55 protein-coding genes are annotated in these 56,372 nt (G+C 71.5%); 37 read left to right on the top strand and 18 right to left on the bottom strand.

Features of this window, described 5'->3' with window-relative positions; genetic code table 11:
* The first annotated feature begins 120 nt into the window (after positions 1-120).
* The 6 genes from BZY54_RS09385 to BZY54_RS09360 all read left to right on the top strand — a co-directional run bounded on the left by BZY54_RS09385 (position 121) and on the right by BZY54_RS09360 (position 5,704).
* Entirely contained in the window at positions 121-1,332 is a 1,212-nt protein-coding gene (locus BZY54_RS09385; RefSeq protein ID WP_086724433.1) for a phosphoglycerate kinase, read from the top strand.
* Between the two features lie 6 nt (positions 1,333-1,338).
* Positions 1,339-2,115 carry a triose-phosphate isomerase gene (gene tpiA / locus BZY54_RS09380; protein ID WP_086724431.1) on the top strand — a complete coding sequence of 259 codons (777 nt, stop codon included), beginning with the start codon at positions 1,339-1,341 and terminating at the stop codon, positions 2,113-2,115.
* A gap of 107 nt (positions 2,116-2,222) precedes the next feature.
* Entirely contained in the window at positions 2,223-2,459 is a 237-nt protein-coding gene (gene secG / locus BZY54_RS09375) for a preprotein translocase subunit SecG (RefSeq protein WP_086724429.1), read from the top strand.
* Positions 2,460-2,687: 228 nt separating this feature from the next.
* Entirely contained in the window at positions 2,688-3,023 is a 336-nt protein-coding gene (locus BZY54_RS09370; protein ID WP_003957010.1) for an RNA polymerase-binding protein RbpA, read from the top strand.
* Between the two features lie 135 nt (positions 3,024-3,158).
* Entirely contained in the window at positions 3,159-4,439 is a 1,281-nt protein-coding gene (locus BZY54_RS09365) for an MFS transporter (protein WP_086724427.1), read from the top strand.
* 329 nt (positions 4,440-4,768) lie between these two features.
* Positions 4,769-5,704, top strand: a complete 936-nt coding sequence (locus BZY54_RS09360; RefSeq protein ID WP_167413969.1) for a hypothetical protein — start codon at positions 4,769-4,771, stop codon at positions 5,702-5,704.
* A gap of 45 nt (positions 5,705-5,749) precedes the next feature.
* Here the strand turns inward: BZY54_RS09360 and BZY54_RS09355 are convergent, their stop codons facing one another.
* From BZY54_RS09355 to BZY54_RS09345, 3 genes are read right to left on the bottom strand one after another with little or no spacing between them, the layout of a single operon-like run.
* A complete protein-coding gene (locus BZY54_RS09355; protein WP_086724425.1) occupies positions 5,750-8,047 on the bottom strand; it encodes an FtsX-like permease family protein in 2,298 nt (765 codons plus the stop codon).
* A 4-nt stretch (positions 8,048-8,051) separates the two neighbouring features.
* Positions 8,052-8,801 carry an ABC transporter ATP-binding protein gene (locus tag BZY54_RS09350; protein ID WP_086724424.1) on the bottom strand — a complete coding sequence of 250 codons (750 nt, stop codon included), beginning with the start codon at positions 8,799-8,801 and terminating at the stop codon, positions 8,052-8,054.
* Complete coding sequence (locus tag BZY54_RS09345) at positions 8,798-9,313, bottom strand: PadR family transcriptional regulator (protein ID WP_086724422.1); 516 nt, start codon at positions 9,311-9,313, stop codon at positions 8,798-8,800. The genes BZY54_RS09350 and BZY54_RS09345 overlap by 4 nt, the downstream gene beginning before the upstream one ends.
* 143 nt (positions 9,314-9,456) lie before the next feature.
* Here BZY54_RS09345 and BZY54_RS09340 point away from each other — a divergent pair, with 143 nt between their 5' ends.
* From BZY54_RS09340 to BZY54_RS09320, 5 genes are all read left to right on the top strand, one after another.
* On the top strand, positions 9,457-10,728 hold the full coding sequence (locus tag BZY54_RS09340; protein ID WP_086724420.1) for an ABC transporter substrate-binding protein: 1,272 nt from the start codon (positions 9,457-9,459) through the stop codon (positions 10,726-10,728).
* A 190-nt stretch (positions 10,729-10,918) separates the two neighbouring features.
* On the top strand, positions 10,919-12,541 hold the full coding sequence (locus tag BZY54_RS09335; RefSeq protein WP_086724418.1) for a glycoside hydrolase family 13 protein: 1,623 nt from the start codon (positions 10,919-10,921) through the stop codon (positions 12,539-12,541).
* A 35-nt stretch (positions 12,542-12,576) separates the two neighbouring features.
* Positions 12,577-13,905, top strand: coding sequence for an ABC transporter substrate-binding protein (locus tag BZY54_RS09330; protein WP_086724416.1), 1,329 nt, complete (start codon positions 12,577-12,579; stop codon positions 13,903-13,905).
* 6 nt (positions 13,906-13,911) lie between these two features.
* On the top strand, positions 13,912-15,282 hold the full coding sequence (locus BZY54_RS09325; protein ID WP_086724414.1) for an ABC transporter permease subunit: 1,371 nt from the start codon (positions 13,912-13,914) through the stop codon (positions 15,280-15,282).
* Positions 15,279-16,118 (top strand): carbohydrate ABC transporter permease, encoded by an 840-nt coding sequence (locus BZY54_RS09320; protein WP_086724412.1) that lies wholly within the window; start codon positions 15,279-15,281, stop codon positions 16,116-16,118. The genes BZY54_RS09325 and BZY54_RS09320 overlap by 4 nt, the downstream gene beginning before the upstream one ends.
* Positions 16,119-16,218: 100 nt before the next feature.
* Here BZY54_RS09320 and pgl read toward each other — a convergent pair whose 3' ends face one another.
* The 5 genes from pgl to tkt are packed head-to-tail and all read right to left on the bottom strand — an operon-like array spanning position 16,219 to position 22,854.
* A complete protein-coding gene (gene pgl, locus BZY54_RS09315; protein WP_244217060.1) occupies positions 16,219-16,959 on the bottom strand; it encodes a 6-phosphogluconolactonase in 741 nt (246 codons plus the stop codon).
* A gap of 38 nt (positions 16,960-16,997) precedes the next feature.
* On the bottom strand, positions 16,998-18,059 hold the full coding sequence (gene opcA, locus BZY54_RS09310; RefSeq protein WP_086724409.1) for a glucose-6-phosphate dehydrogenase assembly protein OpcA: 1,062 nt from the start codon (positions 18,057-18,059) through the stop codon (positions 16,998-17,000).
* Complete coding sequence (zwf, locus tag BZY54_RS09305) at positions 18,056-19,594, bottom strand: glucose-6-phosphate dehydrogenase (RefSeq protein WP_086724407.1); 1,539 nt, start codon at positions 19,592-19,594, stop codon at positions 18,056-18,058. The genes opcA and zwf overlap by 4 nt, the downstream gene beginning before the upstream one ends.
* A 4-nt stretch (positions 19,595-19,598) precedes the next feature.
* Positions 19,599-20,717 (bottom strand): transaldolase, encoded by a 1,119-nt coding sequence (gene tal, locus BZY54_RS09300; protein WP_086724406.1) that lies wholly within the window; start codon positions 20,715-20,717, stop codon positions 19,599-19,601.
* A gap of 34 nt (positions 20,718-20,751) precedes the next feature.
* Complete coding sequence (gene tkt / locus BZY54_RS09295; protein WP_086724404.1) at positions 20,752-22,854, bottom strand: transketolase; 2,103 nt, start codon at positions 22,852-22,854, stop codon at positions 20,752-20,754.
* Positions 22,855-23,319: 465 nt separating this feature from the next.
* Between tkt and BZY54_RS09290 the strand changes: the two genes are divergently transcribed.
* The 3 genes from BZY54_RS09290 to BZY54_RS09280 all read left to right on the top strand — a co-directional run bounded on the left by BZY54_RS09290 (position 23,320) and on the right by BZY54_RS09280 (position 25,920).
* Positions 23,320-24,279 carry a heme o synthase gene (locus tag BZY54_RS09290; protein WP_167413971.1) on the top strand — a complete coding sequence of 320 codons (960 nt, stop codon included), beginning with the start codon at positions 23,320-23,322 and terminating at the stop codon, positions 24,277-24,279.
* 88 nt (positions 24,280-24,367) lie between these two features.
* Positions 24,368-24,700 carry a hypothetical protein gene (locus BZY54_RS09285; RefSeq protein WP_086724400.1) on the top strand — a complete coding sequence of 111 codons (333 nt, stop codon included), beginning with the start codon at positions 24,368-24,370 and terminating at the stop codon, positions 24,698-24,700.
* A gap of 113 nt (positions 24,701-24,813) precedes the next feature.
* Entirely contained in the window at positions 24,814-25,920 is a 1,107-nt protein-coding gene (locus tag BZY54_RS09280; protein ID WP_086724397.1) for an amidohydrolase family protein, read from the top strand.
* 163 nt (positions 25,921-26,083) lie between these two features.
* On the opposite strand, the gene BZY54_RS09275 is transcribed toward BZY54_RS09280, so the two are convergent.
* The 4 genes from BZY54_RS09275 to BZY54_RS09260 all read right to left on the bottom strand — a co-directional run bounded on the left by BZY54_RS09275 (position 26,084) and on the right by BZY54_RS09260 (position 29,788).
* Positions 26,084-27,091 (bottom strand): COX15/CtaA family protein, encoded by a 1,008-nt coding sequence (locus tag BZY54_RS09275; protein WP_086724396.1) that lies wholly within the window; start codon positions 27,089-27,091, stop codon positions 26,084-26,086.
* Positions 27,092-27,146: 55 nt separating this feature from the next.
* The gene (locus tag BZY54_RS09270) at positions 27,147-27,863 is read right to left on the bottom strand and encodes an ABC transporter permease (protein WP_167413970.1); all 717 of its coding nucleotides are present in this window, start codon (positions 27,861-27,863) and stop codon (positions 27,147-27,149) included.
* A gap of 157 nt (positions 27,864-28,020) precedes the next feature.
* Entirely contained in the window at positions 28,021-28,944 is a 924-nt protein-coding gene (locus BZY54_RS09265; RefSeq protein ID WP_086724392.1) for an ABC transporter ATP-binding protein, read from the bottom strand.
* A 31-nt stretch (positions 28,945-28,975) separates the two neighbouring features.
* Complete coding sequence (locus BZY54_RS09260; RefSeq protein ID WP_086724390.1) at positions 28,976-29,788, bottom strand: AAC(3) family N-acetyltransferase; 813 nt, start codon at positions 29,786-29,788, stop codon at positions 28,976-28,978.
* A gap of 161 nt (positions 29,789-29,949) precedes the next feature.
* On the opposite strand from BZY54_RS09260, the gene BZY54_RS09255 reads away from it, so the two are divergent.
* From BZY54_RS09255 to BZY54_RS09210, 10 genes are all read left to right on the top strand, one after another.
* Positions 29,950-30,693 carry a helix-turn-helix transcriptional regulator gene (locus BZY54_RS09255; protein ID WP_086724388.1) on the top strand — a complete coding sequence of 248 codons (744 nt, stop codon included), beginning with the start codon at positions 29,950-29,952 and terminating at the stop codon, positions 30,691-30,693.
* Positions 30,690-32,111 (top strand): Fe-S cluster assembly protein SufB, encoded by a 1,422-nt coding sequence (gene sufB, locus BZY54_RS09250; protein ID WP_086724386.1) that lies wholly within the window; start codon positions 30,690-30,692, stop codon positions 32,109-32,111. The genes BZY54_RS09255 and sufB overlap by 4 nt, the downstream gene beginning before the upstream one ends.
* Positions 32,112-32,190: 79 nt before the next feature.
* A complete protein-coding gene (sufD, locus tag BZY54_RS09245; RefSeq protein ID WP_086724385.1) occupies positions 32,191-33,375 on the top strand; it encodes a Fe-S cluster assembly protein SufD in 1,185 nt (394 codons plus the stop codon).
* On the top strand, positions 33,372-33,695 hold the full coding sequence (locus BZY54_RS09240; RefSeq protein ID WP_086724383.1) for a non-heme iron oxygenase ferredoxin subunit: 324 nt from the start codon (positions 33,372-33,374) through the stop codon (positions 33,693-33,695). Before sufD ends, BZY54_RS09240 begins: the two co-directional genes overlap by 4 nt.
* 7 nt (positions 33,696-33,702) lie before the next feature.
* Positions 33,703-34,467: a Fe-S cluster assembly ATPase SufC gene (gene sufC, locus BZY54_RS09235; RefSeq protein ID WP_086724381.1), complete on the top strand. Its 765-nt coding sequence runs from the start codon at positions 33,703-33,705 to the stop codon at positions 34,465-34,467.
* Complete coding sequence (locus BZY54_RS09230; protein ID WP_086724380.1) at positions 34,464-35,720, top strand: cysteine desulfurase; 1,257 nt, start codon at positions 34,464-34,466, stop codon at positions 35,718-35,720. Before sufC ends, BZY54_RS09230 begins: the two co-directional genes overlap by 4 nt.
* A 21-nt stretch (positions 35,721-35,741) precedes the next feature.
* Positions 35,742-36,209 (top strand): Fe-S cluster assembly sulfur transfer protein SufU, encoded by a 468-nt coding sequence (gene sufU, locus BZY54_RS09225; RefSeq protein ID WP_086724378.1) that lies wholly within the window; start codon positions 35,742-35,744, stop codon positions 36,207-36,209.
* Positions 36,206-36,538 carry a metal-sulfur cluster assembly factor gene (locus BZY54_RS09220; protein ID WP_086724375.1) on the top strand — a complete coding sequence of 111 codons (333 nt, stop codon included), beginning with the start codon at positions 36,206-36,208 and terminating at the stop codon, positions 36,536-36,538. The genes sufU and BZY54_RS09220 overlap by 4 nt, the downstream gene beginning before the upstream one ends.
* A 127-nt stretch (positions 36,539-36,665) precedes the next feature.
* Positions 36,666-36,986: a DMT family transporter gene (locus tag BZY54_RS09215; RefSeq protein WP_086724373.1), complete on the top strand. Its 321-nt coding sequence runs from the start codon at positions 36,666-36,668 to the stop codon at positions 36,984-36,986.
* Entirely contained in the window at positions 36,986-37,579 is a 594-nt protein-coding gene (locus tag BZY54_RS09210) for a TetR/AcrR family transcriptional regulator (protein WP_086724371.1), read from the top strand. The genes BZY54_RS09215 and BZY54_RS09210 overlap by 1 nt, the downstream gene beginning before the upstream one ends.
* On the opposite strand, the gene BZY54_RS09205 is transcribed toward BZY54_RS09210, so the two are convergent.
* Positions 37,512-38,441 (bottom strand): winged helix-turn-helix transcriptional regulator, encoded by a 930-nt coding sequence (locus BZY54_RS09205; RefSeq protein WP_086724369.1) that lies wholly within the window; start codon positions 38,439-38,441, stop codon positions 37,512-37,514. The two genes, BZY54_RS09210 and BZY54_RS09205, sit on opposite strands and share 68 nt — an antisense overlap.
* 110 nt (positions 38,442-38,551) lie before the next feature.
* Here BZY54_RS09205 and BZY54_RS09200 point away from each other — a divergent pair, with 110 nt between their 5' ends.
* Positions 38,552-39,781: an MFS transporter gene (locus BZY54_RS09200; RefSeq protein WP_086724368.1), complete on the top strand. Its 1,230-nt coding sequence runs from the start codon at positions 38,552-38,554 to the stop codon at positions 39,779-39,781.
* Positions 39,782-39,879: 98 nt separating this feature from the next.
* Positions 39,880-40,869 carry a 2,3,4,5-tetrahydropyridine-2,6-dicarboxylate N-succinyltransferase gene (dapD, locus tag BZY54_RS09195; protein WP_086724366.1) on the top strand — a complete coding sequence of 330 codons (990 nt, stop codon included), beginning with the start codon at positions 39,880-39,882 and terminating at the stop codon, positions 40,867-40,869.
* Positions 40,870-41,182: 313 nt separating this feature from the next.
* Here dapD and BZY54_RS09190 read toward each other — a convergent pair whose 3' ends face one another.
* Both BZY54_RS09190 and dapA read right to left on the bottom strand, forming a co-directional pair.
* Positions 41,183-41,683, bottom strand: coding sequence for an HAD domain-containing protein (locus BZY54_RS09190; RefSeq protein ID WP_086724364.1), 501 nt, complete (start codon positions 41,681-41,683; stop codon positions 41,183-41,185).
* A 16-nt stretch (positions 41,684-41,699) separates the two neighbouring features.
* Positions 41,700-42,620 (bottom strand): 4-hydroxy-tetrahydrodipicolinate synthase, encoded by a 921-nt coding sequence (gene dapA, locus BZY54_RS09185; protein ID WP_167413968.1) that lies wholly within the window; start codon positions 42,618-42,620, stop codon positions 41,700-41,702.
* A 208-nt stretch (positions 42,621-42,828) separates the two neighbouring features.
* On the opposite strand from dapA, the gene BZY54_RS51585 reads away from it, so the two are divergent.
* The 7 genes from BZY54_RS51585 (at position 42,829) to BZY54_RS09155 (ending at position 47,213) form a co-directional block, all read left to right on the top strand.
* Positions 42,829-42,969 carry a hypothetical protein gene (locus tag BZY54_RS51585; RefSeq protein ID WP_167413967.1) on the top strand — a complete coding sequence of 47 codons (141 nt, stop codon included), beginning with the start codon at positions 42,829-42,831 and terminating at the stop codon, positions 42,967-42,969.
* Positions 42,966-43,754: a hypothetical protein gene (locus BZY54_RS09180; RefSeq protein WP_086724360.1), complete on the top strand. Its 789-nt coding sequence runs from the start codon at positions 42,966-42,968 to the stop codon at positions 43,752-43,754. The genes BZY54_RS51585 and BZY54_RS09180 overlap by 4 nt, the downstream gene beginning before the upstream one ends.
* Positions 43,755-43,808: 54 nt before the next feature.
* Positions 43,809-44,246 (top strand): phage holin family protein, encoded by a 438-nt coding sequence (locus BZY54_RS09175; protein WP_167413966.1) that lies wholly within the window; start codon positions 43,809-43,811, stop codon positions 44,244-44,246.
* A complete protein-coding gene (locus tag BZY54_RS09170) occupies positions 44,243-44,797 on the top strand; it encodes a DUF3618 domain-containing protein (protein WP_086724358.1) in 555 nt (184 codons plus the stop codon). Before BZY54_RS09175 ends, BZY54_RS09170 begins: the two co-directional genes overlap by 4 nt.
* A 198-nt stretch (positions 44,798-44,995) precedes the next feature.
* On the top strand, positions 44,996-45,733 hold the full coding sequence (locus BZY54_RS09165) for an antibiotic biosynthesis monooxygenase (RefSeq protein ID WP_086724356.1): 738 nt from the start codon (positions 44,996-44,998) through the stop codon (positions 45,731-45,733).
* 120 nt (positions 45,734-45,853) lie between these two features.
* A complete protein-coding gene (locus tag BZY54_RS09160) occupies positions 45,854-46,462 on the top strand; it encodes an ArsR/SmtB family transcription factor (RefSeq protein WP_086724349.1) in 609 nt (202 codons plus the stop codon).
* Between the two features lie 16 nt (positions 46,463-46,478).
* Positions 46,479-47,213: an SRPBCC family protein gene (locus tag BZY54_RS09155; RefSeq protein WP_086724347.1), complete on the top strand. Its 735-nt coding sequence runs from the start codon at positions 46,479-46,481 to the stop codon at positions 47,211-47,213.
* Positions 47,214-47,225: 12 nt separating this feature from the next.
* Here BZY54_RS09155 and BZY54_RS09150 read toward each other — a convergent pair whose 3' ends face one another.
* Complete coding sequence (locus tag BZY54_RS09150) at positions 47,226-49,061, bottom strand: endonuclease/exonuclease/phosphatase family protein (RefSeq protein WP_086724345.1); 1,836 nt, start codon at positions 49,059-49,061, stop codon at positions 47,226-47,228.
* Between the two features lie 302 nt (positions 49,062-49,363).
* Here BZY54_RS09150 and BZY54_RS09145 point away from each other — a divergent pair, with 302 nt between their 5' ends.
* The 3 genes from BZY54_RS09145 to BZY54_RS09135 all read left to right on the top strand — a co-directional run bounded on the left by BZY54_RS09145 (position 49,364) and on the right by BZY54_RS09135 (position 54,575).
* Entirely contained in the window at positions 49,364-50,818 is a 1,455-nt protein-coding gene (locus BZY54_RS09145; RefSeq protein ID WP_086724340.1) for a hypothetical protein, read from the top strand.
* 199 nt (positions 50,819-51,017) lie between these two features.
* Positions 51,018-52,469, top strand: coding sequence for an alkaline phosphatase PhoX (locus tag BZY54_RS09140; RefSeq protein WP_086724339.1), 1,452 nt, complete (start codon positions 51,018-51,020; stop codon positions 52,467-52,469).
* 522 nt (positions 52,470-52,991) lie between these two features.
* Positions 52,992-54,575: a TROVE domain-containing protein gene (locus tag BZY54_RS09135; RefSeq protein WP_086724338.1), complete on the top strand. Its 1,584-nt coding sequence runs from the start codon at positions 52,992-52,994 to the stop codon at positions 54,573-54,575.
* Positions 54,576-54,590: 15 nt separating this feature from the next.
* Here the strand turns inward: BZY54_RS09135 and BZY54_RS09130 are convergent, their stop codons facing one another.
* Positions 54,591-55,025, bottom strand: coding sequence for a nuclear transport factor 2 family protein (locus BZY54_RS09130; protein ID WP_244217059.1), 435 nt, complete (start codon positions 55,023-55,025; stop codon positions 54,591-54,593).
* A gap of 94 nt (positions 55,026-55,119) precedes the next feature.
* Between BZY54_RS09130 and BZY54_RS09125 the strand changes: the two genes are divergently transcribed.
* Positions 55,120-55,686 (top strand): TetR/AcrR family transcriptional regulator, encoded by a 567-nt coding sequence (locus tag BZY54_RS09125; RefSeq protein WP_086724337.1) that lies wholly within the window; start codon positions 55,120-55,122, stop codon positions 55,684-55,686.
* Positions 55,687-55,754: 68 nt separating this feature from the next.
* Here the strand turns inward: BZY54_RS09125 and BZY54_RS09120 are convergent.
* On the bottom strand, positions 55,755-56,372 hold a 618-nt coding region (locus tag BZY54_RS09120), incomplete at its 5' end, for a TerD family protein (protein WP_208640604.1).

The following is a 56,372-nucleotide window of genomic DNA, read 5'->3' as shown; positions in this document are numbered from 1 at the left end:
GCCGGGCCGCACGCACAGCGGGCCCGCCCACGCCGGCACCGTGCCGGTCCACGACCCCGGCCGACGTGCGGATCGACCAGCCCTCGTACGATCAAGAGCCCCTCCTCAGGAGTCCCATCCATGAAGACGATCGACGAACTTCTCTCCGAAGGCGTGAACGGAAAGCGGGTCTTCGTCCGCGCCGACCTCAACGTGCCGCTGGCCGACGGTGTCATCACCGACGACGGCCGCATCCGTGCCGTGCTGCCCACCGTCAAGGCTCTCGCCGAGGCGGGCGCCAAGGTGGTCGTGGCCTCTCACCTGGGCCGCCCCAAGGGTGCCCCGGACCCCGCCTTCTCGCTGCTGCCCGCCGCCGAGCGGCTCGGGGAACTCCTCGGCGCGCCCGTCGCGTTCGCCCAGGACACCGTCGGCCCCGCGGCCCACGACGCCGTGGACGGCCTTCAGCCCGGCCAGGTCGCCGTCATCGAGAACCTGCGCTTCAACCCCGGCGAGACCTCCAAGGACGACACCGAGCGCGGCGAGTTCGCCGACCGGCTCGCCGCCCTCGCGGACGTCTACGTCGGCGACGGCTTCGGCGCGGTGCACCGCAAGCACGCCTCCGTCTACGACCTCCCGGCCCGCCTGCCGCACTACGCCGGCTACCTCATCGCCACCGAGGTCGGCGTCCTGAAGAAGCTCACCGATGACGTCAAGCGGCCCTACGTCGTCGCCCTCGGCGGTGCCAAGGTCTCCGACAAGCTCGCCGTCATCGATCAGCTGCTCGGCAAGGCCGACCGGCTGCTCATCGGCGGCGGCATGGCGTACACCTTCCTCAAGGCCAAGGGCTACGAGGTCGGCAAGTCGCTCCTGCAGGAGGACCAGATCCAGGCCGTCCAGGAGTACATCGAGCGGGCCGAGAAGACCGGCGTCGAACTGGTGCTCCCGGTGGACGCGCTGGTCTCGCCCGACTTCCCGGACCTGAAGACCAAGGCCCCGGCCCACCCCACCGCCGTCGCCGCGGACGCCATCCCGGCCGACCAGGAGGGCCTGGACATCGGCCCCGAGACCCGCAAGCTGTACGCCTCGAAGCTCGCCGACGCCGCCACCGTCTTCTGGAACGGCCCGATGGGCGTCTTCGAGCACCCCGACTTCGCCGAGGGCACCAGGGCGGTCGCCCAGGCCCTGATCGACTCGGACGGCTTCACCGTCGTGGGCGGCGGCGACTCCGCGGCCGCCGTCCGTACGCTGGGCTTCGACGAGTCGGCATTCGGCCACATCTCGACCGGCGGCGGCGCCTCCCTCGAGTACCTCGAGGGCAAGACGCTCCCCGGCCTCGCCGCACTGGAGGACTGAACCTTAATGAGCACTCGCACGCCGCTGATGGCGGGCAACTGGAAGATGAACCTCAACCACCTCGAGGCCATCGCGCACGTCCAGAAGCTCGCCTTCGCCCTGGCCGACAAGGACTACGAGGCCGTCGAGGTCGCCGTCCTGCCGCCCTTCACCGACCTGCGCTCCGTGCAGACCCTGGTCGACGGCGACAAGCTCAAGATCAAGTACGGCGCCCAGGACATCTCGCAGCACGACTCCGGCGCCTACACCGGCGAGATCTCCGGCCCGATGCTGGCCAAGCTCAAGTGCACCTACGCGGTGATCGGCCACTCCGAGCGCCGCCAGTACCACAACGAGACCGACGAGCTGGTGAACGCCAAGGTCAAGGCCGCCTACAAGCACGGCCTGACCCCGATCCTGTGCGTCGGCGAGGAGCTGGAGGTCCGCGACGCGGGCAACCACGTCTCCCACACCCTCGCCCAGGTCGAGGGCGGTCTGAAGGACCTCCCGGCCGAGCAGGCCGAGTCGATCGTGATCGCCTACGAGCCGGTGTGGGCCATCGGCACCGGCAAGGTCTGCGGCGCCGAGGACGCCCAGGAGGTCTGCGCGGCGATCCGCGGCAAGATCGCCGAGCTGTACTCGCAGGAGCTGGCCGACAAGGTCCGCATCCAGTACGGCGGCTCCGTGAAGGCGGGCAACGTCGCCGAGATCATGGCGCAGGCCGACATCGACGGCGCCCTGGTCGGCGGGGCCTCGCTGGACGCCGACGAGTTCGTCAAGATCGTCCGCTTCCGCGAGCAGTGAGCCGGACATGAGTAGGCGGTAGCGGCGATACGTCGTACCCTGGCGGGGGCACAGCCGAGGTGCTGTGCCCCCGTCGTCCATCCGAATCCGAGGAAGTTGGTCCAGCCGTGGTTTTGGGGTTCTCGATCGCCCTGATCATCTTCAGCCTGCTGCTGATGCTGCTGGTGCTGATGCACAAGGGAAAGGGCGGCGGCCTCTCCGACATGTTCGGTGGCGGCATGCAGTCGTCCGTCGGCGGCTCCTCGGTCGCCGAGCGCAACCTCGACCGCATCACCCTGGTGATCGGCCTGCTGTGGTTCGCGTGCATCGTCGTCCTCGGCATCCTGATGAAGTCCAGCAGCTGACGAGGACCCGTCGGCCGAGTGCAGGCCGGCGAACACCACACATTCCGTACGTAAGGCCCCATGGTCGGTACGCGCTGCTGAGCGCGGCCTATCATGGGGCTTGCGTCTGTGGTGGGGTCGGTAACTCCAATCACTGGACGCGCGTTGGGCCTTACGTAGACTGAGGCGCTCGCAGCGAAGCGGAACGCCGACTCGCTTCGCGGCACCATCACGCAGGGAGTTACGACCGTGGCAAGTGGCAACGCGATCCGAGGAAGCCGGGTCGGGGCGGGGCCGATGGGCGAGGCCGAGCGCGGCGAGTCCGCGCCGCGTCTGCGCATCTCCTTCTGGTGCTCCAACGGGCACGAGACGCAGCCCAGCTTCGCCAGCGACGCGCAGGTCCCCGACACCTGGGACTGCCCGCGCTGCGGCTTCCCGGCCGGTCAGGACCGGGACAACCCGCCGGACCCGCCCCGCACCGAGCCGTACAAGACGCATCTGGCGTACGTACGGGAGCGGCGCAGCGACGCGGACGGCGAGGCGATCCTCGCCGAGGCGCTCGCCAAACTGCGCGGCGAGATCTAGGAGTTGACGTCCGGCCGGTGCCCGCGGGCAGGCGCCGGACCTGCTTGGTTCCCCGGCCCGCCGGTCACCGCGGACCGATTGTCAGTGGTGCCCTCTACGGTTTGTGCATCGGCGAATCGTGAGGGGGCGAAGACGGTGACGACGGTCAGGGCCGCGGAGGCGGCCGAGACGGGGGCGACTCCCGCGTGGCGCGGGGCGTTCGGACGGCTGTGGAGTGCCGCCGTGCTGTCCAGCTTCGGTGACGCGCTGCGTACGGCGGCGCTGCCCCTGCTGGCCGCCACACTGACCGCAGACCCCCTGCTCATCGCCTCGGTCACGGCCTGCGGCTACCTGCCCTGGCTCGTCTTCGGACTGCTCGGCGGCGCCGTCGCCGACCGTGTGGACCAGCGGCGCGCGATGTGGACGGTGGACGCGGTACGCGGCCTGCTGGTCGGCGGCTTCGCGGTGGCGGTCGCCCTCGGACACGCCTCGATCGCCCTGCTGATCGCCCTGGCCTTCGCCCTCACCACGCTGCAGACGCTCTTCGACAACGCCGCCACGGCCCTGCTGCCCGCCCTCGTGGACCGTGTGGCGCTCGGCAGCGCCAACGCCCGGCTGATGACGGGACAGCGCATCGCGGGCGGGCTGCTGGGCGGCCCGGCCGTTCCCCTGCTGCTCGCCGCCGGGGCCGCCGCGCCGTTCGCCGTCGACGCCGTCACCTTCCTGGTGGCCGCCGCTCTGGTGGCCTCGCTGCGGACGAGCGCGCCCGGGCGGAATCCGAGACCCGCGGGGAGCACCCTGCGCCGCGAGATCGCCGACGGCCTGCGCACCCTCACCCGGGACCGGGCGCTCAGGGCCCTGTGCGCCGCCACCGCCCTGTGCAACGTCGGGATGGGCGCCCTCATCGCCACCCTGGTGGTCCTGGTGACCGGCCGGCTGCACGCCGGTCCCGGCGGATACGCGGCGGCCACCACCGCCTACACGATCGGCAGTCTCGCCGGGGGAGCGGTCAACCGCCGGATCGTTGCGGGACTGGGCAGGATACGCGCCGTGCTCCTGGCCGGCACGGTGCAGATCGCCGCCCTGCTCGTCATGGGATCGGTGCCCAGCCTGGTCGCGCTGGTGGCCGCGCTGGCCGTCTTCGGACTGATGGGCATGGTGTGGAACGTCAACACCACCACGCTGATGCAGCAGCGCAGCCCCGCCGACATGCTCGGCCGGGTCAGCGCGGCCTTCCGGACCCTGGCCGTCGCCGGAGCGCCCGTCGGCGCACTGCTCGGCGGTGTCGTCGCCACCGCCTGGGGGCCCGGGACCCCGCCGCTGCTCACGGCCGCGTTCTTCGTGCTGTCCGTGATCGCGCTGCTACCGGCGCGCCGGCAGCACGCAGGAGTGGTTGCGCCCGAGCAGCAGGTGCCCCCGCACCGCACCACGGCGTGACGTCGGCTCAGGCCACCTGTGGATCAAACAGCTTGGACCGGCAGCGGGGCAGGACACAGCAGGACAGCCGGGAAAGAAGGCTGTAGCCCGAGACGAACGCGGACGGCCGTACCGGGCTCGACCGCAGGCCCGAGCGGACCGCGCCGGCCAAGCACCGTGAGCAGCTCGCCGGGACCCGGCTGCGGGACCTGTTCGCGGCGGACCCGAGGCGTGGTGCCGGATACACCCTCCAGGTCCGCGATCTGTACGCCGACTGGTGAGGTGAAGGGCCGCGTCCGTTCCCGTAGACTCCTCGCGATCATGAACGCCATGACTCGGGGGAGTGCAACGTGGCCGGTTCGCAAGGGAGTTGGCTGAGTGGGACGCTGACCGCACGGTCGCTGCTGCGGCCCGGGGAGGTCGCTCGGGCGGTGTTCCACCCGGCCTGGATCCCGGACACGCTCGACCCGGCCGTGGAGAAGCTCAAACGCGCGCGGTTCATCGCCGGGACGGTCGCGGCGGTCGGTGTCTACACGTTCGTCGAGGGCGGCTTCGCCTTCGAGGAAATGCTGGGGAACATGCTGACGGCGTCCGCCGTGCTGCTGTTCGTCACACCGCTGACGGTGGGCGTGATGCTGTACGTGTGGCGGCGCGCCGGCACCGTGCGGGATCTGAGGCAGCCGCTGCTGAACTCGCTGAAGCTGCTGCTGGCGTTCGTGGGGACGATCGTCGGCACCGTCGTGATGTGGCGGGTGGCGGCCGGCAGCGGCCTGCTGGTGCTGGTGCTGGGGTTCGTCGCCCTGTGGCTCACCTGGTTCGTGGGCCACGGTGCGTTCCAGGTCTCGGGGAACTTCTTCGGCACCGCAGCAGTACACCGCTGTCTGCCACCCCTGCTGGCCACCGTGACGACATGGCTGATGGCGATCCCCGACCTGGTCACGGGTGACCTGCACGGGCTCAGCCTCACTCTGGGCTTCCTCTTCGTCCTCGGCGCGCCGGTCACGGTGACCGGCATCGCCGTGCTGGAGATGCGCCGGCTCAGGAGCGGCTACGGCATCCGGCTGGGCGCCCACCCGGCGACGCTACCCCGGTCGGCCCCGCCGATGCCGCGCACACCGCCACCGCCGTACGTGCCGCCGCAGGGCAGCTCGCACCCCGGCCCCTACGGCAACCTGTACGCGCCTGGGACGCCGCCGCCGTACCCGCCGCCCGGTAACCCCTATGCACCCGGGGCGGCGCCGTACCCGCCCCAGCGCAACCCCTATGGCAACCCGTACGGCAGCTGAGCCGCAGCGCCCCACCGGAGCCCCCGGCACCCGGGGCGGGGCGGTTCAGGCCACCGCGCTCAACGTGTCCGCGAGCCGTCGCCGCGCCGCCCGGGACGCGGGCAGTGCGGCGAGTCCCGCCGCGCCCACCACCGCGGCGGCACCGAACAGCAGCAGGAGCAGCGGGGAGGGTCCCGCCGCGATGCCCGCGCCGATACCGCTGGAGCGGCCCTGGGCGTCGATCAGCCAGCGGGCCAGCGGCAGGCCCGCGGCCGTGGCGACCACCACGGCCGCCAGCGCGGTGCAGCTGGTGGCGGTCACCGTGATCGCGGTGATCTGGCGCGGGGAGAGTCCGATCGCCTTCAGTGCCAGCAGGTCCCGCTCGCCCTCGCGGACGGTGCCGCCGATCGCGGTCAGCAGTTCCACGAGCCCGATCAGCGCGAGCACGCAGACCAGTCCGGCGACCACGGCACGCAACGGGGACAGCCCGTCGGCCGGGTTGGTCACGGTGTGCACGTCCAGGTGTCCGTGACCGGCCGCGAGCAGGGCGGCGGCGACTTCATGGGCGTCGGCGCCCGGGCGCAGCCGCAGTTGGTAGAGGGTCGGGGTGAGTTGCGGGTCGTTCTCGCGGAGGGTGTCCAGCGAGGTGGAGATGACCCGGCCGCCGTTCTCCGGCTCGATGCTGCGGCCCACGATGTGCAGGATCTGCGGCTGCTCGCCCACCGTCATCCGCACCCAGTCGCCGACGCGCACGTCGAGAAGGTCGAGCAGGCCCTGCCCGGCCACCGCCTCGTCCGGACCGTTGGCGGGGCGGCCCTCGGCGAGGGTGTACGGGTAGGGGTCCTGACGGGTGCCGAGGCCCCGCAGGGCGATCGTGGCGGTCTGGCCCGGGACCAGCGCCGCCGTCTCCACACCCGGGTAGACGGCGGCGACCCGTGGCTGGCGGTCCAGCAGGGTCCGCGTTCCCCGGTCGCCGAGCGTGCCGTCCCCGCGGACGGTGAGCGCGGCCGGCAGACCGAGCTGCTCGGGCCGGCTGTGGAAGCGGTCGATGGTGGTCCAGGCGCTCATCGCCACCACGATCAGCAGCAGTGGCAGCGCGAGCCGGCCGACCGTGGCCAGGGTGCGCGGGCGGCGGGCGAAGGCCTGGTGCCCGCCCAGGACCAGCGCGGGCGGCAGCCGCAATCCGAGCAGCCGCAGGGCGAGTGCCCGGCGCGCCGCGCCCGGCAGCCGGCCGCCGGAAGCCGCCGTTCGGCGGGGCACCGGCACCGGCGGCACCCGGCCTGCCCGCCAGGCCGCGAGCCCGGTGACCGCCCCGATGAACAGCACCGCCCCCACCGGAACCACGAACAGCTCCGCCGTGTGCCCGGGCAGCCCCTGCCACATTCCGACCGCGTCACCGAGCCGCCCCGGCACCCGGGCGCCCAGCCCCTGGATGAGGGCCGCCGAGGCCACGGCGCCCAGCACGGCGTACGCCACGTGCTGGAGCAGGAAGATCCGGACCACCTGGCCGGGCGTGAAGCCGATCGCCTTCAGGACCGAGATGTCCCGCAGATGACCGCGGATCCGGGTGCCGATCGCCCCGTGCACCGCGAACCCGGCGGCCACCAGTGCGCCCAGGCCGAACAGGCCCAGCACCTGGCCGAGCAGCCGGTTGTCGCCCTGTGCCTCGGCCCGCGCCTGCTGCCAGGTGGAGACCTCCGTGACCGAGCCCGCGCCGAGGACGGTGACGGCGCGCTGGACCGCGTAGTCCGTGTCGTCGGGGTCGGTGAGGCGCAGGCCCACGACCTGCCCGCGCGTATCGCGCACGGCGGACGGCAGGGCCCACACGAGTCCGGGCTGCTCGCCCGGGCCGTAGCGGGGTTCGGCGCTGTCGGCGATGCCCACCACGGTCAGCGTCCGGGCCGTGCCGGGCAGCGTCAGGGTGTCCCCGGGCTCGGCGAGCAGGGCGCGGGCGAGGCGGTCCTCCAGCACCACGCCGTCGGGCCGGGCGGGGTCGAGCCAGTGGCCCGAGACGAACAGCGGGCGGCCGACGGCCGGCTGTCCGGGGGTGCCGCGCAGTTCGACGAAGGCGCGGGTGCCACGCACGGAGACGGTGGCGGACTCGGTGGCGTACGGGCCGGCGACGGCGTCCACGCCGTCCAGGGCGGCAAGCCGGCGGGTGTCCGCGGACGGCAGGGCGTGGATCCACACGTGCGCGCCGCGCGCCTGCGTGAAGACCCGCTGCCACGGATTGGTGGCGTATCCGAACAGCGCCGTGGCCAGCAGCAGCGAGGCGACGACGCCGGCGGTCGCGAGCACGAGGAAGAGGGCCTCGCCGCGGTGCGTCCGCAGATCGGAGTGCGCCCAGCGCAGGGTGGCACGCATGGGGTCAGTCCCTCAGCTCCAGCACACCGGACGTCCCGGCCCTGCGGGACGGCGCGCCGTCCAGCTCCGCGTCGTCTGCGATGCGGCCGTCGAAGAAGCTGATCACGCGGTCCGCGGCGCTCGCCAGCCGGGCGTCGTGGGTGACCAGGACGATGGTCTGGCCGCGCCCGTGGAAGCGGGACAGCAGCCGCATCACCTCGCGGGTGCCCTTGCTGTCCAGGCTGCCGGCCGGCTCGTCGGCCAGCAGCAGCGGTGGACGGTTGACCAGGGCGCGGGCCAGGGCGACGCGCTGCTGCTCGCCGCCGGACAGCTCGCCCGGCATGCTGCGCTCCTTGCCGGCGAGGCCCAGCTCGGCCAGCAGCTCCTCGCGCTCGGCGCGCGCCTGCTTCGGGGAGAGGCCGGCGAGCAGCGCGGGCAGTTCGACGTTGTCGGCGACCGAGAGGTTCGAGACCAGGTTGAAGAACTGGAAGACGATGCCGATGCGCTTCCTGCGCTCCACGGCCCAGCGCGCCTCGCTGTAGCCGTCGGTCCGCTCGCCGTCCAGCCAGTAACTGCCCTCGTCCGGCCGCTGGAGTCCGCCCAGCAGGTGCAGCAGCGTCGACTTGCCGGCGCCGGACGGGCCGGTGACGGCCACGAACTCGCCCCGCGCCACCCGGAGATCCACCCCGCGCACGGCGTGGGCGGGCGCACCCTCGCCGTGGTGCGTCTTGACGAGACCCTCGGCGCGCAGCAGGGGAGTGGGGCGGTCGTTCACTCCGGCTCCTCCAGTTCCTCCTGGCACCGTTCCAGCCAGTCCAGGTCGGCCTGCAGGTGCAGCATGGCGCCCTCGATCAGCAGATGGGCGATTCTGTTGTCCCGGTTCTCGGCCGCGGCGAGCTTCGACAGGTTGCGCATGGTGTTGAGGTACTGACGCCGCTGCTTGTTGATGAGGGCGATCTGGTCGGCCAGGCCGGTCTGCGGTGCGAGGGCGAGCTTCATGAAGAACTCGTCCCGCACCCGCGGCTCGTCCTCGGGCTCCGCGAACCAGGCGCGCAGCTCCTCGCGTCCGGCGTCGGTGAGGTGGTAGATCTTCTTGTTGGGTCGGCTGGACTGCTCGACCTCCTCGCCCTCGATCAGTCCCGACTTCTCCAGGCGGCCGAGGGTCACGTAGATCTGGCCGACGTTCGGCTGAGGGTACGCGGAGCCCAGCAGTTGCTCAAGGTCCTGCTTGAGCTCGTAGCCGTGGGCGGGTCCGCGCGCGAGGAGTGCCAGGAGGGGCAGGCGCACTCGTGCTGTCCTCCTAGGTCCTCGTCATCTGCCTCCGGGGCACGTGATGTGCTCCAGGCCCTAGTATCGCCCATACCTAACGGGTATACATGGCCCCTGACGTCGGGCGAGGGTGCCCGGTGCCGGTGTGCAAGGAGGAACCTATGCGGTGGATACGCGCCGCCGGTAGGGGCCTCCTCGTCCTGGCCGTGATCACCACCGGCTGCGTCGCCTCCGGTGCCCGCGCCGGGGAGGGGAGCGGCGGCGGTCGAGGCCCGCTCACCCTGGCCACCGCCGGGGACCTCACCGGCTATCTCGGGTCCCTTCTCCAGGGCTGGAACCGCACCCACCCCGCCGAGCGGGTCACCCTCGTCGAGCTGCCGGACTCCGCCGACGAGACCCACGCGCAGATGACCACCGATCTGCGCGGCGGCGACCGCAGCCGGTTCGACGTGCTCAACATCGACGTCAACTGGACCTCGGAGTTCGCCGCCGCCGGCTGGATCCGCCCGCTGCCGCGCGACCGCTTCCCGCTGAAGACGTTCCTGCCGCCGGTCGTCGACACGGCCACCTACGACGGACAGCTGTACGCCGTTCCGTACGTCACGAACGCCGGGCTGCTCCTGTACCGCAAGGACGTCCTGGCCGAGGAGGGCGTACCGCCGCCGCGCACCTGGGCCGAGCTGGAGCATGACGCGAGAACCATCGCGCCCAGGTACGGACTCGACGGCTACGCGGGCCAGTTCCTGCCCTACGAGGGCCTCACCGTCAACGCGGCCGAGGCGGTGTACTCGGCGGGCGGCACGATCCTCGGCGACGAGGGCGCGCGCGTCACCGTCAACTCCGCCGCGGCCCGCGAGGGCATCGGATTTTTGGCCCGCGGCTTCCGCGAGGGCTGGATTCCCAAGGCCGCGCTCACCTACAAGGAGGAGGAGTCCAAGCAGGCCTTCCAGGACGGCCGGCTGCTCTTCCTGCGCAACTGGCCGTACGCCGTCGCCGTCGCCTCCGCCCAGGGCTCCAGGGTCGCCGGGAAGATCGGCGCCGTACCCCTGCCGGGACCGGACGGGCCGGGCACGAGCGTCCTCGGCGGCTCCAACCTCGCCGTCAACACCCACGCGCGGCATCCCGACTCCGCCGCGCGCCTGATCGCGTACCTCACCAGCGAGCCCGTCCAGCGCCAGGTGCTCACCCGGGGCTCGCTGCCGCCGGTGCGTGCCGCGCTCTACGAAGACCCCGCTCTCGTACGGCGGTTCCCGTATCTGCCGACCCTGCGCGCCGCCGTGCTCTCGGCCGCGCCGCGTCCCAAGAGCCCGCACTACGACCAGGTCAGCCTGGTGGTGCAGGCCGTCGTGCACGATGCGCTGACCGGGCGGCAGACGCCCGAGCAGGCCGTGCTTCGGCTGGCGCGGGAACTCGACGCCATCGCCCGTCGATAGGGCCGTCGGCAGACCTCTCTAGATACGTGTTAGGTAACGCTGACATCACTTCTCTGTCGATCTCGCCCGGACAAGTCCTGATTTATTAGGTCAACCCCTCAGTAGCTTGTGCCGTGTTCGTTGACACGTTCCTGAAGCGGCTACCTAACATGCATGCATAACGGCTGCTGACCAGAGACAGGGCAACGGGTTGAACAGGCATTGTTGGTGGCGCGACGCGGTGATCTACCAGGTGTACGTCCGCAGCTTCCTGGACAGCACCGGCGACGGCATCGGCGATCTGGCCGGGGTCCGGGCCGGGCTGCCGTACCTGAAGAAGCTCGGTGTGGACGGGATCTGGCTGAGCCCCTTCTACCCCTCACCGCAGCACGACCACGGCTACGACGTCGCCGACTACTGCGACGTCGACCCGCTCTTCGGCGACCTGGCCGAGTTCGACCTGCTGATGACGGCCGCCCGCCGGCTGGGTATCAGGGTGCTGCTGGACATCGTCCCCAACCACTGCTCCAGCGAGCACCCCTGGTTCCGCGAGGCGCTCGCCTCCCCGCCCGGCAGCCCGGCCCGCGCCCGCTTCCACTTCGCCGACGGCCGCGGCCCCGACGGCGCAGAGCCGCCCAACAACTGGCACGCCATGTTCGGCGGCCCGGCCTGGACCCGGATCGCCGAGACCGACGGCCGGCCCGGCCAGTGGTACCTGCACATGTTCACGCCCGAACAGCCCGACTGGAACTGGCGCGACGCAGAGGTCCCCGCCCAGTTCGACCGGGTGCTGCGCTTCTGGCTGGACCGCGGCGTCGACGGCTTCCGCATCGACGTCGCCGCAGGCCTCTTCAAACACCCCGAACTGCCCGACTCCCCGGACCCGGAGGCCGACGCCCGCACCCGCGACTCGGTCAACCCGCTCGCCTGGAACCAGCCCGAGGTGCACGACGTGTGGCGGCACTGGCGCTCCGTCTGCGAGGAGTACACCGCTCGCGACGGCCGCGAACGTCTGCTCGTCGGCGAGGTGTCCGTGCCGAGCGCCCGCGAACACGCCCTGTACGTCCGCCCGGACGAACTCCAGCAGGCGTTCTTCTTCGACCTGCTCAGCGCCCCCTGGGACGCCGACGCCTTCCGCAAGGTCGTCTCCGAGGCCATGCAGGACATAGCCGGCACCGGCTCCACGGTCACCTGGGTCCTCAACAACCACGACCAGGTCCGCACCGTCACGCGCTACGGCGAACCCGCCACCGACGGCAGCGGCCTCGGCGCCGCCCGCGCCCGCGCCGCCGCGCTGCTGATGCTGGCGCTGCCCGGAGCCGCGTACGTCTACCAGGGCGAGGAACTCGGCCTGCCCGAGGTCGTCGACCTGCCCGACGACGTGCTCACCGACCCGATCTTCCGCCGCACCGGCAGCCGCGCCCGCGTCCGCGACGGCTGCCGGGTGCCGCTGCCCTGGTCGGGCCAGGTCTCCCCGTTCGGCTTCACCTCCGGCGCCGAGGGCGTGCGGCCCTGGCTGCCGCAGCCGGAGTACTTCGCCGAGTACGCCACCGACCGCGCCCTCGCCGACACCCGCTCCTTCTGGCACCTGTACCGCGACGGCCTGCAACTGCGTCGGGAACTGCCCCAGTTGGGCGAGGGCGACCTGCGCTGGCTGGACACCCCGCCGGGCGTCCTGGCCTTCGTCCGCGGCGACGGCCTGGTCTGTGCCGTCAACTTCGCTACGGCTCCCGCGACCGCCCCCGTCCCGGGCACCCCGCTGCTGGCCAGCGGCCCCTGTCCGCCCGGGGTGCTGCCCGGTTCCACGGCCGCCTGGTGGATCGGCGACCTCTGATCCGCGCAATCCCAACCCTCGAAGGGACATCAACGATGATGCGACGTACCACCCTGCTCACCGGCTGCACCGCCCTCGTCCTCGCCCTCGGCGCCACCGCCTGCGGCGGCGACCCCGTCTCGGCGGGCGGCGGCGACAAGGCGCTGAGCGGCCAGACCGTCACGGTCGCCGGTGTCTGGTCCGGCAGTGAGCAGAAGAACTTCCAGAAGGTGCTGGACGCCTTCACCGCGAAGACCGGCGCCAAGACCCAGTTCGTGTCCACGGGCGACAACGTCTCCACCGTCGTCGGCAGCAAGATCGAGGGCGGCAACGCCCCCGACGTGGTGATGGTCCCGCAGGTCGGCGTGCTCCAGCAGTTCGCGAAGAAGGGCTGGCTCACCGGGCTGTCCGCCACCACGCAGAAGGAGGTGGACGCGGGCTATGCGCCCGTGTGGAAGAAGTACGGCAGCGTCGACGGCACCCTGTACGGCCTGTACTTCAAGGCCGCCCACAAGTCGACCGTCTGGTACAGCCCCGACGCGCTCACCCAGGCCGGCGTCAAGCCGCCCACGACGTACGAGGCGATGCTCAAGGCCGGGCACACCGTCTCCGACTCCGGCCTCGCGGCCTTCGCGGTCGCCGGGCAGGACGGCTGGACCCTCACCGACTGGTTCGAGAACATCTACCTCTCCCAGGCCGGACCCGAGAAGTACGACGCCCTCGCCGCGCACAGGCTGAAGTGGACCGACGCCAGTGTGGTCAAGGCGCTCACCACGCTCGGCAAGCTGTTCAAGGACAAGCAGCTGATCGCGGGCGGGCAGAAGGAGGCCCTCAACACCGACTTCCCCGGCTCGGTGGAGAAGGTGTTCGGGCCCAAGCCGGAGGCCGGCATGGTCTACGAGGGCGACTTCGTCGCCGGCGTGGCCCACGACCAGTTCGGCCGGACCATCGGCCAGGACGCGAACTTCTTCCCCTTCCCCGCCGTCGACGGCGGCAAGGCACCCGTGGTCAGCGGTGGCGACGCGGCCGTCGTGCTCAAGGACGGCAAGAACGCCAAGGCCGGCATGAAACTCCTGGAGTACCTGGCCACCCCCGAGGCCGCGGCCGTGTGGGCGAAGGCGGGCGGCTTCCTGTCCCCGAACAGGAAGCTCGACCTCGCCTCCTACGGCGACGACGTCACCCGCGCCACGGCCAAGTCCCTGGTCGACGCGGGCGACTCGGTCCGCTTCGACATGTCCGACCAGGCCCCGGCCGCCTTCGGTGGCACCAAGGGCACCGGCGAGTGGAAGCTGCTCCAGGACTTCCTGCGCGACCCGTCGGACCCGAAGGGCACCGCGGCCGAGCTGGAGGCCGCGGCGGCCAAGGCGTACCAGGGCCAGGGCTGAGCGGCCGTGACCGCCACCCTCACCAAGGACCGGGCGGCCGGCCCGCCGCCCGTCGGACGGGCCACCGGGCCGCGGCGCGCGCGGCGGCGGGGCCGGACCGTCGCCCTGCTGTTCGTGTTCCCGGCGCTGCTGCTGCTCGGCGCGCTCGTCCTCTACCCGGTGCTGTTCTCCGTCGGCCGCAGCTTCTTCGACGCCTCCGGCACCCGCTTCGTCGGCGGGGACAACTACACCGAGATGTTCCGCGACCCGGCCACCCTGAAGGCCATCCGGAACACCGTCGTCTGGGTGGTCGTCGCCCCGGCGCTGCTGACCGGGCTGGGCCTGATCCTCGCCGTGCTGGTGGAGAAGGTCCGCTGGGCGACGGCGTTCAAGCTGCTGCTGTTCATGCCCATGGCGGTGTCCTTCCTCGCCGCCGGGATCATCTTCCGGCTCGCCTACGACCAGGACCCGGACAAGGGCGTGCTCAACGCCGCCGCCGTCTCTGTCCACGACGCCTTCGCCGGCACCTCGTCGTACCCGACGGCACGGGCCCGCACCGGACCGCAGGGGCTGACCCAGGGGCACGACGGCTCCTACACCGTGAACACGACCGTGACGCCGGGCGGTGCCACCGTGGCGCTTGCGATGGTCGGCGTACTGCCGAAGGACCTGCCCGGGGACGCCTCGCCCGCCTACCCGGCGGCCGGCCGGAAAGCCGCCGCCGACGAGGTGCGCGGGGTCGTCTACCTGGACTTCACACCCGGCGGGACGGGCACGCCGGGCAAGGTCGACCAGCGGGAGAAGGGGCTGCCGGGGATGAAGGTCGAGGCAGTGCGCGACGGGCGGACCGTCGCGCACACCACGACCGCCTCCGACGGCTCCTTCCAACTCTCCGGCCTGCACACCGGGTCGTACACGCTCAGGCTCCCGGAGTCCAACTTCGCGCCGCCGTACCAGGGCATCTCCTGGCTCGGGCCGACGCTCGTCACACCGGCCATCATCGGGGCCTACCTGTGGATCTGGACCGGGTTCGCGATGGTGCTGATCGGCGCCGGCCTGTCCACGCTGCCGCGCGACGCGCTGGAGGCGGCCCGGATGGACGGCGCGAACGAGTGGCAGATCTTCCGCCGCATCACCGTGCCACTGCTCGCCCCGGTGCTGACGGTCGTCTTCGTCACGCTCGTCATCAACGTGATGAAGGTCTTCGACCTCGTCTACATCATCGCGCCCGGCCCGGTGCAGGAGGACGCCACCGTGCTGGCGACCCAGATGTGGCTGGTGTCCTTCGGCGGCGGCAACGACCAGGGCCTGGGCAGCGCACTCGGCGTACTGCTGCTGCTCCTGGTGATCCCCGCGATGGTCTTCAACGTCCGCCGCTTCCGAAGGAGTCAGCGATGAACGCGGTAAGGAGGGGCCTGGGCAACGGGCTCGTGCAGGCCTCCCTCGTGGTGATCGGCCTGATCTGGCTGACACCGCTGGCCGGCCTGTTCGTCTCCTCGCTGCGGTCGGCCCAGGACACCGCCAAGGGCGGCTGGTGGACGGCTCTGACCAGCCCCGGGCAGCTCTCCTTCGACAACTACTCGGCGCTGCTCGGGAACGCCGGGATCACCCAGGCCTTCTGGAACACCGTGCTGATCTCGGTGCCGGCGACCGTCCTCGTCGTCGTCCTCGCCGCGCTTGCCGGATACGCCTTCGCCTGGCTGGACTTCCCCGGCCGCGAGCCGCTGTTCCTGCTGGTGGTGGCGCTGCTGGTGGTGCCGGTGCAGATCGGTCTGCTGCCGGTGGCCAAACTCTTCGGGCAACTGGGGCTGTTCGGCACGATCCCCGGTGTCGTGCTGTTCCACGTGGCGTACGGGCTGCCGTTCGCGGTGTTCCTGCTGCGGAACTACTTCGCCGAGATGCCGAAGGAGATGCTGGAGGCGGCCCGGATGGACGGGGGCGGTGAGTGGCGCATCTTCGTGCAGCTCGTGCTGCCGGTGGGCCGGCCGGCGATCGCCAGCCTCGCCATCTTCGAGTTCCTGTGGGTGTGGAACGACATGCTGGTGGCGCTGCTGTTCGCCGACAGCTCTTCGCAGCCGCTGACGGTGGAACTCCAGTCGCAGGTCCGCCAGTTCGGCAGCAACATCGATGTGCTGGCGCCGGGGGCGTTCGTGTCGCTGGTGGTGCCGGTGGCGGTGTTCTTCGCCTTCCAGCGGCACTTCGTGCAGGGAGTGATGGCGGGTTCGGTGAAGTGAGGGAGCGGGGAAGGGGAGGGGCGGCGNNCGCCGCCCCTCCCCTTCCCCGAAGGCTGCCGGCCTGAACGGCCTCGTCCTCAGACGCCGGACGGGACCGACGTCACGCCGACGCCGGCGGGTACAGCGACCTCGGCAACTGGGAGGCCGCCGCCGTGTCCAGGAGCCACAGGGTGCGGGCCCGGCCGTAGGCGCCCGCAGCGGGGGCCTGGATCTCGCCCGCGCCCGAGAGGGCCATCGCCACCGCGTTCGCCTTGTCCTCACCCGCCGCGAGCAGCCACACCTCGCGGGCGGAGCGGATCGCGGGCAGGGTCAGGGAGACGCGGGTGGGCGGCGGCTTGGGCGAGCCGTGGACGCCGATCACCGTACGCTCCGTCTCCCGCACTCCCGGGTGCTCCGGGAACAGCGACGCCACGTGCGTGTCCGGGCCGACGCCCAGCATCAGCACGTCGAAGGTCGGGACCGCGCCGTGGTTCGCGGGACCGGCCGCACGGGCCAGCTCCTCGGCGTAGGCATCCGCCGCCGCCTCGACGTCCGTGCCGTACGGACCGTCCGACGCGGGCATGGCGTGCACGCGCTTGGGGTCCAGCGGTACGGAGTCCAGCAGCGCCTCCTCGGCCTGCGTGATGTTGCGCTCCGGGTCGCCCTCGGGCAGGAACCGCTCGTCGCCCCACCACAGGTCCAGGCGGCCCCAGTCGATCGCGTCGCGGGCCGGTGCGGAGGCCAGCGCGGCCAGCACACCGTTGCCGTTGCGACCGCCGGTCAGGACCACGTTCGCCGAGCCCGTCGAGGCCTGGGCGTCCACGATCTTCGTGATCAGCCGGGCCGCGGCGGCCTGCGCCATCAGTTCCTTGTCGCGGTGCACGACCAGCTGGGGAGTGCTCACTTCGCCGCCGCCTTCCGGCTGGGGGACTTCCGCGCGGTCTTGGCCGCCGCCCGCTGCGCGGGTGCCTTCGCCGCGTCCTCCTCGGGCGTGGCGACCGCGAGCGGCACCTGGTCGGCGGGCGCGGACTCCGCGTCGCCGTTCAGCCGGTCCACGCCGAAGCGCAGCGCCGACGCGTACGTGTCGTCCGGGTCGAGCCGCCGCAGCTCCTCCGCGATCAGCTCGGCCGTCTCCCGCCGCTTCAGCGCCACCGCGCGCTCCGGCTGCCCTTGGATGGACAGGGTCGCCAGCCTGCCGTCGGCCCGGTCCAGCTTGATCGGGCCGCAGCTGGTGTCCAGACGGACCGCGGTCAGCCCGGGACCGGCGGACAGCGAGCGCTTCACCGGCACCTCCAGCCGGTCCGCGAGCCACATCGCCAGCAGCTCGCAGCTCGGGTTGTACTCCTCGCCCTCCACCTCGACCGACCGGACCTCGCAGGTCACCTGGTCGAGAGCAGCCGCCAGCATCGAGCGCCACGGCGTGATCCGGGTCCACGCCAGATCCGTGTCGCCCGGGGTGTACGCCGCGGCCCGCGCCGCCAGTTCGCGCACCGGCTCCTCGCAGGCGTAGGTGTCGGTGACCCGGCGCTGCGCCAGCGCGCCCAGTGGGTCCTTGGCCGGGTCGAGCGGGCCGTTCACCGGCCACCAGACGACGACCGGCGCGTCCGGCAGCAGCAGCGGCAGCACCACCGACTGGGCGTGGTCGCAGACCTCGCCGTACAGCCGCAGCACCACCGTCTCGCCCGTGCCGGCCTCGGCGCCCACCCGCACCTCGGCGTCCAGCCGCGACGACGTGCGGTCGCGCAGGGTGCGCGAGACGCGCCGGATCACCACCAGGGTGCGCGAGGGGTGCTCGCGGGAGGCGTCAGCTGCGGCCTTGAGGGCGTCGTAGGCGTTCTCCTCGTCGGTGACGATGACGAGGGTGAGCACCATGCCCACCGCCGGGGTTCCGATCGCCCGGCGGCCCTGCACCAGCGCCTTGTTGATCTTCGCGGCCGTGGTGGCGGTCAGGTCTATCTTCATGGCCGGCGCCAGCTCCGTCCGTCTCGTGCGAGCATCTCGTCCGCCTCGGCGGGCCCCCACGTCCCGGACGCGTACTGCGCGGGCCTGCCGTGCTCGTCCCAGTACTCCTCGATCGGGTCGAGGATCTTCCAGGACAGCTCGACCTCCTCCGTGCGCGGGAAGAGGTTGGCGTCGCCCAGCAGCACGTCCAGGATCAGGCGCTCGTACGCCTCCGGGCTCGACTCGGTGAAGGACTCGCCGTAGGCGAAGTCCATCGACACGTCCCGGATCTCCATCGACGTGCCCGGCACCTTCGAGCCGAAGCGGACCGTCACGCCCTCGTCGGGCTGCACGCGGATGACGACCGCGTTCTGCCCGAGTTCCTCCGTCGCCGTGGTGTCGAAGGGGGAGTGCGGGGCGCGCTGGAAGACCACCGCGATCTCGGTGACCCGCCGGCCCAGCCGCTTGCCGGTGCGCAGGTAGAACGGCACACCCGCCCAGCGGCGGTTGTCGATCCCCAGCTTGATGGCCGCGTAGGTGTCGGTCTTCGACTTCTTGTCGATGCCCTCTTCCTCGAGGTAGCCGATGACCTTCTCGCCGCCCTGCCAGCCGCCCGCGTACTGCCCGCGCACGGTGGACTTGCCGAGGTCCTTCGGCAGCCGGACCGCGCCGAGCACCTTCTCCTTCTCCGCGGCCAGCGCGTCCGCGCCGAAGGAGGAGGGCTCCTCCATCGCGGTGAGCGCGAGCAGTTGGAGCAGGTGGTTCTGGATGACGTCCCGGGCGGCGCCGATGCCGTCGTAGTAGCCGGCCCGGCCGCCGATGCCGATGTCCTCGGCCATGGTGATCTGCACATGGTCCACGAAGGACCGGTTCCAGATCGGCTCGAACATCTGGTTGGCGAAGCGCAGCGCCAGGATGTTCTGGACGGTCTCCTTGCCCAGATAGTGGTCGATGCGGAAGACCTGGTCGGGCGCGAAGACCTCGTGCACGACCTGGTTCAGCGCCTCGGCCGAGGCCAGGTCGTGACCGAAGGGCTTCTCGATGACCGCGCGCCGCCAGGAACCGCCCGTCTGCTCGGCCAGCCGGTGCTTCTTCAGCTGCTGGATGACGACCGGGAAGGACTTCGGCGGCACCGAGAGGTAGAAGGCGAAGTTGCCGCCCGTGCCCTGCGCCTTGTCCAGCTCCTCGATCGTCCCGCGCAGCCGCTCGAACGCCTCGTCGTCGTCGAAGGTGCCCTGCACGAACCGCATGCCCTGGCTGAGCTGCTGCCAGACCTCCTCGCGGAACGGCGTGCGCGCGTGCTCCTTGACGGAGTCGTGCACGACGCTCGCGAAGTCCTCGTCCTCCCAGTCGCGGCGCGCGAAGCCGACCAGCGAGAATCCCGGCGGCAGCAGACCCCGGTTGGCGAGGTCGTACACGGCGGGCATCAGCTTCTTGCGCGACAGGTCGCCCGTGACGCCGAAGATGACCAGGCCCGACGGCCCCGCGATACGCGGGAGCCGTCGGTCCGCGGGGTCACGGAGCGGGTTCGCCCCGGTACCGGAAAGCGGCGACAAGGTGTCAGCCCTCCGTGGGGGCGAGGCGCTCCAGCTCCGCCTCGGTCGACTTCAGCAGGTCGTTCCAGGAGGACTCGAACTTCTCGACGCCCTCGTCCTCCAGGAGCTGGACCACGTCGTCGTAGGAGATGCCGATCCTCTCCAGCGCGTCCAGGTCGGCACGGGCCTGCTCGTAGGTGCCCCGGACGGCGTCGCCGCGGATCTCGCCGTGGTCGTCGGTCGCGTCCAGCGTGGCCTCCGGCATGGTGTTCACCGTGTTCGGCGCCACCAGCTCCTCGACGTACATGGTGTCCTTGTACGCCTTGTCCTTCACACCGGTGGAGGCCCACAGCGGACGCTGCTTGTTCGCGCCCGCCTTCTCCAGCGCGTTCCACCGGTCCGAGGCGAAGACCTCCTCGTAGGCCTCGTAGGCAAGGCGCGCGTTGGCCACGCCCGCCTTGCCGCGCAGCGCCTTGGCCTCGGCGGTGCCCATCTCGTCGATGCGCCGGTCGATCTCGGTGTCGACGCGGGAGACGAAGAAGGACGCCACCGAGCGGATCTTCGACAGGTCCAGGCCGCGCTCCTTGGCCTTCTCCAGGCCGGTCAGGTAGGCGTCCATGACCGCGCGGTAGCGTTCCAGCGAGAAGATCAGCGTGACGTTGACGCTGATGCCGTTGCCGATGGTCTCGGCGATCGCCGGCAGACCCGCCTGGGTGGCCGGGATCTTGATGAGCGTGTTCGGGCGGTCCACCAGCCACGCCAGCTGCCGGGCCTCGGCGACCGTCGCCTTGGTGTTGTGCGCCAGGCGCGGGTCGACCTCGATGGAGACCCGGCCGTCCTGGCCGTCGGTCGCCTCGAAGACCGGGCGCAGGATGTCGGCGGCGTCTCGGACGTCCGCCGTGGTGATCATGCGGATGGCCTCTTCCACGGTCACCTTGCGGGCGGCCAGGTCCGACAGCTGCCGGTCGTACCCGTCGCCCTGCGAGATCGCCTTCTGGAAGATCGTCGGGTTGGTGGTGACGCCCACGACGTGCTGCTGGTCGATCAGCTCGGCGAGGTTGCCGGACGTGATCCGCTTGCGCGACAGATCGTCCAGCCAGATCGCGACGCCTTCATCGGAGAGGCGCTTGAGTGCGTCTGTCATGGAAATTGCATCTCCTACGTGTCGTATATGAGCGTCAGCGCTGGGCGGCGGCGATGGATTCCCGGGCCTTGGCGGCCACGTTCTCGGCGGTGAAGCCGAATTCGCGGAAGAGCACCTTGGCGTCGGCGGAGGCACCGAAGTGCTCCAGGGAAACAATGCGCCCGGCGTCTCCCACGTACTTGTGCCACGGCAGGCCCACGCCCGCCTCGACCGCGACGCGCGCCCGCACGGCCGGGGGCAGGACGCTGTCCCGGTACCCCTGGTCCTGCTCCTCGAACCACTCCTGGCACGGCATGGACACCACGCGGGTCGGCACTCCGTCGGCCTGGAGCTGCTCGCGCGCCTCGACGGCGACGTGCACCTCGGAGCCGGTGGCGATCAGGATCACCTGCGGCTCGGCGCTCTGCCCGTCGGGCCCGTCCGCCTCGAACAGCACGTAGCCGCCCTTGGCCGCGTCGTCGTTGGGCTCGTAGGTCGGCACACCCTGACGGGTCAGGGCGAGACCGTGCGGCTGGCCCTTGCCGAACTCCTTGGTCCAGCGCCCCAGGATCTCGCGCCAGGCGATGGCGGTCTCGTTGGCGTCGGCCGGGCGGACGATGTTCAGGCCCGGGATGGCGCGCAGCGAGGCCAGGTGCTCGACCGGCTGGTGGGTGGGGCCGTCCTCGCCCAGGCCGATGGAGTCGTGCGTCCACACGTACGTCACCGGCAGGTGCATCAGGGCCGACAGGCGCACGGCGTTGCGCATGTAGTCGGAGAACACCAGGAAGGTGCCGCCGTAGACGCGGGTGTTGCCGTGCAGCGTGATGCCGTTCAGCTCCGCGCCCATGGAGTGCTCGCGGATGCCGAAGTGGATGGTGCGGCCGTACGGGTCGGCCTCCGGCAGCGGGTTGCCCTCGGGCAGGAACGACGACGTCTTGTCGATCGTGGTGTTGTTCGAACCCGCGAGGTCGGCCGAGCCACCCCACAGCTCCGGGATCACCTCGCCGAGGGCCTGCAGCACCTTGCCGGATGCGGCACGCGTGGCCAGGCCCTTGCCGGCCTCGAACACCGGGATCTTCTCGTCCCAGCCGGTCGGCAGCTCGGCCGCTGCGATCCGGTCGTACTCGGCGGCCCGCTCGGCGTTCGCCTCGCGCCAGGCCTGGAAGGTCTTCTCCCACTCGGCCTTGGCCTGCCGGCCGCGCTCCAGCGCCTGGCGGGTGTGGTCGATGACCTCGTCCGCGACCTCGAAGTGCTGCTCGGGGTCGAAGCCCAGGACGCGCTTGGTGGCGGCGACCTCGTCCTCGCCCAGCGCCGAGCCGTGCGCGGCCTCGGTGTTCTGCGCGTTCGGGGCCGGCCAGGCGATGATCGAGCGCATCGCGATGAAGGACGGCCGGTCGGTGACGGCCTTGGCCTTCTGGATCGCCTCGTAGATCGCCTGCGGGTCCAGGTCGCCGTCCGCCTTCGGCTCCACGCGCTGCACGTGCCAGCCGTAGGCCTCGTAGCGCTTGGCGGTGTCCTCGGAGACGGCCGTCTCGGTGTCGCCCTCGATCGAGATGTGGTTGTCGTCCCACAGCAGGATCAGGTTGCCCAGCTTCTGGTGGCCGGCCAGCGAGGACGCCTCCGCGGAGATGCCCTCCTGCAGACAGCCGTCACCGGCGATGCAGTAGATGTAGTGGTCGAAGGGGGACTCGCCCGCGGGGGCCTCGGGGTCGAAGAGGCCGCGCTCGTAGCGGGCGGCCATCGCCATGCCCACCGAGTTGGCCACACCCTGGCCCAGCGGGCCGGTCGTGGTCTCCACGCCCTTGGTGTGGCCGTACTCCGGGTGGCCGGGGGTCTTCGAGCCCCAGGTGCGGAAGGCCTTCAGGTCGTCCAGCTCCAGGCCGAAGCCGGCCAGGTACAGCTGGGTGTAGAGGGTCAGCGAGGAGTGGCCGGCGGACAGCACGAAACGGTCGCGCCCCACCCACTGCGGATCGGCCGGGTCGTGCCGCATCACCTTCTGGAACAGGGTGTAGGCGGCGGGAGCCAGGCTCATCGCCGTACCCGGATGGCCGTTTCCGACCTTCTGTACGGCATCGGCGGCCAGGACGCGCGCGGTGTCCACCGCACGCTGGTCCAACTCGGTCCACTCGAGGTCTGTGGTGGTCGGCTTGGTGCTCACCCTGGGTCAGGGCTCCTCTCCACATGTCGGATGCCGGTACACGTGAGCGCACCGGCTGCCGGCGTTCTGGCGTCGGCCGGCCGTTGCTGAGCCTACCCCCGTAAGGACGTGCATTTTTTCGAGTCATTCCAGACTGCCGGGACTCTCCGAAATCCGCCTCCCGACTGGCCGGGACGATATTCGGCAACTGAATACGGAGCCGCTCATCCGATCGCTCAATCGAGCTCTTGCGCGCCCGTCGGAAGGTCGTTCGAAGGGCGTCCGGAAGGCCCTCCGAAAGACTGTTCCCTTTGTCGTCCCGGCGGGCCCGCGCACCCGCCTCGCGGCCCGTCGCCGGGGCGCCGGCCAACACGACCCGACCCCCGCGAATGTCCGGGTCTGGGCAACGTCTACAGTGGCGTGGTACGCGCGAGCCTTTACCGAGAGTTCACAGGGTGGGGGTTCGCTGGGATGTCTCTGTCAGGGGTGTGCGTGACGGCCGTCGAATCCCGTCCAGCGGGACTACTCGGTGCAGGCCAGAGCCCGAGCCCGAGCCACCGGCCGTTCGGGGCCCGTGTCAAGGCGTTCGTGGCGCTGACCAAGCCGCGGATCATCGAGTTGCTGCTCATCACCACCGTTCCGGTGATGTTCCTGGCGCAGCAGGGCGTGCCCGACCTCAAGCTGGTGCTGCTGACCTGCGTCGGCGGCTACCTCTCCGCGGGCGGCGCCAACGCGCTGAACATGTACATCGACCGTGACATCGACGCGCTCATGGACCGCACCTCGCAGCGCCCGCTGGTCACCGGGATGGTCAGCCCGCGCGAGTGCCTGGCCTTCGGCATCAGCCTCGCGGTCGTCTCGACGCTGCTGTTCGGGCTCACCGTCAACTGGCTGTCGGCGTGGCTGTCGCTCGGAGCGCTCCTCTTCTACGTCGTCGTCTACACGATGATCCTCAAGAGGCGTACGTCGCAGAACATCGTCTGGGGCGGTATCGCGGGCTGCCTGCCGGTGCTCATCGGCTGGTCGTCCGTCACGGACTCCATGTCGTGGGCGCCGATCGTCCTCTTCCTCGTGATGTTCTTCTGGACGCCGCCGCACTACTGGCCGCTGTCCATGAAGGTCAAGGAGGACTACGCGCGCGTGGGTGTGCCGATGCTCCCGGTCGTCGCCTCCAACAAGGTGGTGGCCCGGCAGATCGTGATCTACAGCTGGGTGATGGTCGCCGTCTCGCTGCTGCTCACCCCTCTCGGCTACACGGGCTGGTTCTACACGGTGGTCGCGCTCGCGGCCGGCGGCTTCTGGCTCTGGGAGGCGCACGGGCTGCAGAACCGGGCCAAGGCCGAGGTGACCGGCGCGAAGCTGAAGGAGATGCGGCTGTTCCACTGGTCGATCACCTACGTGTCGATCCTCTTCGTCGCGGTCGCGGTGGACCCCTTCCTGCGCTGACGGCGTCTCCGTGACGGGTGGGGTGCGTGGTCAAGGCCACGCACCCCACCCGTCGCCGTTCGATCTACCCATCGGTAGCATCCTGGCCATGGCAGACACGCAGCAGGTTGACCCCAAGGCCGAGCGCACGGCGACCCGCCTCGCCCAGCGGATCGGCTCCTTCTCCAGGGCGCACGGCGGGGCCGAGGGGCAGATCGCGTACATCGGTCAGCGCGGCGCCCGGATCGTCCTCGTCGGCGAGGACGGCACCTGGGGCGACATCGTGGCCCCCACGAACGCCATCGCCCAGCAGGCGGTCGAGAAGTCCGGGATCACCGTCCACGAGGCGTTCGACGGCGAGTTCGCCGCCAAGGTCGAGACGGGCCCGTACGAGTGGTCCCGCATGGCGGGCATCCAGCTGGGCGGCCCGAGCAACCGCTGAGGCGCCGTGACCCGGCCCGCGGGCCGGACACCACCCGGCGGCCGAGCAACACCTGGGAGCCGGTTCACCCGTTAGGACCCGTGGAGGAAGTGGTCCACCCACGGGAGAACCGGATGATCGAGACGCCGTCCCTCGTGGACCAGTACTGCCACGGCGTACTGAGAACGGAGCTGGGCCTCGGCACCTTCGAGGCCCAGCTGGCCCGGACCGAGGGCCCGCCCGCTCCGGGCACCACTCTCTTCGACACCCAGACCGGCTTCGCCGTACGCCGCTGGTGCCCGCCGCTGCTCGGCCTGGAGCCGCACTGCCCGCCCGCGCGCTATCTCGCCCGGCGCCGGGAACTGGGCGCCCTGGAGTCCGGCCGCAGACTGCTGCGCGGCAGCGGCATCACGACCTACCTCGTCGACACCGGGCTGCCCGGTGACCTCACCGGCCCAGGCGAGATGGCCTCGGCGGGCGACGCCGCCGCCCACGAGATCGTGCGCCTGGAACTCCTCGCCGAGCAGGTCGCCGACACCTCCGGCACCGTCGAGTCCTTCCTCGCCAACCTCGCCGAGTCGGTGCACGGCGCCGCCGCGCACGCGGTCGCCTTCACCTCCCTGGCGGGCGTGCGGCACGGCCTGGCGCTCGCGCCCGAGCCGCCCGGGCCGGGGGAGGTGCGGGGCGCCGCGGGCCGTTGGATGGCCGGGCGGACGGTCGGCGGGAAGCTGAGCGATCCGGTGCTGCTGCGTCACCTGCTGTGGGTCGCGGTGGCCTCCGGGCGGCCTCTGCAACTGCACGCGGGGCTCGGTGAGCCGGGCCTGCGCATCGACCGCACCGATCCGGTGCTCCTGACGGACTTCGTACGGGCGACGGCGGGCCTGGGCACGGACCTCGTCCTGCTGCACGGCTACCCCTACCACCGCCACGCCGCCCACCTCGCCGGCGTCTTCCCGCATGTCTACGCCGACTCGGGCGCCGCCCTGGTGCGCACCGGGGCCCGGGCCGCCACCATCCTCGCCGAGATCCTGGAGCTGGCCCCCTTCGGCAAGATCCTCTTCTCCAGCGGCGCCCACGGACTGCCGGAGCTGCACGTGGTGGGGGCCCGCCTGTTCCGCGAGGCGCTGGCGAGGGTGCTGGGATCCTGGGTCGCGGAGGGCGCATGGTCGCCCTCGGACGCGCAGCGGGTGGCGGTCATGGTCGCTGCGGGCAACGCCCGGCGGTTGTACGGGCTGCAGTGACGGCGCGAAGGGGCCCGCCCCTCGCCCGCGCCCTCGCCTCGCCCGCGCCGGCGTCGCCCAGGCCTTGCGGCTCCTGCCCGCCTGGGCCCTGCTCACGGGCGCCTAGTCGTCGACGCGTCGCTCGCTCGCCGACGCCTCCGCGGCCCTCCGAGGCTGCGGTCGTCTACGCCTTCGTCAGCGCGGCCTCGGCGGACTGCTCCGGAAGGCCGGTCACCGCCTCGGGCCGCTCGCGCAGCGACAGCAGCACCCGCATCACCCCGATCCACACCAGGCACGAGCCGAGCATGTGCAGGCCGACCAGGAGTTCGGGAAGGTGTGTGAAGTACTGGACGTAGCCGATGACGCCCTGGCCGAGCAGGATCAGGAACAAGTCCCGGGTGCGGTGCAGCGGCCCCCTCGGCGCGTCGACGGCCTTGAGGACGAACCACAGGGCGAACGTCAGCGTCACCACGATCCAGGCCAGCACCGCGTGCAGCTTGGCGACCGTCTCCCAGTCGATCGGGATGCGGGCCACCTCCTTGGAGTCGCCCGCGTGCGGACCCGCTCCGGTCACCACCGTGCCCACCGCGATCAGCAGCACGCTCGCCACGACCAGGAACCACACCAGCTGCTGCACCGCCTTGCCGACCAGCGGCCTCGGTGCCGTGTCGCCCTCGCGGGTGCGCTGCCACATCACCGTGCCGACCGTGATCAGCGCCGTGGACAGCAGGAAGTGGGCCGCCACGGTGTAGGGGTTCAGGCCGACGAGGACCACGATGCCGCCGAGCACCGCGTTGCCCATGACGATCCAGAACTGCCACCAGCCCAGCCGGGTCAGGCTGTGCCGCCACGGGCGCTGCGAGCGGGCGGCGATGATCGCCCAGCCGACGGCGGCGCACAGCACGTACGTCAGCATCCGGTTGCTGAACTCGATCACACCGTGGAAGCCCATCGCCCGCGTGGTGGTCAGCGAGTCGTCGGTGCAGGTGGGCCAGGTGGGGCAGCCCAGGCCCGAGCCGGTCAGGCGGACGGCGCCGCCGGTGACGACGATGACGACCGCCATGGCGAGCGCGGCGAGGGCCGCCCGCTGGACGGTCCTCGGGTTGGGGGTCCAGCGATCGGCGATGAAGGCGAGCGGGTTGCGCACGGCGGACACGACGTCGGCGCGGGTCAGGTTCGGCACGCGTTCCATCGTAGGCCGCCGCTTGTGCACGCTTTCACGAGGGTCCATGGGATACCTCCGGCCCCTACTCCCAGCGGAAGAGCTTTCCGGCGGCGGCCAGCCCCACGACCGCCCAGACGGCGAGGATCCCCAGGTCGCCCCACGGCATCCCGGCGCCGTGCTGCAAAACGTCCCGCAGGCCGTCGGAGAGCGCGGAGATGGGCAGCAGGCCGAGCACGTCCTGCGCGCCGGAGGGGAACTTGTCCAGCGGCACGACGACCCCGCCGCCGACCAGCAGCAGCAGGAAGACCAGGTTGGCGGCGGCCAGCGTGGCCTCGGCCTTGAGGGTCCCGGCCATCAGCAGACCGAGGCCGGAGAAGGCCGCCGTGCCGAGCACGAGCAGCAGGAGCACGGCGAACGGGTTGCCGTGCGGGGACCAGCCGAGCGCGAACGCGATCACGGTCAGCAGGACGACCTGGAGGACCTCCGTGACCAGCACCGACGCCGTCTTGGCGGTCATCAGGCCCCACCGGGGCAGCGGGGAGGAGGCCAGCCGCTTCAGGACGCCGTAGCGCCGCTCGAAGCCCGTGGCGATGGCCTGCCCGGTGAACGCCGTGGACATCACGGCCAGGGCGAGGACACCGGGGGTGAGGAAGTTCACGGCCTTGCCCGCTCCGGTGTCCACGATGTCCACGGAGCTGAACAGCACCAGCAGCAGGGTGGGGATCACCACGGTCAGCAGCAGCTGCTCGCCGTTGCGCAGCAGCATCTTCGTCTCCAGCGCCGCCTGCGCCGCGATCATGCGGGACAGCGGGGCCGCGCCGGGGCGCGGGGCGTAGGTGCCGGTGGGAGTGCCGGTGGCGGTGGTCACGAGCGCGGCTCCTTGCCGGTCAGCTCAAGGCTGTGTTCTCCCGGGGGACGCCCCCCGCGCCCCCGGCCGGGCTCGGTGTGGACCGGATTCATGAACGAAGCTCCTTGCCCGTCAGCTCGAGAAATACATCCTCAAGGGTGTGCCGCTCGACGGAGATCCTGTCCGGCATCACCCCGTGCTGCGCGCACCACGAGGTCACCGTCGCGAGCAGCTGCGGGTCGACCTTGCCGACGACCCGGTACGAGCCCGGCGTCAGCTCGGCGGCGGAGCTGTCGGCGGGCAGCGCCTTGAGCAGGGACGCGACGTCCAGTCCGGGGCGGCCGGTGAAGCGCAGGGTGTTCTCCGCGCCGCCGCGGCACAGCTCCTCCGGGGAGCCCTGGGCGATGACCCGGCCGGCGTCGATGACGGCCACGTCGTCGGCGAGCTGCTCGGCCTCTTCCATGTAGTGCGTGGTGAGGATCACGGACACGCCGTCGGCGCGCAGGTCGCGCACCAGGTCCCAGGTGGCCCGGCGGGCCTGCGGGTCGAGTCCGGCGGTCGGCTCGTCGAGGAACACGAGCTCGGGCCGGCCGACCACGGCCATGGCGAGCGCGAGCCGCTGCTGCTGCCCGCCGGACAGCCTGCGGTAGCCGGTCCGCCCGCAGCCGCCCAGGCCCAGCCGCTCGATCAGGGCGTCCACGTCCAGCGGGTGGGCGTGCAGCTTGGCTACGTGCCGCAGCATCTCGTCGGCCCGCGCGCCCGAGTAGACGCCTCCGGACTGGAGCATGACGCCGATCCGGGGCCGCAGCTCGGCGGACTGTCTCACGGGGTCGAGGCCCAGGACGCGCACCGTGCCGGCATCCGGCTTCCGGTACCCCTCGCAGGTCTCGACCGTGGTCGTCTTGCCCGCGCCGTTGGGACCGAGTACGGCGGTCACACCCGCCCCGGCCACCAGGTCGAGGCCGTCCACCGCGGTCTTCGTGCCGTACCGCTTCACCAGGGCCTGGACCTGGACCACGGGCTCACTTCGCATGGCTCCAGAGTCTAGGGACGCGCCGGAGGCCTCAGGAGGCCGGGTGCGGGAAGTCCTCCTCACGGGGGCGGTGCACCGGGAGCCAGCGCTCGGCGTACGCCACCGCGTCCGCCACCGGGAACAGCCGCGCCCGGGCCGCGCCCACCGTCCCGCGCACCACCGGACGGTCCCGTTCGAAGTCGTGCCCGAGCTCGTCGAACCGCTCGGAGGTGATCGACACCTCCGTCATGGTCTCCCAGCCGTCGGGCCCGGGCCGGCCGACCTCCTCCAGGGGTGACGGTATGCGGTACTCGGCCAGGTGGAAGCTGGTGCAGGAGTCGTATCCGGCGCCCAGCAGAAGCACGCGGGCGCCGCAGGCCTCCAACCGGGCCAGCGGACTGCGCTCTCCCAGCCGGCAGTCGGGGGCGTGGCCCTCGGTGATCTCGGCGGCACGCGGGCCGACGGCCGCGAACGAGGAGTGCGGATGCGCGCTGCGCCGCGCGCCCGGCCAGGTGCGCACGGTCTCGGGGATCACCCCCACACCGCGGGAGCGCGTGGTCAGCGGGTCGTAGGCGGGGATGGAGGCGCGGATCGCCTCCCACCACTCCTCGGGCACGGGGGGCCTGCTCCACAGGGCGGGGTCGGAGAGATCGGCGGAATGGGCGGGAACCACGAGCGTGCCGCCGGGGCCGAGGACGTCCAGCAGGCCCTGGACGACCGCGACGGCACCGCCGCAGACCCAGCCGAGCGAACTCAGGGAGGAGTGCACGAGAAGGATCTCGCCGGGGCGGACGCCGAGCTCGATCAGCTGCTCGGCGATCATGGTCCGGGTGACAAGAGGGCCGGTCACGGGTGGTGTGGGCATGGTCCGGCAGTCTGCTGCACAGCGTCGGGCGGTGCCACCCGTTCGATCGATCACGGATCGTTTCCGCAGGTCGGATTAGGTTTACCTAAGTGACGCAGGGCACCGCCCACCCGGACCAAGGCCGCTTGTCAGGTTCTGCGGAATTACGCAACAATGGCGTTGTGAAAAACGTCGGCGAGGCTCGGGAGACCCCCACGGGGGCCCCTCAGGAGGAGTTCGCGACCGGGGAGCGTTCCACGCGCAACCGGGTCGCGCGGTCCATCCTGGACCACGGCCCGTCGACGGTCGCCGAGCTGGCCGGTCGGCTCGGGCTCACCCAGGCGGCCGTGCGGCGCCACCTGGACGCCCTGGTGGCCGACGACGTCGTGGAGGCGCGCGAGCAGCGGGTGTACGGGGCGCGGACGCGCGGCCGGCCCGCCAAGGTCTTCGCGCTCACCGACTGCGGCCGGGACGCCTTCGACCAGTCCTACGACAAGCTCGCCGCGGACGCGCTGCGCTGGATCGCCGAGCAGGAGGGCGGGCAGAAGGCTGTGGCCGCCTTCGCCCGGGCCCGCATCGCCGCGCAGGCGGGCGCGTACCGCAAGGCGATCGAGGGCGTCAGCCCCGACAAGCGGGCCGAAGCGCTGGCCAAGGCGCTGAGCCAGGACGGGTACGCTGCTACGGCGCGCAGCGCGCCCCTCCCGCACAAGGGCGAGCAGCTCTGCCAGCACCACTGCCCGGTGGCGCATGTCGCGGAACAGTTCCCACAGCTCTGCGAGGCGGAGACGGAGATCTTCGCCGAGCTGCTGGGTACCCACGTCCAGCGACTGGCGACCATCGCCCACGGCGACGGCGTCTGTACGACGTTCATCCCCCAGATTTCCACTGACGCATCTGCAAGCACGGCCGGGAGGAACCCCGCATGACTCTCCCCACGGAGACTGCTCACCCCGAACTCGAGGGCCTGGGCAAGTACGAATACGGCTGGGCCGACTCCGACGTGGCCGGTGCCTCCGCCAGGCGCGGCCTGAACGAGGAGGTCGTCCGCGACATCTCCGGCAAGAAGGCGGAGCCGGAGTGGATGACCAAGCTGCGCCTGAAGGGCCTCAGGCTCTTCGAGAAGAAGCCGATGCCGAACTGGGGCTCGGATCTGTCGGGGATCGACTTCGACAACATCAAGTACTTCGTGCGCTCCACGGAGAAGCAGGCGGAGTCCTGGGAGGACCTGCCCGAGGACATCAAGAACACCTACGACAAGCTCGGCATCCCGGAGGCGGAGAAGCAGCGCCTGGTCGCCGGTGTCGCCGCGCAGTACGAGTCGGAGGTCGTCTACCACCAGATCCGCGAGGACCTGGAGGAGCAGGGCGTCATCTTCCTGGACACCGACACCGCCCTCAAGGAGCACCCGGAGCTCTTCAAGGAGTACTTCGGCACGGTGATCCCGGCCGGCGACAACAAGTTCGCCGCGCTGAACACCGCCGTGTGGTCCGGCGGCTCCTTCATCTACGTCCCGCCGGGCGTCCACGTGGAGATCCCGCTCCAGGCCTACTTCCGGATCAACACCGAGAACATGGGCCAGTTCGAGCGGACCCTGATCATCGTCGACGAGGGCGCCTACGTGCACTACGTCGAGGGCTGCACCGCGCCGATCTACAAGTCGGACTCGCTGCACTCCGCGGTCGTCGAGATCATCGTCAAGAAGAACGCCCGCTGCCGCTACACGACCATCCAGAACTGGTCGAACAACGTCTACAACCTGGTCACCAAGCGCGCCGTGGCCTACGAGGGCGCGACCATGGAGTGGGTCGACGGCAACATCGGCTCCAAGGTGACGATGAAGTACCCGGCCGTCTACCTGATGGGCGAGCACGCCAAGGGCGAGACCCTGTCCATCGCCTTCGCCGGCGAGGGCCAGCACCAGGACGCGGGCGCCAAGATGGTCCACATGGCGCCGAACACGTCGTCCAACATCGTCTCGAAGTCCGTGGCGCGCGGTGGCGGCCGTACGTCCTACCGCGGTCTGATCGAGATCGGCGAGGGCGCCGCCGGGTCGAAGTCGAACGTGCTGTGCGACGCGCTGCTGGTCGACACCATCTCCCGGTCGGACACCTACCCCTACGTCGACGTCCGCGAGGACGACGTGTCCATGGGCCACGAGGCCACGGTCTCCAAGGTCTCCGAGGACCAGCTCTTCTACCTGATGAGCCGCGGTCTGAGCGAGGACGAGGCCATGGCGATGATCGTGCGCGGCTTCGTCGAGCCGATCGCCAAGGAACTGCCCATGGAGTACGCGCTGGAGCTCAACCGGCTGATCGAGCTGCAGATGGAGGGCGCGGTCGGCTGACACCGGCCCCGGGCCGGCGAGCAGCCGGCCCGCAGTCCCCTCCCAGCCCATACCTGAGAAAGCGAGCATGACGACAGCCATGGCTGAGGCTCAGAACATCCCGGTGGGTTCCACCACCGCCGGCTCGATCGCGGTGGCCGCGGAGTCGACCGTCGCCACGCGCATGAGCGCGCCGCCCTCCTTCGACGTGGCGGACTTCCCGGTCCCGCACGGCCGCGAGGAGGAGTGGCGGTTCACCCCGCTGGAGCGGCTGCGCGGTCTGCACGACGGCACCGCCACCGCCACCGGCGCCGGCGTGAAGGTGGACGTCCAGGCCCCCGAGGGCGTCACCGTCGAGACCGTCGGCCGCGACGACGCCCGGCTCGGCAAGGCCGGCACCCCGGTGGACCGCGTCGCCGCCCAGGCCTACTCCGCCTTCGAGCAGGCCTCGGTCGTGACCGTCCCCAAGGAGGCCGTCCTCGCCGAGCCGATCCGCATCGCCGTGCACGGCGAGGGCGGGGTCGCCTACGGCCACCAGGTCATCGAGCTCGGGGCCTTCGCCGAGGCCGTCGTCGTCATCGACCACACCGGTGACGCGGTGCTCGCCACCAACGTCGACTACGTCCTGGGCGACGGTGCCAAGCTCACCGTCGTCTCCGTCCAGGACTGGGACGACAAGGCCGTCCACGTCGCCCAGCACAACGCGCTGGTCGGCCGGGACGCCTCCTTCAAGTCGGTCGTCGTCACCTTCGGCGGCGACGTGGTCCGGCTGAACCCGCGTGTGACCTACGCCGGCACCGGTGGCGAGGCCGAGCTGTACGGCCTGTACTTCACCGACGCCGGGCAGCACCAGGAGCACCGCCTGCTGGTCACCCACAACACCCCGCACTGCAAGTCGAACGTCGCCTACAAGGGCGCGCTCCAGGGCGACGACGCGCACGCCGTGTGGATCGGTGACGTGCTCATCGAGGCCGAGGCCGAGGGCACGGACACGTACGAGATGAACCGCAACCTGGTGCTGACCGACGGCGCCCGGGTCGACTCCGTGCCGAACCTGGAGATCGAGACCGGCGAGATCGTCGGCGCCGGCCATGCCTCCGCCACCGGCCGCTTCGACGACGAGCAGCTCTTCTACCTGATGGCCCGCGGCATCCCGGAGCACGAGGCCCGCCGCCTCGTGGTCCGCGGCTTCTTCGCCGAACTGGTCCAGCAGATCGGTGTCAAGGACATCGAGGAGCGCCTGCTCGCCAAGATCGAGGAGGAGCTGGAGGCGTCGGTCGCATGAGCGGCACCTTCGTACGCGTCTGCGGGCTGAGCGAGCTGGAGGAGGACACCCCCAAGCGGGTGGAGATCGACGGCACGCCGGTCTCGGTCGTGAGGACCGAGGGGGAGGTGTTCGCCATCAACGACATCTGCTCGCACGCGAACGTCTCGCTCTCCGAGGGCGAGGTCGACGACTGCCACATCGAGTGCTGGCTGCACGGCTCGCGCTTCGACCTCCGCTCCGGCAAGCCGGACGCCCTCCCCGCGACGCGCCCCGTCCCCGTATACCCCGTAAAGATCGAAGGGGACGACGTTCTCGTCTCCCTCACCCAGGAGTCCTGAGGCACCCATGGCAACGCTTGAAATCCGAGACCTGCACGTCACCGTCGAGGCCGACAACGCCACGAAGGAGATCCTCAAGGGCGTCGACCTGACCGTGAAGCAGGGCGAGACGCACGCCATCATGGGCCCCAACGGCTCCGGCAAGTCGACTCTCGCCTACTCGCTCGCGGGTCACCCGAAGTACACGATCACCGGCGGCACCGTGCTGCTCGACGGCGAGGACGTCCTGGAGATGTCCGTCGACGAGCGCGCCCGCGCGGGCCTGTTCCTGGCGATGCAGTACCCGGTCGAGGTCCCCGGCGTCTCGGTCTCCAACTTCCTGCGCACCTCCGCCACCGCGATCCGCGGCGAGGCCCCCAAGCTGCGCACCTGGGTGAAGGAGGTCAAGGAGACCATGGAGCGTCTCCACATGGACCCCTCCTTCGCCGAGCGCAACGTCAACGAGGGCTTCTCCGGCGGTGAGAAGAAGCGCCACGAGATCCTCCAGCTGGAGCTGCTCAAGCCGAAGATCGCGGTCCTCGACGAGACGGACTCCGGCCTGGACGTCGACGCCCTGCGGATCGTCTCCGAGGGCGTGAACCGCGTCCGCGAGACCGGCGAGGTCGGCACCCTGCTGATCACGCACTACACGCGCATCCTGCGCTACATCAAGCCCGACCACGTCCACGTGTTCGCCGGCGGCCGCATCGTCGAGTCCGGTGGCCCCGAGCTCGCGGACAAGCTGGAGAACGAGGGCTACGAGGCATACGTGAAGGGTGGCGCATCCGCGTGACACAGCTGCCGGGCCTCCTCGACACCGAGGCGATCCGCAAGGACTTCCCCATCCTGGACCGCCTGGTCCACGACGGAAGGAAGCTCGTCTACCTCGACAACGCGGCGACCTCCCAGACTCCGCGCCAGGTGATCGACGTCCTGGACGAGTACTACGAGCAGCACAACGCCAACGTCCACCGCGGCGTGCACGTGCTCGCCGAGGAGGCCACGGCGTTGTACGAGGGCGCGCGCGACAAGGTCGCCGCGTTCATCAACGCGCCGAGCCGCGACGAGGTCGTCTTCACCAAGAACGCCTCCGAGTCGCTCAACCTCGTGGCGAACATGCTCGGCTGGGCCGACGAGCCCTACCGGGTGGACCACGAGACCGAGATCGTCATCACGGAGATGGAGCACCACTCCAACATCGTGCCGTGGCAGCTGCTCGCGCAGCGCACGGGCGCGAAGCTGAAGTGGTTCGGCCTGACCGACGACGGCCGGCTCGACCTGTCGAACATCGACGAGATCATCACGGAGAAGACGAAGATCGTCTCCTTCGTGCTGGTGTCCAACATCCTCGGCACCGTGAACCCGGTCGAGGCGATAGTCCGCCGCGCCCAGGAGGTCGGCGCGCTGGTCTGCATCGACGCCTCGCAGGCCGCCCCGCACATGCCACTGGACGTGCAGGCCCTGCAGGCCGACTTCGTGGCCTTCACCGGCCACAAGATGTGCGGCCCGACGGGCATCGGCGTGCTGTGGGGCCGCCAGGAGCTGCTGGAGGACCTGCCTCCGTTCCTCGGCGGCGGCGAGATGATCGAGACGGTGTCGATGCACTCCTCGACGTACGCCCCCGCCCCGCACAAGTTCGAGGCGGGCACCCCGCCGATCGCGCAGGCGGTCGGTCTCGGCGCGGCGATCGACTACCTCGACTCGATCGGCATGGACAAGATCCTCGCCCACGAGCACGCGCTCACCGAGTACGCGGTGAAGCGGCTGGCGGAGGTCCCCGACCTGCGCATCATCGGCCCGACCACGGCCGAGGACCGCGGGGCCGCGATCTCCTTCACGCTCGGTGACATCCACCCGCACGACGTGGGCCAGGTCCTCGACGAGCAGGGCATCGCGGTCCGGGTCGGCCACCACTGTGCCCGCCCGGTCTGCCTGCGGTACGGAATTCCTGCGACCACGCGAGCGTCGTTCTATCTGTACTCCACGCCGGCCGAGATCGACGCCCTGGTCGACGGCCTGGAGCACGTACGGAACTTCTTCGGCTGACGGGACGGGACGAACGATCGCATGAAGCTGGACTCGATGTACCAGGAAGTCATCCTGGACCACTACAAGAACCCGCACGGGCGTGGTCTTCGGGATGGCGACGCCGAGGTGCACCATGTGAACCCGACGTGCGGCGACGAGATCACCCTTCGCGTGAAGTACGACGGCACGACGATCAAGGACGTCTCGTACGAGGGCCAGGGCTGCTCCATCAGCCAGGCCTCGGCCTCCGTGCTCAACGAGCTCCTCGTCGGCAAGGACCTCGCCGAGGCGCAGAAGATCCAGGAGACCTTCCTGGAGCTGATGCAGTCCAAGGGCAAGATCGAGCCCGACGACGCGATGGAGGACGTCCTGGAGGACGCGGTGGCGTTCGCGGGGGTGTCCAAGTACCCGGCCCGGGTCAAGTGCGCCCTGCTGAGCTGGATGGCATGGAAGGACGCGACGGTCCAGGCGCTGGACGGCGCCGACGCCGAAAGGAAGACGGCATGAGCGAGACCGTGGAGATGAAGCCGGCCTCGGAGGAGGAGCTCCGCGAGGCCCTGATGGACGTCGTCGACCCCGAACTGGGCATCGACGTCGTCAACCTGGGCCTGATCTACGGCATCCACATCGACGAGTCGAACATCGCGACCGTCGACATGACCCTGACGTCGGCGGCCTGCCCGCTCACGGACGTCATCGAGGACCAGGCCAAGTCCGCCACGGAGGGCCTCGTCAACGAGCTGCGCATCAACTGGGTGTGGATGCCGCCGTGGGGCCCCGACAAGATCACGGACGACGGCCGCGAGCAGCTGCGAGCGCTCGGGTTCAACGTCTGAGGCAACGAAGCGACACGGAGACGGCGAGGTCCGCACGGACCTCGCCGTTCTTCGTGCCCTCGGCGGTGCGCGTCGAATCGTCCCACCGATATGTACGGCCGTACACAACGCTCGGTAGGCTCGCGCCATGGGATACGTGATGCTCGCGGGTGCCATCGCCGCCGAAGTCGCCGCCACGACCGCCATGAAGTACAGCGACGGCTTCAGCAGGCTCGGGCCGTCGCTGGTGACCCTCCTCGGCTACGTGGTGTCCTTCGCCCTGCTCGCCCAGACCCTGAAGAGCGTGTCCATCGGCACCGCCTACGCCATCTGGGCCGGGATCGGGACGGCGGCGGTCGCGGCGATCGGTCTGATGCTGTTCGGAGAGGGGCTGAACCTGGCCAAGGTCACCGGGATCGTGCTGATCATCGGCGGAGTGGTGGTACTGAACCTGGGCGGAGCCCACTGATGGCCCGCCGGTACGACCCCGAGCGGCGGCAGCGCATCATCGACGCGGCGATCCGCGTGGTGGGCCGCAAGGGCATCGCCGGGCTGAGCCACCGCTCGGCCGCTGCGGAGGCGGATGTGCCGCTGGGCTCCACGACGTACCACTTCGCCACCCTCGACGACCTGCTGGTCGCCGCACTGCGCCAGGCGGAGGACGGCTTCGCCAAGGTGATCGCCGCCCGCGGCGGCCTGACCGACCCGCGCAGCGACCTGGCCACGGAACTCGCGGCCTGGATGAGGGAGTGGCTCGCCGGCGACCGCACCGGCGTGGAGCTGGAGTACGAGCTGTATCTCGCCGCCCTGCGTCGCCCAGCCCTGCGCCCCGTCGCCGCCGAGTGGGCAGACGACGTCGCCGCCCTGCTCTCCCGCCGCACCGACCGGCTGACGGCCCGGGCGCTGGTCGCCCTCATGGACGGCATCTGCCTGCAGGTGCTGCTGACGGGGGCGCCGTACGACGAGGACTACGCGCGCGAGGTGCTCGCACGGGTCATCCCACCGGGCCCGTCACCTCGCCCTTGGTCTCCTCCTCCGGGCCCGCCTCGGTCAGACGCCTGACCGTCTCCAGGGCCGCGTCGACGCTGCCCGCCACGTCCGTGATCGGGTATTGCACGCTCCGTACGACACGCTCGCGGTCGACGACCAGGGTGAGCCGCTTGAGACGGCCGGTGCCGGCCGCGCGGAACGTCGGCAGGCGCAGGGCGGCGATCAGGTTCAGGTCGGCGTCGGACAGCAGCGGAAAGCCGAGCCGCTCCTTCGCCGCGAACGCCCGCTGTTCGTCCGGGCGTTGGGTGGAGACACCGTGCACCGTGGCGCCGGCCGCGGCGAACTCGGCGAGGTGGTCGCGGTAGGTGCAGGACTCCAGGGTGCAGCCGGAGGTCCCGGGGATCTCCGACCAGCCCGGAGGGTAGGCGTCGGCGCGGGCGTAGGCGCCGGGGAAGCAGTAGAGGACGGTGTACGGGGTGTGCGCGGCGACCGGGTCGCGCGCCGTCCCCTCGTCGTCCAGCAGTCTCAGCTCGGGAATCCGGGTTCCGGGCAGTTCGTGGACCCGCCGGGCCTCCGCGGAGGCCTCCTCGGCCGTCGCGGTCGTGCGGCCGTCGCCCAGGATCCAGGCGTCCCCCCAGTCCTGGAGGGCGACGAGGACGGGCAGCAGCGCGCGACCGCGGGCGGTGAGGTGGTACTCGTGGCGCACGGGCCGCTCCTGGTAAGGCACCCGGGTGAGCACGTCCGCCTCGACGAGGAGACGCAGCCGCTCCGTCAGCACTTTGCGGGACAGGCCGAGTTCACGCTGCAGCTCGTCGAAGCGGCGCACGCCGCGCGCCGTGTCGCGCACGATCAGCAGGGTCCACCAGTCGCCGACGACGTCCAGGGCCTGCGCGATGGCACAGGTGGCGTCCTCCAGGCTCGTCCTGCGGGCCATGACCCTCGTCCCTTCGTCCGTCAGCACGTTGACCCGAGGCTGCCATGCTGACATAGTTAGTTCCCAAAAGGAACTCACTCGCTCGCGGGTGTGGGCACGGAGGGGGACGGGTGCGGACGCTGCGGGAGGTACCGCGGACGGTGTGGCTGCTGGCCGCCGGAACGTTCGTCAACATGGTGGTGAGCGTCGGGTTCGTCTACCTCTTCCTCTATCTGACCGGGCCGCGCGGGCTCGGCGTGGGCGAGGCGGGCCTGCTGAGCGGAGCCGGGGGAGTGGGGCTCGTCGCGGGCAACTTCACGGGCGGCTGGTACGGGGACCGGCTCGGGCACCGGCGGGTGCTGCTGGCCGCGGCCGCCACCTCCGGACTGCTGCTGGCCGCCGTGCCGGTGCTGCCGACCACCGCGCTCTTCCTCACGCTGCCCCTGTGCGAGTACGCCTCCGGGGTGCAGCGTGCCGCCAACTCCGCACTCGTCGCGGCCATCGTGCCCGAGGGGGCCCGCAGGCCCGCGTTCGCCGTGGTGCGGGCCGCGGCCAACGGAGGGTTCACCGTCGGCCCGGTGCTCGGCGCACTGGTGGCCACCCGGTTCTCCTACGACTGGCTGTACGTCGCCGACGGGCTCGGCAGCCTCGCTCTCGCCTGCTGGACCGCCCGGGTGGTGCCCGCCCACGGGATCCGGCGGGTCCGCAAGGGCCATGACGCGGGCGGCGTGTGGCCGCAGCTGCGGGCGCGGCCGGCCGTACTGGTGCTGCTGGCGGCGATCGTCGTCATCGACGTCGTCTACCGGCAGCAGTACTCCACCTTCCCGGTCTTCCTCGCCGACCACGGCATGGACACCCGCCTGTACGGTTCCCTGCTCGCCGTCAACGGCGGCGTCCTGCTGTGCCTGGAGCTGCCCACCGCGCTCGCGCTGCGGCGCCGCTCGCCCCTGCCCGTCGTCGGCTGCGGGCTGCTCCTGGTCGCCGCGGGCTTCGGCGCGCTGCTCCTCGGCGCCGCGACCGCCACCGCCGTCGCGGCGATGACGCTGCTCACCCTGGGCGAGTTGCTCTACAAGACGACCGCGACCGCCTACGTCGCCGACCAGGCGCCGGAGCACGTCCAGGGCCGCTTCCAGTCCCTGTACGCCGGTGTGTCCATCAGCGGCATGGTGCTGTCCGCACCCCTCGGCGGCGCACTGTACGCGGCGGCGCCCGGACTTCTCTGGCCGCTGTGCACGGCCCTCGGCGCGGCGGCCGGGTGCGCGGTGCTGGCGGCCGGCCGGCTGCGGACGCCCGCGCGCGGTCCGCTACGCGACCGGCACCCCGCCCCGGGCCACACGGCGGAGCCCGCGCCGGGTGCCTGAAGGGTCCTCGTACGCGCCCTGGCCCCTGCGTCGCCCGCCACCTGAGACGAAGGCCCGCTGGTTCGCCTCCCCGGCCCCCCGCCGGTTAGGTTTCCCCTATGACCGACACGACTGCTCCTCGCACCACCGGCGCCGTGGCCGCCGGGCTTGCCACGATCGCTTCCGACGGCACTGTTCTCGACACCTGGTTCCCCGCGCCCGAGCTGACGGACGAGCCCGGCCCCGCCGGTACCGAGCGGCTGTCCGCCGAGCGGGCCGCGGAGCTGCTCGGCGGCGGCGCGGCCGCGGCGATCGGGCCGGACGTCCGCCGGGGCGTCGAGGTGGTCGCGGTCCGCACGGTCATCGCCTCGCTCGACGAGAAGCCGATCGACGCGCACGACGTCTACCTGCGCCTGCACCTGCTCTCGCTCCGCCTGGTCAAGCCGCACGGGCAGAGTCTGGACGGCATCTTCGGGCATCTCGCCAACGTCGCCTGGACCTCGCTCGGCCCGGTCGCCGTCGACGACATCGAGAAGGTGCGGCTCAACGCCCGCGCCGAGGGCCTGCACCTGCAGGTGACGTCCGTCGACAAGTTCCCGCGCATGACGGACTACGTTGTCCCCAAGGGCGTCCGCATCGCCGACGCGGACCGCGTCCGGCTCGGCGCGCACCTCGCCGAGGGCACCACCGTGATGCACGAGGGCTTCGTGAACTTCAACGCCGGCACCCTCGGCACCTCCATGGTCGAGGGCCGCATCTCCGCCGGTGTCGTCGTCGGCGACGGCTCGGACATCGGCGGCGGCGCCTCCACCATGGGCACGCTCTCCGGCGGCGGCAACGTGATCATCTCCATCGGCGAGCGCTGCCTGGTCGGCGCCGAGGCGGGCGTCGGCATCGCGCTCGGCGACGAGTGCGTGGTCGAGGCCGGTCTGTACGTCACCGCCGGTACGCGCGTGACGATGCCCGACGGGCAGATCGTCAAGGCCCGTGAACTCTCCGGCGCCTCCAACATCCTCTTCCGCCGCAACTCGGTCACCGGCGCGGTCGAGGCCCGCCCGAACAACGCGGTCTGGGGCGGCCTGAACGAGGTCCTGCACAGCCACAACTGACCGACGGCGGCCGTGACCTGCGGCCGCCTCCTCGGTCAACGTCCTGACCTGCTGCCGAGCTGTCGGCGGCTTCCGACGTCGGTCATGGCCGAGCGCCCTTCCACGGCCCTGGGACGGCCTGGAAGGGCGCTCGCTCTCCGTGCGGACCCCGGTTCCTCGTGAGCCCCCGTCCCCTCCGGCACGAGAGTGGGGCACGGCCACGCGACCGTGCGTGGGGCTGCCTCGCCGGGAGCCCCGGGCGGTGCGGTCGCTGAGGGCTGTTCGGCTCCCGTCGTCCGGGAGGGCGCCCCGCCGTGTCGTCGTGCGTCACGGATCACCCGGCGGAGGCCGCGAACCGCGCGAGCGCCTCGAAATCCCCTTCGCGCATGCCGAGCCTCGGGTCGACGAGGTGCAGCAGCGCACGACCGGGGTGCTCGGCGGTCACGTACGCGGTGTCCGCGGAGGTCTGCTCGTCGTCCACCCAGGCGAAGGGGCGGCCCGCCGCGTACGCCACGATCGCCTCGGTCTTCCAGTGCACCCCGTCGGGGCGGATCGCGAACAGCCCCGTGCCGAAGTCGACGTACGGCAGCTCGGGCAGGCCGAGGACCGGGGCGATCCAGCGGTTCGCCGCGTCCATCCAGGTGGTGGCCCAGCACAGGTCGTACCCGAGCCGCAGCAGCGCCGGGCCGTGCGAGGGGTTCAGCCAGACCCGCAGCGCCCGCCCCGGGTGCAGCGCCACCCGGATCGTCGTGTACCCCTCGGGGCGCCGCTCCGGCCGGGCCGCCCACGGGTTGAGGGGGCCGTCGACGTCGAGGAACAGCAGAGGGCGGCTCACGGGGCCACCCTACGGCTCAGCCCACGGGCGCGAAGGCCGCCGTAAGGCGCTCGTGGGCGGCCAGCAGCTCGTCGACCCTGTCCTGGCCGGCGGGCCGCAGCGGTGCGCGCACCGGGCCCGCGGGCAGCCCGAGCGCGCCCAGCAGCCCCTTCACCGTCACCGTGCCGGGCAGCCCTGAGGCCATCATCAACTCGATGAGTTCTGTGGCCCGTTGCTGCAGCAGGGCGGCCCGCGCGGTGTCGCCCGCGTCGAACGCGTCCAGGACCGCGCGCAGTTGACGCGGGGCCACGTTCGCGACCGTGCTGACGTATCCGGCGCCGCCCATCGCGTACAGGGCGAGGATGTGCTCGTCGCAGCCCGCGTAGAACGCCAACTCGCTACGCGCCAGCAGCCTCTGGACGCCGAGGAAGTCGTAGGAGCAGTCCTTGACCGCCACGATCCGGGGGTGTTCGGCCAGCCGGAGCATCGTGTCGGGCTCGATGCGGGTGCCGGTGCGGCCGGGGATGTCGTACAGCACGAGCGGCAGGCCGGAGGCGTCCGCGACCGTGCGGAAGTGTTCCTCCACGGCGTCCTGCGGCGGCCTGCTGTAGTACGGCGTCACCACCAGCACCGCGTCGGCGCCCGCCTTCTCGGCCGCCAGGGCGAGTTCGACGGTGTGCCGGGTGTCGGCCGTGCCCACCCCCGCCACGATCGAGGCACGGTCTCCGACCGCCTCGCGCACGGCGTGGATCAGCTCCGCCTTCTCGGCGTCCGTCGTGGTCGGCGACTCGCCCGTCGTGCCGCTGAGCAGCAGGCCGTCGCATCCCTCGGTCACCAACCGGTCGGCCAGCCGCTGGGCGCCGTCGAGATCGAGCGCCTCCGAGGTGGCGGTGAAGGGCGTGACCATGGCGCACAGAGCGCGGCCGAAGGGCGGGGCGGGAGCGGCTGCGGTTGTCATACGGGTAGTGTCGGCAACTCCATCGTGAAGCTCCACTGAATTTTTCTACTCAATATCGCTAAGTGATGCTTCACGATAGTCCTCACCGTCCGCGCCGTCTGTGCCTTTCGCAGCCCTGCGTCCGGGTCCGCCGTGCGCTGTGTCCAAGTCGGCCGTGATGCGTCACCATGGGCATGAGGTCACCGACGGGCAGCTCATGGGAGGCGTCATGAAGCTCGGCAAGGCACTGGCCACCGGAGTCGCGGAGGAGCAGCAGCAGCCGCGGGTCGCCGAGGAGGAGATCGAACGTCCCGAGGAGATCCAGGAGCCGCAGGCCGCCGCGCCCGAAGAGGTCCCGGCCGCCCGATGAGGCTGCGGCTGCCGACGGAACGCCCGGCGGAGCCGCCGACCGGTTACAAGATCGCTCACCCGGTGCTGTCCCAGGACGGCACCCGGGCCGGTTTCACCGGAGTGTCGCTCGGCGGCGCGCTGCCGTACGGCGTCGTCGCCGACGCGGCGTGCGTCTACGGCCTCCGGCACCGTCCGCCCGCTCGCCTGTGCGACTGCGGCTTCCACTGCGTGCACGAGCGCACGGCGGCCGAGGCGCTGCTGTGCACGGCCGAGCATCGGGCCGCCGTGCTGCTGGAGGTCTCCGTCCTCGGCGCCTACATCCGCTTCGAGCGGGGTTTCCGCTACGCCCGCCAGCGGGTGCGGACGATGACCGTCGGCCCGTGCGCGTGCGGGGCTCCCGCCGTCGCGCTGGCCGACGCGGGCTGGGGCAGACCCGGCATGCGGGCCCTGGCCGCCGCGTGCGCGGCCTGCGTGCGCGGCCGCGTCTCCGTGACCCCCGCCGGCTTCGCCCGGCTGGCCGGGGACGGCCTGCGGGTCGTGGCCGACGGCGGGTTGGGCGGTGCGGCCGGTGGCGTGCCGCCGGCGGCGGCGGGCGTCGGCACGGACGCGCCCGGTCCGGCCGCGGGCCGGGGCCCTGGTGGGGCGCAGGTTCCGGGTGCGTTCGAGGGGGAGAGCGTGCCCGAGGAGCTGGGTGTGCCCGAACTCGTCGCGGAGGCGGCCCTGTTGCAGGCGCGGCTCGACTGGTTCCAGGTCCAGCTGGCCCGGCTCGGCGAGCGCGGGCCCGGCGGGCCGGGGCAGGGGTAGTCGGGGACGGCCCGGGGTACCCGGGTGTTCCGGACCGAGAGGAGGCGGGACACCGTGACCGGGACCATCGACGCCAGGCCTGCGCGCGAGCAGCTCCACCCGATGGGCGACCGCTCGGTGGGCGAACTCGTGCACCAGGCGACGGAAGACCTCTCCCTGCTCGTACGGCAGGAAGTGGCCCTCGCCAAGGAGGAGCTGACCGCGAAGGGCCGGCGTGCGGGGCGCGGCGGCGGGCTGCTGGGTGCCGCCGGCGCCATCGGCTACGTCGGACTGATCGCGCTCGCCGGTACGGCCGTCGCCGCAATCTCTCTGGCGCTGCCCGTGTGGGCCTCCGCGCTCATCGTGGCGGGTGCACTGTTCGCGATCGCGGGTCTGCTGGCCGTGGTCGGCCGCTCCCAGTTGCGTCGCGCCGGGCCACCCGCACCGCGAAGGACGATCGGCAGCGTCAAGGCGGACGTCGAGCAGATCAAGGAAAGGGCGCACCACCGATGACGGACAGGACGCAGGGCGCGGACGGCGGATCGAGGAGGGCACTCGGCGCCAAAGGCCCCGACGAACTGCGCGCGCAGATCGAACAGACCAGAAACCGGCTCGGTGACACCGTCGAGGAGCTGGCGGCCAAGGCCGATGTGAGGGGCCGGGCCAAGGCGCGCGCGGCGGATCTGAGGGACCGGGCGGGCGCGATGACGGTCCAGCTGCGCAGCACGGCCGTGCACGCCGGACATCGCGCCCAGGAGAAGGCCACCCTGGCCGGGCACAAGGCGCAGGAGCGGGTCGGCGTGGCCGGGCACCGGGCCCAGGAGAAAACCACCCTGGTGGGACACCGGGCGCAGGAGAGGGCCACCCTCGTGGGGCATCGGGCGCAGGAGCGCGCCAGCCAGGTGGGGCACCGGGCCGAACACGCCGTTCCCGGCCCCGTGACCGACGCCGTCCAGGCCTGCCGGCGCAATCCGCGCCCGCTGATGATCGCGGGTGTGGCCTGTGCGGCCGTGCTGACGGCAGGGCTGCTGGTGCGCCGGTACAGGCAAAAGGAGTGCCAGTGAGGGCCGCCGCCGAGGGGCCGCCCTGACGGGCGCCCGACGCCACCGCAGAACGGAACACGCCCGGCCTCGGTCGGGCCGGAGGCCGCTCCCCACCTCTCCGGTGGGGGGCGGCCTCCTTTTGCGCTTGACCTGAACCTTGGTCGAGGTCGGAGGGTGGTCGGTGCACACAGCGCCCACCGCCGATCACCGGAGGCCCGAATGAGCCGTACCATCCGTACGCCTGAGATCCGTACGACCCGGCGCACCGAAGCCCACCCCGACCTCGCCGACCCGCGCGTCGGCGCGCCCTTCTTCAGCACCTGGCGGGTGGGCACGCCGCAGCGGCAGCGGCAGACCGTCGAGGCCGTCGCCGCGACCTGGGAGCGCCGCCCCTGGCCCGCCGACGACCTGGTCTCCTACCACGTCTACACCGGCCACGACGGCTCCACCCTGCTGCACCACTCGCAGTGGGCGAGCGAGCAGGCCTACGAGGCGTTCGTCAGGACCCGGCGGCAGGAGCGCGTCGACGAGATCGACACCGCCGTGCCGGGGATCGAACGGCTGCGGCTCGGCCGCTACCGGCGCTACCGCGGCAGCGGGCCGGCCGACCGGGCGGGCCGCGTCCCCGGGTGCATCGTGATCGTCGACGTCGAGTTCGACGGGCCCGCCCCCGAGCGGCAGCGCGCCTGGGTCGACGCCGTCATCGAGGCGCTCGAGACCGACCCGCGCCCGCACCCCGGCGGGATCGCCGCCCATTTCCACTTGAGCACCGACGGCACGCGGGTCCTGAACTACGCCGATTGGGAGAGCGCCCAGGCGCACATCGACGCCCTGAACGCCTCCGGCGAGGGCATCGGCTCGGCCACCGAGCAGTGGAAGCGCGTCCGGACCTGGCCCGGGCGGAAGAGCGGCACGGTCAGCCGCTACGACCACGCCCTCGGCCTCGTGCCCGCCTGATCCACCCACGCGGAATCCGGATCCGGCCCTGCGCGCGGGCCCCACCCGGCCCCGTGCAGGCGACTTACCGAAAACTCTGACCGTCTGGACAAAAAAAGTTTTCGGTGAGACGGTGAACCCATGCTGGACGTGACCGTGATCGAGGACCCCGAGGCGGCAGCCGTTTCCCTGGACCCCGTCCGGGCCCGGCTGCTCGCCGAACTGGCGGCCGGACCCGCGTCGGCCGCGATGCTGGCCGGACAGGTGGGCCTGCCCAGGCAGAAGGTGAACTACCACCTCAAGACCCTGGAGCGGCACGGCCTGGTCGAGCTGGCGGGCGAGCGTCGCAAGGGCAACGTCACCGAGCGGCTGATGCGCGCCACCGCCGCGTCGTACGTCATCTCACCACTCGCGCTGGCCGCCGTGCAGCCGGATCCGGACCGCTTCCGCGACCAGCTGTCCGCGCGCTGGCTGCTCGCCCTGGGCGCCCGGCTGGTGCGCGACGTCGGCGCACTGATCACCGGAGCGACGAAGGCCCGCAAACGGCTGGCCACGTACGCGCTGGACGGCGAGGTGCGTTTCGCCTCGGCCGCCGACCGGGCGGCCTTCGTGCAGGAGCTGACGGCGGGGGTGAGTGCCCTGATCCGCAAGTACGACACGCCGGACGCCGAAGCCGGGCGCGACCACCGGATCGTCGTGGCCCTGCATCCCACGGTCAGGGACCGGCACACCCCCGAGCCCGAGCACTAGACGTCAGGAAACCACCATGTCCGAGGAATTCGAGATCGCCCGCGAGTTCGAGGTCGACGCCCCGCCGGAGAAGGTGTGGGAGGCGATCACCACCGGTTCCGGAGGCTATCTGTGGCCGATGGAACCGCCCGAGCCCCGGGTCGGCGGCAAGGGCCCCTTCGGGTCCACAGTCACTGCATGGAACCCGCCGAACCGCTACACCAACCGTGTCGAGGACGTCGAGGGCATCTCCGAGCAGACCCTCAACCAGCTCGACTACACGATCGAGCCCCGCGACGAGGGGCGACGGGCCTGGGTCCGGTACGTGCACAGCGGCATCTTCGTCGACGACTGGGACAACCAGTACGACGGCGCCGCCAAGCACACCGACTTCTATCTGCACACCCTGCGCGAGTACCTGGCCCACTTCGCGCCCCGGCCGGCCGCCTTCGCCACGTTCGACGGGCCCGACGCGTCGAAGGCCGCCGACGCCCTCGCCGTGGTCGGGCGGGCGCTCGGTGTCGCCGAGGACGTGGCGGCGGGCACACGGCTGACCGTCCGGGGGCCGGACACGTTCGAGGCAGTGGTCGACTTCCGCAACCCGTACTTCATCGGACTGCGCACGGACCGGGGCCTCACCCGCGTCTTCGGGCGCAACCACTGGGGGCACCCGGTCGGCATCTCCCTGCACGACTTCACGCCGGGCGCCGACATCAAGGAGTGCGAGGCCGCCTGGCAGGACTGGCTGAACGGCGTGTTCAGCCAGCCCTGAACCCGGCGCGTCCTACGGGCGGAACCGCAGCACCTGCGGGTCGTGGTCGCTGATCTGGTCGCTGAACTCCGAGTTGATGTGCACGCTGTCGTACTCGAAGTCGCACCCGCGCCGGATCGCCGGGCTGATCAGGATCTGGTCCAGGACCTGCTCGTTGCCCTGGTAGTCGTAGGTGTAGCGCTCGCTCCGGGGCAGCGACTTGATCGCCGACCACAGCTCGCCGTCACCCTCGAGGATCTTGGCGGTGTCGGAGAACTCGAAGTCGTTCATGTCGCCGAGCGCGATGACGTCCGCGTTCTTCTGCGCGGACAGGATGTCCTTGACGAACGCGTTCACCACGGTGGCCTGTGCGTGGCGCTGGATCTCCGAGCTGCGCACCGGCGGTTGGTACTGCGCGGTCAGTCCCTGGTCGCCGCCCTTGGAGTTGAGGTGGTTGGCGATCACGAAGACCGTCCTGCCGCGGAAGACGAACTCGCCGGCCAGCGGCTTGCGGCTGTTGCTCCAGGCCGCGTCGGTCGGGGCGATGCGGCCCGGGGAGGCCGTCAGCTGCGCCTTGCCGTGCACCTTGGTGACGCCGACGGCGGTGGTGGAGTCGCCGCCCGCGCGGTCCACGAAGGACACCCGCTCCGGGTCGAACAGGAACACCTGGCGGATGTTGCCGCCCGGCTCGCCGCCGTCCTGGTCGTCGACCGGGTCGATCGAGCGCCAGTCGTACCGGGGGCCGCCCGCCGCGACGATCGCGTCGATCAGCTTGTTCACGGTCTCGCTCGCGTCGACCGTGCCGTCGTCGGCGGCGCCGTTGTCGTCCTGGATCTCCTCCAAGGACACGATGTCCGGCGACCGCAGGTTGTTCACGATCGCGGCGGCGTGCTTGTCGAACGTGGAGTCGCCCGGGTCGAGGTTCTCGACGTTGTAGGTCGCCACCGCCAGCTCGTCACGCGACTGCTTCTTCGTGGTCTCCCGCTCCAGCCCGCCGCTGTGCAGGGTGCCGAGCGCGCTCGCGACCAGCGTGTAGCCGCCGAACTGGTTGAAGTCCAGCGGGCCGGTGGTGGTGCCCTCCAGGGTGTCGCCGACGTTCGCCGTCGGGAAGTCGGCCGTGGAGCCCAGCGACTGGATCTGCAGCCGGCCGCTGTTCCGGGCGTCGTAGGAGCCGTAGACCGTCCCGCCGCGGCGGCTCGGGTGCTCGTGCGGCTTCACCGTCACCCACAGCTCGCTGTACGGGTCGGTCGCGGTGATCACGCGGGCGTCGGCGACCTGGACGTTCATGCCCCCCAGGGACTCGTAGTAGTCCAGGGCGTACGTCGAGGGGGCCAGGGTCAGGCCGTTGATCGAGCCGGCCGCGGCGGTGTCGCCGGTGGGGGCGTACTCGTCCGGCACGGACTTCTCGTCGAGGACGACCGGCGCCGGGACCGCGTTTCCGGTGGAGACGGTGGTGACCGACGGCTTGGTGATCTCCGTCACCGACTGGTTGCCCGAGGAGGCGCCGCCCGGGACGAACTCGGAGACCGTGCCGGTGACCGTGACGGAGTCACCGACCGCGACCTTCGGGGTGGAGCTGGTGAAGACGAACACGCCCTCGCTGGTGGCCGGGTCGTCGTCCGGGCTGGGGTCCTGCATCCAGAAGCCCCTGGACGAACCGTAGGTGCGCACCGCGGTGACGATTCCGGCCACGTCCGCGACCTTCTGGCCGGCGTACGGAGATATCCGGGTGGTGCCCTGGATGTCGTGGATGCGCACGGAGTCCGCGTGCGCGGGCGTGGGGAAGACGATCGTCGGGACCACGGCCGCCGCCGAACACACGGCGGCGACGGTCAGCGCGGCGAGACGCGCGGAAGACATGCTCGGCAACGGGAATCCCTCCGGGGACGTGACAGGCGCCGGGACGAGGGTGGAACGGGGCAACGCGCGTAGACAACCGGAACACGGTGAACGGCCGTGCCCTGCGGTGAACAGCTGTCCCCCGAACTTCTACGCGCGTCAATTTCCTGCGCGGCCAGGGCAGTTGTCAAGGTTTCGGCCATGCACGGCCGCCGTCGAAGAGATGAACCGGGCGGCATCGGTGGAAATCCGTCTAGGCTGAGCGGTTGAGTCGTCAAGGCCTTCAGGCCCGCCGTCGTCCAGGCCCTCAGGCCCGCTAGGAGAACCAGCCGATGTCAGACAGGTCCCCGTTGCCGCCGGTGCGGCTGGCTTCCGAAGCGGAGCTGGCCCGGGACGCCCTCGCCACCCCGCTGCTCTCGCGCGCCGCCCGGCTCGCCCGGTGGGCCGGACCCGGGACCCGGGTGGGCGCCGGCGGCGCGCTGGTGGAGGGACAACTGGCCGAGGCGGCCGAGGCGCTGGGGCTGGGCGCGGACAGCGGGGACGACGCCGCGGCCCTGGCGAGCGAGGCCTGGCGTATCGCCGTCGACACCGGACTCGTGGAGATCACCGACGAGGAGGAGGGCACCGTCGCGGCGGGACCGGAGCTGCGCCTGCTCACCGGCGGCTCGCCGCACGACGTGCTCGGGGTGTGGCTGACCGCGCTGGAGGCCGTGCTGGCCGACGCGAGCGTGCCCGACCTGGACGGCCTGATCGACGCGATGGACGAGGGCGGCGCCGTCGACCTCTCCGCGCTCGACTGGGACCCCCAGGCCGAGGCGGATTTCCTGGACGGGGTGCTCGCCAACCTCTATCTGCTCACCGTCGGCGAGGACGGTTCCGCCGGCGGCCCCCTGCCGCTGCCCGCGCTGGCCGCCTCCGTGATCGTGCCCAGCGACATGGGTGAGCCCACCAACGACATACTCGAGCAGGTCTCCGACGCCATGATGCGGCTGGACGACCAGTTCCGGCTGCTTCAGCCGGCCGGGCTCGTGGAGTACCGGCCGGTCGACGAGGCGCTCCTGGCGGACGCCGATCACGCCGAGGACCCCGCCGCCGAGCAGCAGGCCCCGGAGGACGAGGTGGACGTCACCCGCTACGGCATGGTGCGACTCACCCCCCTCGGACTGTACGGAATGCGGGCCCGGCTGCTGGACGCCGGCCACGAGGCCCCGGCGGTCGGCGACCTCGCGGACAAGGGTGCGGACGCGCTGCTCGACGGCACCGCCGGCTTCCCGTCCGCCGCCACGCACGCCGAGACCGAGCTGTGGCTGGCGCGCCGCGAACCGCTCGCCGCCGCGCGTGAGCTGCTCGCCGCCGCACGCGGTGCGGACACCGGGGCTCCGCTGCGGCGGCTGCGCTGCCAGCAGGCGCTGTCCCTGGTGGGCGCCGCGGCCGAACCGGCGCTGCGCGAGGTGCTCGACGACGCCGAACTGGGCGGGCTGGCCCGGGTCTGGCTGACCGAGCGGGGCCTGACCGACGTACCGCCCCCGTCCCAGGGGATGGTCTTCTGGCTCACCATCGACACCGTGGCCGCCCAACTGGCGGCCGAGGGGGACTCCGAGGAACTGCACGCGCTCGTGCAGGGCCTCGCGGAGCAGCACGGCGGTTTCTTCGCGGCGGCCTGGCGGGTGGACCACCCGCAGACGGCGGACGTGCTGGAGGCGATGGGGCGGCTGCACCCGGACAAGAAGATCGCCAAGGAGGCGCGCAAGGCGGCCTTCAAGGCACGGTCGGCGCACGGCGGCTGACGGCCGCCGCCGCCGGGCGGGCCCGGGGCCTTTCCCGGGCGACTTGGGTGTCTCGTGGGATTGCGTATACGGATTCATGAAAGAGAGTCCGGTGAAGTCGACCGGTGTTCAGCCGTAGTTCAGGCGCGGGCGGGACGGTTGCGCCGAACCGAGGTCCGCCACCCTCCACGGCAGCCACCACCGTCACAGGAGACACACCATGTCGCTCACCCGCAGGGACTTCACCAGGAAATCCGCGATCACCGGTGCCGGGGTCGCCCTGGCGGGCAGCGTCGGCGCGCTCGCCACCGCGCCCAACGCCCTCGCCGCCACGGACATCGACAACGACGAGGCGGAGTCCGCGCGCGGTGGCCACCACGGCGTCGGCTACGGCCCGTTGGTCTCGGACCCGAACGGCATCCTCGCCCTGCCCGCGGGCTTCGCCTACAAGATCATCACCTACAGCGGCAGGACCAAGCTGGAGTCCGGCGAGTTCACGCCGTCCAACCACGACGGCACCGCCACCTTCGAGGGCCCCCGGGGCACCACCCTCCTGGTCAACAACCACGAGCTCGCCGGCGCCCGCGCCCAGTGGCCGCACCCGGTGCCGCTCACCGAGGGCCTGGTCTACGACCCGGCGGCGGCCGGCGGCTGCACCGTCGTCGAGGTCCGCCGCGGCGGCGAGGTCGCCGAGTGGGTCGGCATCGCCGGCACCGCCACCAACTGCGCGGGCGGCAGCACCCCCTGGGGCACCTGGCTGACCTGCGAGGAGACCGAGGACAAGGCCGGCAAGAACGGTTTCACCAAGGACCACGGCTACGTCTTCGAGGTCGACCCGGAGGACCACCGGGCCAACCGCGACCCCAAGCCGATCAAGGCCCTCGGCCGCTACGCCCACGAGGCGGTCGTCATCGACCCCAAGCGCGGGCACGCGCTCCTCACCGAGGACGCCGCCGGCCCCAACGGCCTGCTCTACCGCTGGACCCCGCCGGAGGGCTTCCGCCACGGCCGCGGCAAGCTGCGCACCCTCGCGGACGACGCGGGCGTGCTGCAGGCCTTCAAGTGCTTCGACTCCGGCGGCAAGTTCGTGGACGACCTGTCCCGGGCCACGAAGATCGGCACGGTCTACGGCGTCGACTGGGTGGACGTCCCCGACCGCGACGCCAAGCAGGTCTCCACCCGTAAGCAGTTCAAGGACGGCCAGATCACCCGCGCCCGCAAGCTGGAGGGCATGTGGTGGGGCGACGGCGGCGCCTACATCGTCTCCTCCTACGCCCGGGAGGAGAGCCCCGTCCAGCACGACGGCCAGGTCTGGTTCTACGACCCCAAGCGCCGCACCCTGACCCTGAAGGTGCTGCTCGGCGTGAACCCGGACCCGGCCAAGGACGGCGCCTTCGACGGCCCGGACAACATCACCGTCTCCCCCTACGGCGGCCTCGTCATCGCCGAGGACGGCGAGGGCGTCCAGCACCTGTTCGGCGCCACCGAGAGCGGCCGCACCTACCCCATCGCCCGCAACGAACTGAACATCGGCACCGAGGCGGAGCCGGAGTACAGCGAGTTCACCGGCGTCACCTTCTCGCCCGACGGCAAGACCCTGTTCGCCAACATCCAGACGCCCGGCATCATGCTCGCCATCACCGGTCCGTGGAAGCGGCAGAAGCGCGGCTGAACCTTTCGGGAACGTCGGTGAATTAAATTCGCTCGCCCGTCCCGCGGCTCCCCTCCTAAAGTGATGCACGTCCAGGTGCGACAGGCAGGACCTACTTCCACTCTTAATGGGGAGGCCGCGGGTTCGAATCCCGCCACCGGCTCGACATGCCGGTGTAGCTCAGTGGCAGAGCACCGACCGTCGGTTCCGCCGGCCTCGATCTCTGGACACCGAAAAACTTCAGGCACCTCCCGGTGCGACGGCAGCGGCTACTTCCCTTTCCCGGAACAAGAACAGCCGCCGCCGACCTGATCTCGGGAGGCGCAGTTCATGGTGGGTGCCCGGTGCGCAGGCAACGGTTACTTCCTCGGATCGGACGGTTGCGGGTTCGAATCCCGTCATCGACTTCGGGTCGGTGTAGCTCAATCGGCAGAGCATCTGGCAAAGTCCGTCGCCGACCCCTGACCTCGGGCCCCCTCCTTCTGCTGCGCCTCCCTCCGAACAACGACGTCCAAGTCGCCGAGGGATTCGGGGGAATTCAGCATGGCGCGATTCAACACCAAGGCCGCCAAGGTGCAGCCCACTTCGCGGGTCACCTCCACGGGACGCGTGCTGCGCACGTACGAGGGCGGCCGGGGCCACGAGCGTGACGCACGCTCGGAGCTCTTTCTGCTCGCGATCTCGAACATGGTCTCCCGGCAGACCTTCTACGAGTCCGGCGCGGACCGCGACGACCGGTTCGCGAAGCTCGTGCGCGAGCTCGCCGTCGCCGACCCGTCCTGGACCGCCGGCCTGCTCGGCTGGCTGCGCGGCGCGGGGAACATGCGTACGGCCTCGATCGTCGGCGCCGCGGAGTACGTGCGGGCCCGGCTGACGGCGGGCGTCACCGGCGGCCCGTCGAACCGGCAGGTCGTGGACTCGGTGCTCCAGCGCCCGGACGAGCCCGGCGAGTTGCTCGCCTACTGGACGGCGACGTACGGCCGAGCCGTCCCCAAGCCTGTCAAGCGGGGGGTCGCCGACGCCGTACGACGGCTGTACCACGCCAGGTCGCTGCTGAAGTACGACACCGCGTCCAAGGGCTACCGCTTCGGTGACATCCTCAACCTGGTGCACGCCTCGCCGGACCCGGACAAGCCGCGGCAGGGCGAGCTGTTCCGGTACGCCCTCGACCGGCGCCACCACCCGGACACCGCCGAGCCGCCCGCGTCGATCCCGGTGCTGGCCGCACACCGCGAGCTGATGACGCTGCCCGTCGAGCGGCGCCGGGCGGTCGTCACCGAGCCCGGCGGCGCCGAGCGGCTGGCGGCGGCCGGCATCACCTGGGAGGCGCTGGCCGGCTGGATCCAGGGGCCGATGGACAAGGCGGCCTGGGAGGCCGTGATCCCGTCCATGGGCGCGATGGCGCTGGTGCGCAACCTGCGCAACTTCGACGAGGCCGGGGTCTCGGACGAGGTCGCCGCGCAGGTCGCGGCGAGGATCAGCGACCCGGAGCAGGTGGCCCGCTCGCGCCAGTTCCCCTTCCGCTACCTGGCCGCGTACCGGAACGCTCCGTCGCTGCGCTGGTCCTGGTCGCTGGAGCGGGCGCTCGGTCACTCGCTGGCCAACGTGCCCGCGCTGCCCGGCCGGACGCTCGTGCTGGTTGACCGCTCGGGTTCGATGTTCTGGTCGCTGGTGTCCGAGCGCTCGCAGCTCAACCGGGCCGACGCGGCGGCGATCTTCGGCACCGCCCTCGCTCTGCGTGCCGCGGACGCCGATCTCGTCCAGTTCGGGACCACCAGCGACAAGGTGAGGTTCCGCAAGGGCGAGTCGGTGCTGAAGGTCCTGGACCGCTTCGGCGACCTCGGCGGCACCGACACCACCGAGGCGGTGCGCCGGCACTACCGCAAGCACGACCGGGTGCTGATCGTCACCGACGAGCAGTACGCCCCGAACCGGCACGGCGACCCGACCGGCCAGATCCCGGCCCACGTCCCGGTCTACACCTGGAACCTCGAGGGGTACCGGGCGGGCCACGGCCCGTCGGGGACGGGCAACAGGCACACGTTCGGCGGGCTCTCGGACTCGGCTTTCAGGATGGTCCCGCTGCTGGAGGCGGCACGGGACGCCGACTGGCCGTGGGCGGCCTGAGCGCCGGCGGCCGGGTCATCGCCGCATCGCGCCGGTGACCGCGAGGCCGTCCATGTAGTCGCGCACGTGCACGAGCAGACCGTCGCGGACCCGCATCACGAGCAGGCCGGGGACCTCGAAGGGCTCACCGGTGGTGGTCACGGTCCCGGTGACGGTCTGCTCGACGGTGATCACCTCCGGGTCGGTGGACTCGTGCACCGCCACCTCGTGGACCGCCTCCGGCCGCGCCGGGCTCGCGCCCCAGAGAGCCGTGTAGCCCGCGCGCACCTCCTCGCGTCCGAGGTAGCGCGCGGGCAGGCCGGGGAAGCGGAACGGGAACTCGTGCACGGCGTCGACCGCGTACAGGCCGGCGAGGTCGTCGGCGGACCTGTCGAGTATCGCGCGGCGATAGCGGGCCAGTACGCCGCGCGGGCCGGGGCCGGCCGAGGGAGGGGTGGCCATGGGTGCCATGGGTCGGACTCCGTTCGGCAGATAACCGGGGACGGTCTCCGGTTGACGCCGGATAACATACGGAGATGGCCTCCGGTTCGCAAGGAGTATCTGGATGACGCAGGTCAGGCCCATGCGCGCGGACGCTCGGCGCAACTACGAGCGGTTGCTGAAGGTGGCGGCGGAAGTCTTCGCCGAGCATGGGGAGAACGCGTCGCTCGACGACATCGCCAAGCGGGCGGGTGTCGGCTCCGGCACGCTGTACCGGCACTTCCCGAACCGCCGGGCGCTGCTGGAGGCCGCCTACACCGACCGGATGGAGGCGCTCGCCGCGCGGGCAGGCGAGCTGGCGGAGCACCTGCCGCCGGGCGAGGCGCTGATGGAGTGGCTGAACGAGCTCTGCGCCGGGACGATCCAGGTGCGCGGGCTGAAGTCGCTGCTGGGCTCGGCCGTCACGGACGGCGGTTCGGCCGCGGTCACGGCCTGCGGCGCGTCGATCAAGGGTGCTGCGGCCCGGCTGGTGGAGGCGGCCCAGCACGAGGGGGCCCTGCGGGCCGATGTCGAGCCGGTGGACGTCCTGCGGCTGGCGCACGGCGTCGTGTCGGCGTCGGAGCTGGCGGACGGGCAGGGCCGGCACATCCGCCGGTATCTGTCCCTGCTGATGGAGGGGCTGCGGGGGTAGCGGGCCCGGGTTCGGCCAGGGCGGGCGCCCTCCGCGAGGGCGCCCCCGGGCCGTCGTACGGGCAGCGCCTACAGCGCCTGTGCCGCCGGCTTCACCATGTTCCGTACGGTGCGGGCCTTGACGAAGTCGCCCATGGCCGTCATCTCCCACTCGCCGGAGAACTGGCGGATCAGCTTGGCCATCATCACGCCGGTCTGGGCCTCGGCGTCGGTGAGGTCGAAGCGCACCAGTTCCTCGCCGGTGGTGGCGTCCAGGAGGCGGCAGTAGGCCTTGGCGACCTCGGTGAACTTCTGGCCGGAGAAGGAGTTGACCGTGAAGACCAGGCCGGTGACCTCCTGCGGAAGGCGGCCGAGGTCCACGGTGATCACCTCGTCGTCGCCCGCGCCCTCGCCCGTGAGGTTGTCGCCGGAGTGCTTCACCGCGCCGTTCAGGATGGCCAGCTTGCCGAAGTAGCAGCTGTCGATGTGGTTGCGCTGCGGCCCGTAGGCGATGACGGAGGCGTCCAGGTCGATGTCCGCGCCGCGGAACGCGGGCTCCCAGCCGAGGCCCATCTGCACCCGGGACAGCAGCGGGCGGCCGCCCTTGACCAGGGACACGGTCTGGTTCTTCTGGAGGCTGACCCGGCCCTTGTCGAGGTTGACCTTCCCGGTGCCGGGAGCGGGCGCGGCGGCGGCCGGCGGCGCCGG

This window comes from Streptomyces carpinensis, from assembly GCF_002154505.1.
Taxonomy (GTDB): Bacteria; Actinomycetota; Actinomycetes; order Streptomycetales; family Streptomycetaceae; genus Streptomyces; species Streptomyces carpinensis.
The sequence above is the reverse complement of the archived record's forward strand: the minus strand, read 5'-3'. Positions and strand labels throughout refer to the sequence as shown.

Bases quoted from the DNA above. Each gene is read 5' to 3' on its own strand.
- BZY54_RS09205 (WP_086724369.1), bottom strand. From the start codon at position 38,441: ATGGCCCGCAGGACGAGCCTGGAGGACGCCACCTGTGCCATCGCGCAG.
- opcA (WP_086724409.1), bottom strand. From the start codon at position 18,059: ATGAAGATAGACCTGACCGCCACCACGGCCGCGAAGATCAACAAGGCG.
- sufU (WP_086724378.1), top strand. From the start codon at position 35,742: ATGAAGCTGGACTCGATGTACCAGGAAGTCATCCTGGACCACTACAAG.
- BZY54_RS09270 (WP_167413970.1), bottom strand. From the start codon at position 27,863: ATGATCGCGGCGCAGGCGGCGCTGGAGACGAAGATGCTGCTGCGCAAC.
- BZY54_RS09135 (WP_086724338.1), top strand. From the start codon at position 52,992: ATGGCGCGATTCAACACCAAGGCCGCCAAGGTGCAGCCCACTTCGCGG.
- BZY54_RS09215 (WP_086724373.1), top strand. From the start codon at position 36,666: ATGGGATACGTGATGCTCGCGGGTGCCATCGCCGCCGAAGTCGCCGCC.
- BZY54_RS09240 (WP_086724383.1), top strand. From the start codon at position 33,372: ATGAGCGGCACCTTCGTACGCGTCTGCGGGCTGAGCGAGCTGGAGGAG.
- sufD (WP_086724385.1), top strand. From the start codon at position 32,191: ATGGCTGAGGCTCAGAACATCCCGGTGGGTTCCACCACCGCCGGCTCG.
- tpiA (WP_086724431.1), top strand. From the start codon at position 1,339: ATGAGCACTCGCACGCCGCTGATGGCGGGCAACTGGAAGATGAACCTC.
- sufC (WP_086724381.1), top strand. From the start codon at position 33,703: ATGGCAACGCTTGAAATCCGAGACCTGCACGTCACCGTCGAGGCCGAC.
- BZY54_RS09140 (WP_086724339.1), top strand. From the start codon at position 51,018: ATGTCGCTCACCCGCAGGGACTTCACCAGGAAATCCGCGATCACCGGT.
- BZY54_RS09275 (WP_086724396.1), bottom strand. From the start codon at position 27,091: ATGGAACGCGTGCCGAACCTGACCCGCGCCGACGTCGTGTCCGCCGTG.
- BZY54_RS09220 (WP_086724375.1), top strand. From the start codon at position 36,206: ATGAGCGAGACCGTGGAGATGAAGCCGGCCTCGGAGGAGGAGCTCCGC.
- BZY54_RS09265 (WP_086724392.1), bottom strand. From the start codon at position 28,944: ATGCGAAGTGAGCCCGTGGTCCAGGTCCAGGCCCTGGTGAAGCGGTAC.
- BZY54_RS09355 (WP_086724425.1), bottom strand. From the start codon at position 8,047: ATGCGTGCCACCCTGCGCTGGGCGCACTCCGATCTGCGGACGCACCGC.
- BZY54_RS09260 (WP_086724390.1), bottom strand. From the start codon at position 29,788: ATGCCCACACCACCCGTGACCGGCCCTCTTGTCACCCGGACCATGATC.
- BZY54_RS09125 (WP_086724337.1), top strand. From the start codon at position 55,120: ATGACGCAGGTCAGGCCCATGCGCGCGGACGCTCGGCGCAACTACGAG.
- BZY54_RS09330 (WP_086724416.1), top strand. From the start codon at position 12,577: ATGATGCGACGTACCACCCTGCTCACCGGCTGCACCGCCCTCGTCCTC.
- BZY54_RS09145 (WP_086724340.1), top strand. From the start codon at position 49,364: ATGTCAGACAGGTCCCCGTTGCCGCCGGTGCGGCTGGCTTCCGAAGCG.
- BZY54_RS09285 (WP_086724400.1), top strand. From the start codon at position 24,368: ATGGCAGACACGCAGCAGGTTGACCCCAAGGCCGAGCGCACGGCGACC.
- BZY54_RS09160 (WP_086724349.1), top strand. From the start codon at position 45,854: ATGCTGGACGTGACCGTGATCGAGGACCCCGAGGCGGCAGCCGTTTCC.
- BZY54_RS51585 (WP_167413967.1), top strand. From the start codon at position 42,829: ATGAAGCTCGGCAAGGCACTGGCCACCGGAGTCGCGGAGGAGCAGCAG.
- BZY54_RS09130 (WP_244217059.1), bottom strand. From the start codon at position 55,025: ATGGCACCCATGGCCACCCCTCCCTCGGCCGGCCCCGGCCCGCGCGGC.
- BZY54_RS09280 (WP_086724397.1), top strand. From the start codon at position 24,814: ATGATCGAGACGCCGTCCCTCGTGGACCAGTACTGCCACGGCGTACTG.
- BZY54_RS09210 (WP_086724371.1), top strand. From the start codon at position 36,986: ATGGCCCGCCGGTACGACCCCGAGCGGCGGCAGCGCATCATCGACGCG.
- BZY54_RS09385 (WP_086724433.1), top strand. From the start codon at position 121: ATGAAGACGATCGACGAACTTCTCTCCGAAGGCGTGAACGGAAAGCGG.
- sufB (WP_086724386.1), top strand. From the start codon at position 30,690: ATGACTCTCCCCACGGAGACTGCTCACCCCGAACTCGAGGGCCTGGGC.
- dapA (WP_167413968.1), bottom strand. From the start codon at position 42,620: ATGACAACCGCAGCCGCTCCCGCCCCGCCCTTCGGCCGCGCTCTGTGC.
- BZY54_RS09340 (WP_086724420.1), top strand. From the start codon at position 9,457: ATGCGGTGGATACGCGCCGCCGGTAGGGGCCTCCTCGTCCTGGCCGTG.
- BZY54_RS09165 (WP_086724356.1), top strand. From the start codon at position 44,996: ATGAGCCGTACCATCCGTACGCCTGAGATCCGTACGACCCGGCGCACC.
- dapD (WP_086724366.1), top strand. From the start codon at position 39,880: ATGACCGACACGACTGCTCCTCGCACCACCGGCGCCGTGGCCGCCGGG.
- BZY54_RS09155 (WP_086724347.1), top strand. From the start codon at position 46,479: ATGTCCGAGGAATTCGAGATCGCCCGCGAGTTCGAGGTCGACGCCCCG.
- BZY54_RS09180 (WP_086724360.1), top strand. From the start codon at position 42,966: ATGAGGCTGCGGCTGCCGACGGAACGCCCGGCGGAGCCGCCGACCGGT.
- tal (WP_086724406.1), bottom strand. From the start codon at position 20,717: ATGACAGACGCACTCAAGCGCCTCTCCGATGAAGGCGTCGCGATCTGG.
- BZY54_RS09320 (WP_086724412.1), top strand. From the start codon at position 15,279: ATGAACGCGGTAAGGAGGGGCCTGGGCAACGGGCTCGTGCAGGCCTCC.
- BZY54_RS09170 (WP_086724358.1), top strand. From the start codon at position 44,243: ATGACGGACAGGACGCAGGGCGCGGACGGCGGATCGAGGAGGGCACTC.
- pgl (WP_244217060.1), bottom strand. From the start codon at position 16,959: ATGGCGCAGGCCGCCGCGGCCCGGCTGATCACGAAGATCGTGGACGCC.